The organism is Blautia sp. OM07-19 (assembly GCF_003481595.1).
In the GTDB taxonomy this organism is placed as follows: domain Bacteria; phylum Bacillota; class Clostridia; order Lachnospirales; family Lachnospiraceae; genus Blautia_A; species Blautia_A intestinihominis.
This window is the reverse complement of sequence record NZ_QULA01000017.1, coordinates 21,459-79,129: the sequence shown is the minus strand read 5'-3', so window position 1 is coordinate 79,129 and position 57,671 is coordinate 21,459. Positions and strand designations below refer to the sequence as shown.

General features: G+C 43.4%; 41 protein-coding genes (1 of these 41 only partly in view). 9 read left to right on the top strand and 32 right to left on the bottom strand.

The annotated features are described in order from the left end of the window. Positions 1-292, top strand: partial view of a transposase gene (locus DXC01_RS20315; protein WP_243111618.1) — the 3' portion only. 131 nt of this gene lie to the left of the window's left edge; 292 of the gene's 423 nt are visible here — the last part of the coding sequence; its start codon lies off the left edge, out of view; the stop codon is at positions 290-292. A 237-nt stretch (positions 293-529) separates the two neighbouring features. On the opposite strand, the gene DXC01_RS12325 is transcribed toward DXC01_RS20315, so the two are convergent. The 4 genes from DXC01_RS12325 to DXC01_RS12310 all read right to left on the bottom strand — a co-directional run bounded on the left by DXC01_RS12325 (position 530) and on the right by DXC01_RS12310 (position 5,762). Beyond that, entirely contained in the window at positions 530-1,234 is a 705-nt protein-coding gene (locus DXC01_RS12325) for a hypothetical protein (protein ID WP_118699017.1), read from the bottom strand. 137 nt (positions 1,235-1,371) lie between these two features. Continuing rightward, on the bottom strand, positions 1,372-3,885 hold the full coding sequence (locus tag DXC01_RS12320; RefSeq protein ID WP_118699016.1) for a glycoside hydrolase family 3 protein: 2,514 nt from the start codon (positions 3,883-3,885) through the stop codon (positions 1,372-1,374). 9 nt (positions 3,886-3,894) lie between these two features. Continuing rightward, the gene (locus DXC01_RS12315; protein WP_118699015.1) at positions 3,895-4,128 is read right to left on the bottom strand and encodes an HPr family phosphocarrier protein; all 234 of its coding nucleotides are present in this window, start codon (positions 4,126-4,128) and stop codon (positions 3,895-3,897) included. A 65-nt stretch (positions 4,129-4,193) separates the two neighbouring features. Further along, positions 4,194-5,762 carry an alpha-L-rhamnosidase-related protein gene (locus DXC01_RS12310; protein WP_118699014.1) on the bottom strand — a complete coding sequence of 523 codons (1,569 nt, stop codon included), beginning with the start codon at positions 5,760-5,762 and terminating at the stop codon, positions 4,194-4,196. Between the two features lie 145 nt (positions 5,763-5,907). Here DXC01_RS12310 and DXC01_RS12305 point away from each other — a divergent pair, with 145 nt between their 5' ends. Beyond that, a complete protein-coding gene (locus DXC01_RS12305) occupies positions 5,908-6,960 on the top strand; it encodes an AraC family transcriptional regulator (protein WP_118699013.1) in 1,053 nt (350 codons plus the stop codon). Positions 6,961-7,082: 122 nt separating this feature from the next. Beyond that, entirely contained in the window at positions 7,083-8,441 is a 1,359-nt protein-coding gene (locus DXC01_RS12300) for an MATE family efflux transporter (RefSeq protein WP_118699012.1), read from the top strand. A gap of 18 nt (positions 8,442-8,459) precedes the next feature. Here the strand turns inward: DXC01_RS12300 and DXC01_RS12295 are convergent, their stop codons facing one another. Continuing rightward, positions 8,460-10,262 (bottom strand): glycoside hydrolase family 2 protein, encoded by a 1,803-nt coding sequence (locus tag DXC01_RS12295; protein ID WP_022215718.1) that lies wholly within the window; start codon positions 10,260-10,262, stop codon positions 8,460-8,462. A gap of 324 nt (positions 10,263-10,586) precedes the next feature. Here DXC01_RS12295 and pckA point away from each other — a divergent pair, with 324 nt between their 5' ends. Both pckA and DXC01_RS12285 read left to right on the top strand, forming a co-directional pair. Next, on the top strand, positions 10,587-12,191 hold the full coding sequence (gene pckA / locus DXC01_RS12290) for a phosphoenolpyruvate carboxykinase (ATP) (RefSeq protein ID WP_118699011.1): 1,605 nt from the start codon (positions 10,587-10,589) through the stop codon (positions 12,189-12,191). A 126-nt stretch (positions 12,192-12,317) separates the two neighbouring features. After that, complete coding sequence (locus DXC01_RS12285) at positions 12,318-14,087, top strand: alpha-amylase family glycosyl hydrolase (RefSeq protein WP_118699010.1); 1,770 nt, start codon at positions 12,318-12,320, stop codon at positions 14,085-14,087. A gap of 125 nt (positions 14,088-14,212) precedes the next feature. Here the strand turns inward: DXC01_RS12285 and DXC01_RS12280 are convergent, their stop codons facing one another. The 3 genes from DXC01_RS12280 to DXC01_RS12270 all read right to left on the bottom strand — a co-directional run bounded on the left by DXC01_RS12280 (position 14,213) and on the right by DXC01_RS12270 (position 18,678). After that, complete coding sequence (locus DXC01_RS12280) at positions 14,213-15,697, bottom strand: AAA family ATPase (protein ID WP_022213676.1); 1,485 nt, start codon at positions 15,695-15,697, stop codon at positions 14,213-14,215. 40 nt (positions 15,698-15,737) lie between these two features. Then, positions 15,738-17,930 (bottom strand): DNA topoisomerase III, encoded by a 2,193-nt coding sequence (locus DXC01_RS12275; RefSeq protein WP_118699009.1) that lies wholly within the window; start codon positions 17,928-17,930, stop codon positions 15,738-15,740. An 82-nt stretch (positions 17,931-18,012) separates the two neighbouring features. After that, complete coding sequence (locus tag DXC01_RS12270; RefSeq protein ID WP_022213678.1) at positions 18,013-18,678, bottom strand: response regulator transcription factor; 666 nt, start codon at positions 18,676-18,678, stop codon at positions 18,013-18,015. A gap of 158 nt (positions 18,679-18,836) precedes the next feature. Between DXC01_RS12270 and DXC01_RS12265 the strand changes: the two genes are divergently transcribed. Further along, the gene (locus tag DXC01_RS12265) at positions 18,837-19,763 is read left to right on the top strand and encodes a diacylglycerol/lipid kinase family protein (protein ID WP_118699008.1); all 927 of its coding nucleotides are present in this window, start codon (positions 18,837-18,839) and stop codon (positions 19,761-19,763) included. 75 nt (positions 19,764-19,838) lie between these two features. On the opposite strand, the gene DXC01_RS12260 is transcribed toward DXC01_RS12265, so the two are convergent. Beyond that, on the bottom strand, positions 19,839-20,852 hold the full coding sequence (locus tag DXC01_RS12260; RefSeq protein WP_118251907.1) for a glycosyltransferase family 2 protein: 1,014 nt from the start codon (positions 20,850-20,852) through the stop codon (positions 19,839-19,841). Positions 20,853-20,875: 23 nt separating this feature from the next. Next, positions 20,876-21,922 (bottom strand): A/G-specific adenine glycosylase, encoded by a 1,047-nt coding sequence (mutY, locus tag DXC01_RS12255; protein WP_118699007.1) that lies wholly within the window; start codon positions 21,920-21,922, stop codon positions 20,876-20,878. A 180-nt stretch (positions 21,923-22,102) separates the two neighbouring features. On the opposite strand from mutY, the gene DXC01_RS12250 reads away from it, so the two are divergent. Beyond that, a complete protein-coding gene (locus DXC01_RS12250) occupies positions 22,103-22,723 on the top strand; it encodes an HAD family hydrolase (RefSeq protein WP_022213682.1) in 621 nt (206 codons plus the stop codon). Positions 22,724-22,793: 70 nt separating this feature from the next. Here DXC01_RS12250 and DXC01_RS12245 read toward each other — a convergent pair whose 3' ends face one another. The 9 genes from DXC01_RS12245 to gap all read right to left on the bottom strand — a co-directional run bounded on the left by DXC01_RS12245 (position 22,794) and on the right by gap (position 38,177). Further along, positions 22,794-23,090 carry a DUF3784 domain-containing protein gene (locus DXC01_RS12245; protein WP_022213683.1) on the bottom strand — a complete coding sequence of 99 codons (297 nt, stop codon included), beginning with the start codon at positions 23,088-23,090 and terminating at the stop codon, positions 22,794-22,796. 21 nt (positions 23,091-23,111) lie between these two features. Then, positions 23,112-24,965, bottom strand: coding sequence for a L,D-transpeptidase family protein (locus DXC01_RS12240; RefSeq protein WP_118699006.1), 1,854 nt, complete (start codon positions 24,963-24,965; stop codon positions 23,112-23,114). Between the two features lie 260 nt (positions 24,966-25,225). After that, complete coding sequence (locus DXC01_RS20660) at positions 25,226-30,412, bottom strand: Ig-like domain-containing protein (protein WP_243111617.1); 5,187 nt, start codon at positions 30,410-30,412, stop codon at positions 25,226-25,228. Between the two features lie 208 nt (positions 30,413-30,620). Beyond that, positions 30,621-32,162, bottom strand: coding sequence for a 2,3-bisphosphoglycerate-independent phosphoglycerate mutase (gene gpmI / locus DXC01_RS12230; RefSeq protein WP_118699005.1), 1,542 nt, complete (start codon positions 32,160-32,162; stop codon positions 30,621-30,623). Between the two features lie 84 nt (positions 32,163-32,246). Next, a complete protein-coding gene (locus tag DXC01_RS12225; RefSeq protein WP_118699004.1) occupies positions 32,247-33,395 on the bottom strand; it encodes a DUF2974 domain-containing protein in 1,149 nt (382 codons plus the stop codon). A 51-nt stretch (positions 33,396-33,446) separates the two neighbouring features. Beyond that, positions 33,447-34,742 (bottom strand): homoserine dehydrogenase, encoded by a 1,296-nt coding sequence (locus DXC01_RS12220; protein ID WP_022213725.1) that lies wholly within the window; start codon positions 34,740-34,742, stop codon positions 33,447-33,449. Between the two features lie 192 nt (positions 34,743-34,934). Continuing rightward, entirely contained in the window at positions 34,935-35,684 is a 750-nt protein-coding gene (tpiA, locus tag DXC01_RS12215) for a triose-phosphate isomerase (RefSeq protein WP_022213724.1), read from the bottom strand. 153 nt (positions 35,685-35,837) lie between these two features. Then, positions 35,838-37,034, bottom strand: coding sequence for a phosphoglycerate kinase (locus DXC01_RS12210; protein ID WP_118251912.1), 1,197 nt, complete (start codon positions 37,032-37,034; stop codon positions 35,838-35,840). Positions 37,035-37,157: 123 nt separating this feature from the next. Continuing rightward, the gene (gap, locus tag DXC01_RS12205) at positions 37,158-38,177 is read right to left on the bottom strand and encodes a type I glyceraldehyde-3-phosphate dehydrogenase (protein ID WP_015541145.1); all 1,020 of its coding nucleotides are present in this window, start codon (positions 38,175-38,177) and stop codon (positions 37,158-37,160) included. Positions 38,178-38,386: 209 nt separating this feature from the next. On the opposite strand from gap, the gene DXC01_RS12200 reads away from it, so the two are divergent. Both DXC01_RS12200 and DXC01_RS12195 read left to right on the top strand, forming a co-directional pair. Then, positions 38,387-39,205, top strand: a complete 819-nt coding sequence (locus DXC01_RS12200) for a histidinol-phosphatase HisJ family protein (RefSeq protein WP_173905207.1) — start codon at positions 38,387-38,389, stop codon at positions 39,203-39,205. A 55-nt stretch (positions 39,206-39,260) separates the two neighbouring features. Next, the gene (locus DXC01_RS12195) at positions 39,261-41,498 is read left to right on the top strand and encodes an alpha-amylase family glycosyl hydrolase (RefSeq protein WP_199705003.1); all 2,238 of its coding nucleotides are present in this window, start codon (positions 39,261-39,263) and stop codon (positions 41,496-41,498) included. A gap of 145 nt (positions 41,499-41,643) precedes the next feature. On the opposite strand, the gene DXC01_RS12190 is transcribed toward DXC01_RS12195, so the two are convergent. The 13 genes from DXC01_RS12190 to DXC01_RS12130 form a co-directional block, all read right to left on the bottom strand. Continuing rightward, on the bottom strand, positions 41,644-42,069 hold the full coding sequence (locus tag DXC01_RS12190; protein ID WP_118251913.1) for a DUF1810 domain-containing protein: 426 nt from the start codon (positions 42,067-42,069) through the stop codon (positions 41,644-41,646). Positions 42,070-42,126: 57 nt separating this feature from the next. Beyond that, entirely contained in the window at positions 42,127-42,882 is a 756-nt protein-coding gene (locus tag DXC01_RS12185; protein ID WP_147399634.1) for a hypothetical protein, read from the bottom strand. Beyond that, positions 42,875-43,654, bottom strand: coding sequence for a hypothetical protein (locus tag DXC01_RS12180; protein WP_118251915.1), 780 nt, complete (start codon positions 43,652-43,654; stop codon positions 42,875-42,877). The genes DXC01_RS12185 and DXC01_RS12180 overlap by 8 nt, the downstream gene beginning before the upstream one ends. A 28-nt stretch (positions 43,655-43,682) precedes the next feature. Further along, positions 43,683-44,669: a M15 family metallopeptidase gene (locus DXC01_RS12175; RefSeq protein ID WP_243002325.1), complete on the bottom strand. Its 987-nt coding sequence runs from the start codon at positions 44,667-44,669 to the stop codon at positions 43,683-43,685. A gap of 17 nt (positions 44,670-44,686) precedes the next feature. Next, a complete protein-coding gene (locus tag DXC01_RS12170) occupies positions 44,687-45,859 on the bottom strand; it encodes an NADase-type glycan-binding domain-containing protein (protein WP_118251916.1) in 1,173 nt (390 codons plus the stop codon). A gap of 36 nt (positions 45,860-45,895) precedes the next feature. After that, positions 45,896-47,347: a vWA domain-containing protein gene (locus DXC01_RS12165; RefSeq protein WP_118251917.1), complete on the bottom strand. Its 1,452-nt coding sequence runs from the start codon at positions 47,345-47,347 to the stop codon at positions 45,896-45,898. Between the two features lie 33 nt (positions 47,348-47,380). Next, positions 47,381-47,524 (bottom strand): hypothetical protein, encoded by a 144-nt coding sequence (locus DXC01_RS20135; RefSeq protein ID WP_158565275.1) that lies wholly within the window; start codon positions 47,522-47,524, stop codon positions 47,381-47,383. Between the two features lie 152 nt (positions 47,525-47,676). After that, on the bottom strand, positions 47,677-48,714 hold the full coding sequence (locus DXC01_RS12155; RefSeq protein ID WP_118251919.1) for a serine hydrolase: 1,038 nt from the start codon (positions 48,712-48,714) through the stop codon (positions 47,677-47,679). Between the two features lies 1 nt (position 48,715). After that, positions 48,716-49,972 (bottom strand): serine hydrolase, encoded by a 1,257-nt coding sequence (locus DXC01_RS12150; RefSeq protein ID WP_147399633.1) that lies wholly within the window; start codon positions 49,970-49,972, stop codon positions 48,716-48,718. A gap of 32 nt (positions 49,973-50,004) precedes the next feature. Further along, positions 50,005-53,409: a hypothetical protein gene (locus tag DXC01_RS12145; protein ID WP_118251921.1), complete on the bottom strand. Its 3,405-nt coding sequence runs from the start codon at positions 53,407-53,409 to the stop codon at positions 50,005-50,007. 15 nt (positions 53,410-53,424) lie between these two features. After that, entirely contained in the window at positions 53,425-54,852 is a 1,428-nt protein-coding gene (locus tag DXC01_RS12140) for a TRAFAC clade GTPase domain-containing protein (protein ID WP_118251922.1), read from the bottom strand. Between the two features lie 21 nt (positions 54,853-54,873). Further along, positions 54,874-55,515 (bottom strand): hypothetical protein, encoded by a 642-nt coding sequence (locus tag DXC01_RS12135; protein WP_118251923.1) that lies wholly within the window; start codon positions 55,513-55,515, stop codon positions 54,874-54,876. Continuing rightward, the gene (locus DXC01_RS12130) at positions 55,505-57,460 is read right to left on the bottom strand and encodes a hypothetical protein (RefSeq protein ID WP_118699001.1); all 1,956 of its coding nucleotides are present in this window, start codon (positions 57,458-57,460) and stop codon (positions 55,505-55,507) included. The genes DXC01_RS12135 and DXC01_RS12130 overlap by 11 nt, the downstream gene beginning before the upstream one ends. Positions 57,461-57,671 lie beyond the last annotated feature (211 nt).

Genomic DNA, 57,671 nt, shown 5'->3' with positions numbered 1-57,671 from the left:
GAGAAAACGGGATATCCAGAAACGCTGTGAGCATCAGGCACACAGAAACGGAATGAGAATATCAAGGATCTGCGCATGGAATACCAGCAGGCTTGCGTATGATGGAACAGGAACGGTTGCCCATGATTCAAGAAATCACAGCCTGTGTGTGTTTCAGACAGGAAAACGATATAATTGTGACTTGTCAGCATCGTACAATATTGGAGCAAGATATTTTATCAGAGAACTTTTACCCCCTTCCGGTAACGGAAAGGTCTTTGCTGGAGGCAAAAGTCCCTGCAGTAAAACGTAGAACCTCATGTGTTTATGCGGACCTGAGGAAACTCAGTTCAGAAATGAACTTAAGAGCCGCATAAATGCAGGCAGATATACAGCGGACTACCTGTCATGTGGGAACCTGCCGTATCCGGCATGCACCAGTTCTGTCTGCATTGCAATTTATATGCTCGTATAAAATAATTGTGCAATATAAAAGAGAGCTCAAAAGGCAGTTTCGCATGGCCGATTCTTCCTTTTCAGGTCTCTGTTTTTATTCTTTTTTCTGGTATTTTGTGCGGAGCAGCCATTTCTGGTCGATGACTTTGAGTTCTTCTCCAAACCGGATATGAAGGCTTACGGAACCTGTTCCCTGTTCGATTTCTTCAATGTATCCTTCTCCGAATTTCGGATGACAGATCACTTCTCCCACCTCATATTTCACGATACTTGCCTGACTGTTTTTGTGCTCCTGCTGCCTCCTATATGTGTCACGGATTGCCACAGTCTTGTCGTGGATCGGACTTTTGAGTTTCTTTTCGTAGTCATGTTTCATCAGGGCTTCCCCTGCCTTGTAGTAAGGTGTCGGCGCGGCCCCTACCAGAGAACAGCAGTATTTCCACGCGCTTCCGTGAAGTCCTGGCTGCCACTGATATTCACGTGGGATCGTGATATGATGTTCCATGTAGTGGGCATATTCGTGTCTGTAGAGATCCATCCGGTCTTCTTTTGTAAGAGGATTTTTTACCCCGTATCCTACGAAGAGAAGGGAAAAATGAAAGTGTTCTTTTTCATGATGCCCTGCTCTTGTATAGGAACCCAGAGTGTCTGTTTCAAATCCAAAAGTGATCGGGATCTGGGCTCCGCGAAGATGAAATTTCCGATCCAGTTCCCGGTAGAGGGCACGGATCTGCGCCGTCAGTATTGTCGTTTCTTTCTGTAGTGTTGCATACAGATCTGTATAATTTCTGTCGTCCATGATTTCTCCATTTGTATTTCGTTCACTGATTCTCTATCATATACTGAACTTGCCATCTTGTAAACCAAAAATATGCACAAAAACAGGACAACATATAGCTTTCACTACTGCTGTCCCGTTTCTATCTCATTTATTTTTTACTGAAGATACTGGTTAGATTTCCAGATCACACTCACCAGTCGTGCGATACACGCTTTCAGGTCTTCGATCTTAAGAGTTCCCTCTGCCAGTTCTTTGTGCATATTATCGTGATCTCCGAAGCATCCCGGCATTACCAGGTCGTTTCCTGCTGTCATGCAGCCGGATGCTGTACAGTTATCTCCCTGTTCTGTAGTCGTCCAGTCTGTCATGATCGCACCTTTGAATCCCCATTCATTTCTTGCGGACTCTGTGCAGAGATCATAGTTGTTTGCTGCATGAACACCATTGATCAGGTTGTAGCTGGTCATGATGGATATCGGCTGTGCCTGTCTGATCGCGATCTCGAATCCTTTCAGATAAACCTCGCGAAGTGCACGCTCAGATACAACGCTGTTTGATCCCATACGGTTGTCTTCCTGATTGTTGCATGCAAAATGTTTGATCGTTGTTCCACATCCATAATTGGACTGCACGCCCTCTGTCATAGCTGCTGCGATCGTTCCGGATACATATGGGTCCTCTGAGTAGTACTCGAAGTTTCTTCCACAGAGCGGATTTCTGTGGATGTTCATTCCCGGTGCCAGCCAGAGTGTCACGCCGAAGTGCTCCATCTCGGTTCCGATCATTGCTCCGACTTCGCGGATCAGCTCCTGGTTCCAGGTCTGTGCAAGCAGAGTTCCTACCGGAATCGCTGTACAGTACTGATAATATCTTTCTCCCGGAAGTTCTCTGGAATCATCATAGAATAATCCACCTTCCAGACTGAATTCGAACGGCATGCTGACAATGCTGCCTTCATTGACATGATAATATTTCATCAGTCGAAGTCCTGCCGGTCCGTCTGCAAAGACGATGCTTGCAAGTCCTTTATCTACAGCACAGCGGTGTGTCTCTCCTGCAGAACCCGGAACAGAAATGCCTGCTGCCCCAAGGTTTCCCCCCTGTGCTTTGCCCGGGTCTCCGGCTGCCAGATCGATCAATTCTTCTTCTGTCAGGGTATTTACAAAATCCATCGCCTCTCTCTCATAGAGGTCGGCATTTTTCTTATATTCTACAGTCTCTGTCGTAATGTCTGCCGCATGAAGTTCCAGAACGGTCATCGCCTGCTCTCCGGCAAGTTTCTCTGCTGTTTCTGTGCGTTTTGCTGTTCTGGATGGTTCCTGTACGATTTCTTCCAGATCCTGTTTCAATGGGAAGAGGTTTTTGACCTGACGTTTCGTCACTGTGGCATCCAGTTTCATGCCTCCACAGAGTTTCGCACTGGCAAGGCTGTTTCCGATCCAGATGCCGTAGAAGCCTTTTTCCAGGATCCATGCTGCGCTCTCTTCATCGTAGGAAGTCAGTGCATCTACTGTCACTTCCATGGTGACTTCTTCTGTTTCGCCAGGTTTCAGTTCGGCAGTCTTGGCGTAAGCTGCCAGACGGTGTGCTTCTTTTTCCAGAGTGCCTCCCGGCAGGGATGCATAGACCTGTACGACTTCTTTGCCGGACACTTTGCCTGTGTTCTTTACAGATGCTAAAATGCTGATTTTTTCAGCGGATATTTTTACCAGACGGTAGTTGCTTATCTCAAAGTCTGTATAGGAAAGTCCATATCCGAAGCCATAGCGGACCGGAACTTCAAAGGTATCGAAATAACGGTATCCTACATAAATTCCCTCTTCGTAAAGCTCGGTCTGCACATTTCCGTTATTATGTGAAAACTTCTCAGAATTCGGATAATCCTCATATTCATATGCCCAGGTATCTGCAAGTTTGCCGGATGGATTTACCTTGCCGGAAAGGATGTCGGCAACTGCATTTCCGCCTTCCATGCCAGGCTGTACGATCACCAGAAGTGCTTTGATGTTCTCGAATTCATCCATGAAGGAAAGATCCACCTGTGCGCCTGCATTGATCAGAACAATGACATTTTTGTAATATGCACAGATGTCTGCAAGTATCTGATATTCGTCGTCGTTCAGATAATAATCGCCCTTGTCAGCAGTACGGTCGGAACCTTCTCCTGCGATCCGGCTCAGAACATAGATTGCTGTTTCCGTATCTGCGTCCTCAGCTGGTTTCTGTACCTGATCTCCGGCTGGCATTTTGAATGGAGTGGTGCTGTATACCGAAAAGAAATCCATGGTGTCCGCGCCTTCACCCGTTTTTGAAAGGATACTTCTCTTCCATTCCTGGCGTGCATTCTCGTAGATCTTGTCGTAACTTGCGATCCAGTCTTCTGTTGTCACCTGAAATCCGGCGTTTTTGATTCCCTGGAAAACGGAAACATTTTCACGTTCATTGACATCTCCGGAACCTGTTCCTCCTTTGATGGTCCTTCCTGCGCCTGCGCCATAAAGTGCAACGTTGCTTCCGGCTTTCAGGGGAAGAAGATTGTCTTCGTTCTTAAGAAGAACGATTCCTTCTGCTGCTGCACGGCATGCAACCTTGCGGTGTTCTGTCTCCCATGGCTGAACTTTCGGATCTGTGGTGCCGGAAAATGCTCTCTCTTTCAAAATTCGTGTCATGATTATTCCTTATTCCTCTCCGATAAAATCTGCAAATGTTTCTTTTATTTTCTGCTCATCCTCCGTACCTGCATTCAGGATCAGCGGCTTGCTTAAGTCCAGGCCGAAAATTCCCATGATGGATTTTGCATCTACATAATATTTACCGCTCTGCAGATCCATATCACAGTCAAATTTACTGCAAAGTTTGTTAAATTTATCTGCGTCCTGCATAGATACGATCTTTACTGTTAATTTTACCATAATCTGACTCCCTTTTCACGCTTTTATTCAGGCGGATCTTCCGACCCGCCCTGCTTATTGTTTATTTAGTTAAAGTACTTTCTGAGAAGATAAGTCGGTGTGCAGCTCCATGCGTGGCAGTAGCTGTTTACAATGCTGCTTCCATATGGAGATTCTGCCGGGTTTTCCGGATTGTAGAGTTCCCAGAAGGTATCTGCACCGTGGCTGATCATGCCGCCCCAGTAATATTTCATGTATTCCATTGCCTGGTCTTTTTTGCCGCACATCAGAAGTGCTTCCACATAATGATGGTTCATGTACGGAGAGACCATTCCTTTTTCCGGTTTCAGCTCATCCAGCTTATCGAGCATTGCACTGCCTTCTTCGATGCTGACTGCACCTGCAAGGATTAGCCATACCTGGCTTGCGTAGTTGATCTGTTTTTCCTCGCCACTTACGAACAGGCCTGTTTTCTCATCCAGAAGATATTTTCTGACTGCTGCAGTCTTTTCTTCTGCTTCTTTTGCAAGTTCTTCTGCTTTTGCTGTATCTCCAAGGATCTCTGCGATCTTCTGTACTTTTTTTGCACAGTAGATGTAAACGCCCTGCATTGCAGTCTGTTTGTTCAGTCCTTCCGTCCAGTCGATGAAGCCCCAGAATCCTTCGCCGTTTTTCATCAGATGTCTCGCATCAAACTGCTCTCCGGCGATCTCCATCTGGCGGTATGCACATTCGCTTAAATCTTCCAGCGTTTCTCTGTCGCCGGATGCCTCATAGTAGTCCAGAAGCGTTGCGCCGAAAAACATGGAATAGTCCAGAAGGAAAGTATCATCTACGATAAATTTTGGCTCTGTGAACAGGCAGGCACTTACCTGACCGTTGTCTTTTGTCTGTCCTGCGAACAGGTACAGGCATCTTTTTACCAGATCCATGTTGTGGAATGTTTCGTAGTTTGCAAGTGCCTGAAGTCTCAGGTCTCCGAGCCACAGACGGCGGTCTCTCTTCGGTCCGTCCTCAAAAACGGACTGCATACAGTTGTGCAGGGTACGAAGGCTGACTTTGTCCAATTTACGGATCATTTCGTCATCACTCTCTACCGGTTTCACATCTTCCATGCGGACAGAAGAAACACTGGTGCAGTATACATCTTCCACTACCATCTGCCATTTCAGTGAGGTATCGATTGCCTCGATCTCCATATAACGGAATGCGTATCTTCTTGGAAGTTTCAGTTCTGCCGGAAGGACATCGATATGGATGAATTCTTCCTGGATCCAGCCACGGCTGATCCATCCATCATAATCTGCGGAATCCTCAGTCATCTCTTTTGCGATCTCACCAAATTTCAGTCTGAAAAATGCCGGTGCATCCTGCGGGCTTCCCACAGAATTCAGTTTCAGAGTGACATATCCTACCTGATGATCACCGAAATCCAGGCAGATCCTGTCGCCTTTTGCCATATGATAGGTGGAAAGATTTTCGATGTCATCTTTTTTCGAAACTTGCAGAAAAACCTCCTCTGTCTTTACGATATCTACGATAGAAACCGGACGGACTACTGTCTTGATAAGTTCCGGTGCACACGCTTCTGCTTTTTTTACAAAATCATCATTGGTTACTCGAACCATATTTAAATCAATACTTACTGCTGGCATTCTGCTTTTTCCTCCAATTTTTTCTATATATCACTTTACCTTTTTCTGCTGTATTTTCCAATTGTCTTTTTTTCTGTAAAACAGTGATGTTTTTTTCGATAAATATGCGCTATACTTTTATTACATAATAAGGGAGAGGTTCTATATGAAACTTACCAGAGAAGAATTTCGGAAATACATCTTTTCTTACACTGAAGATGAAGCCTTTTATAAAAAACTTTATTTACAAAAAAAGAAGGATCCTGAGACATTTCAGGACTACTGCCTCAATCTGGATCGAAACTTTATTTTGGAACATCACCTGTATGTTCCTGAACTTCTGAGCGGATCCTGGTCTCCTTATATGGAAGAAAAAGATTTCTTTCAGGATACGGTCGAGAATATCATGCTTTACAAGCACTACCGCTACACGCCTGTTTTTTCTCATGAGCATGAATTTTTTGAGATCCTCTGTGTGTATGACGGCACTGCTGATACTACGATCCAGGGGATACGGCACACGCTGCATACGGGTGATATCTGCATCATCCCGCCGAATACTACACATAGTGTCGGAATCTTTGATGACAGCACGGCTTTTAATATCCTGGTGCGCGGTACAACATTTCAGTCTACTTTCTTCCAGTCACTGACGGCTGACAGTTCCCTGGCACAGTTTTTTGCACATGTGCTGTACCGCAAGACGGAGGGAAATTATCTGATCTTCCATAGTGGAGATGATGTACGGATCCGCGATATGCTGGAAAATCTCTATATTGAGTATCTCGGCCACGAGAAATACAGCTATACCTTTCTCAACTCCATGCTGGTCATGTTCTGGGCGATGCTGCTTCGTTATCACGAGAACGATATCGAATCCATACTTACAAAGGATACTGCCGGAAATTCTGTCACAGAGATTCTGAACTATCTGAACCAGCATTACCAGACAGTTACGTTGAGCGAGACAGCCAGTCATTTTGGTTACAGTATTTCCCATTTCAGTACCCTGATCAAAGAAAGTACCGGAAAAACTTTTCTTCAGATCATCCGGGATATCAAGCTGAATCAGGCGTGCCGTGCACTGCGGGAAACTTCCCTGAGCAACCCTGCGATCTGTGAACTTGTCGGATATGAAAGCCCGGAACATTTCATGCGTACTTTCAAGAAAACTTACGGGATGACTCCCGGTGAATATCGCAGGAAAAATAAGGAATAAATTTTCACAAAAATAAATTTTTTTATCTTCCTGACTTTTTTTGTATATTCTCTTTACAATCCTCGAATCCTGTCGTATCTTAAAGACAGGTGAGAAAATCAATCAATATCGAGGTTTATGTTATGTGTGAAAATTCAAAGAAAGAGGCCCGTTCGATCACGATGACGACGGGCTCTTTGTGGAGAAATATTTTTCTGTTCAGTATTCCGCTGATGTGCTCTCAGCTTCTGGAAGTTATCTTTAACTTAAGCGACGTTGCTGTTGTTGGCCAGTTCGCAGATTATAAGGCACTTGGAGCGGTCGGTTCTACGACGCTGCTGGTAACATTGTTTGTGGGATTTCTGATCGGTATGGGCAGCGGTGTTAATGTCCGGGTCGCCCACGCACTTGGCTCCGGGGACCGACAGGTCACTGAGAACACCATTCATTCAGCTCTGCTCCTCTGTGCACTGATGGGACTGCTGGTCGGTGCTGTGTGCTTCTTCTTTTCCGGCGGGATGCTTAAACTTTTGAACACCAAGGATGATCTGATCGGGCAGGCTTCCCTTTACCTGAAGATTTACGCGGTCGGTCTTCCTGCGATGGGTGTTTACAACTTTGGTAATGGAGTGTTAAGTGCCCGCGGAGATACGAAACGCCCGCTTTATTATCTGGCTGCAGCCGGTGTTCTGAATGTTATTTTGAACCTGTTTTTTGTCATCGTATTACATATGGCAGCCGCGGGTGTTGCCACAGCTACTGCGATCGCACAGTATGCTTCTGCCGCTCTGATCATGACGCATCTGCTTCGCCGCAGGGATGAATGCCATGTTTCACTGAAAAAAGTCAGACTGCACAAGGACACCAGCATTGCCATCCTGATGATCGGGGTCCCGGCAGGTATCCAGAATGCGATCTTTGCGATCGCAAACCTGTTCGTACAGAGCGGTGTCAATTCCTTTGATACCTATATGGTCTCCGGAAATGCGGCGGCTACCAATGCGGACACGATCATTTATAATGTCATGTATGCTTTTTATATCGCATGTTCCAGTTTTATGAGCCAGAACTACGGTGCAGGAAACAAAAAAAGAGTTCTGAAGAGCTACTTTATCAGCCTGTTTTATTCCTTCAGTATAGGACTGATCCTTGGACTGCTCCTCTTTCTCTTTGGTCATCAGTTCCTGTCACTGTTTGCCACGGATGCTGCCGTTATCGATGCCGGCATGCAGCGGATCAAGATCATGGCGTTTTCTTACTGTGTGTCCTCTTTTATGGACTGTACGATCGCCGCATCCCGTGGGATCGGAAAGACCATCATCCCGACGATCATTATCATCATGGGCTCCTGCGTCTTCCGTATCATATGGATCTACACGATCTTTGCCTGGGTCCACACCATCCCGGCACTGTTTCTTCTGTATCTGTTTTCATGGATCATCACATCGATCGCAGAGATCATCTACTTTACTGTCAGCTACCGGAAACTCAGCGTCCGGTAGCTGATTTTTTATTCTTTATTAAAAAGGCTCGATCTTCCGCACTTCACGATCATAAGTAAAAACACCGTTGACCTCTTCTTCCACATCTGTCCACTGTGTGTAGATACTGGCACTTAAGCCCTGTGGGATCAGATTTCGCACACCCTGCCATCTTTCGAGGAAACGCTTCTCGAGATCTTTTTTGTTTTTGCAGATTCCATAGCCGTATAGTTTTTCTTTTGCACAGTGACCTGGTTCCCGATAGCTGTAACCGCCAAATTCTGAAAGAACGGAAGCCCTCTCTCGTTCCGGGCGGATGAACAATTTAAAGAAATAATTATGCAGGCTGGAAAAATCTCCGCCTCCCTGGTCAAACCATCCACTTGCCTGATCGATCAGCCGGTTCGGATCAAGTCTGCGGACGATCCTGGTCATATCCTCTGTCTGAAACTGTCCCCAGCCTTCGTTGAAGATCACCCATGCCGCAATGCTGGGATGATTTCCAAGAAGCCGGATCGTCTCTTTCATTTCCCGGATAAATTCCAGGCGGCCGGCTTTTGCTTCTCTGGAAAGCAGTCTCGGATAAACGTCACGCATTGGGATCCGAAGCCAGGAAAGCAGAGTCGCACCGTAAGTTACAAACCAGTGTTTATAGTAACTTCCACCATTGACCATATCCTGCCAGACTACGATTCCAAGTCTGTCGCAGTGATAATACCATCGCTGCGGCTCGATCTTGAGATGCTTCCGCACCATGTTGAAGCCGGTCTTTTTCATTTCCTGGATGTCAAAGATCATCGCTGCATCAGATGGCGGCGTGTACAGACTCTCCGGCCAGTATCCCTGGTCGAGCACGCCATTCTGGAATTGTACTTCGCCGTTAAGACAGATCCGCAGGAATTCCTCATGAACTTTCGTTTCCAGAGAAAACTTCCGCATGGCGAAATAGCTGATGGCTCTGTCGTCTCCCAACTTTACTTCAAAATAATAAAGATACGGAGTTTCACAGTTCCACAGAGAAATGGACTCAATCGGGATCTCGATCCATTTGTCACTTACAGCCAGTACTGCTGTTTCCAGCATATCCTCTGTAGAAATCTGTGACGGTTTCACTACCGGATCTGGATAAAGTCCTGGTTTTCGTATTTTTATTTCTATCGGAAGATTTCTGGAAAGTTTATCCACATTCTTTTTATCTGTACTATAACTGGAACTTACTTTGATCCTGATGATCTTTTTCTCGATATCCGGAACTGTTTTTATTTCTTTTATGTAGGTTTCCGGCACTTTTTCCAGCCATACTGTCTGCCAGATGCCGCTCTGGGCGGTATAAAACATGCCGCCTGCATTAAGTTTCTGTTTTCCCTTCGAATGGTAGGAAGTATCACTCAAGTCTTTGACAGCTACTATAAGTTCATTTGCGCTTTCCTGCGCGTATCTGGAAATATCCACTTCAAACGGAAGATATCCTCCCGTATGACGTTTCACCTTATGTCCGTTAATCCGAACTTCACAGGACTGATCTACCGCACCGAAATGGAGCAGGATGCGGTTTTGCCCCTTTTCTCTGTCCCAGCCCGGAAGATCGAAATTTCTCCGGTACCACAGATATTCATCTGGTTTAAGCTGACGTCCGACTCCTGAAAGAGCTGTCTCAGGCGAAAACGGCACGAGGATCCTGCCCTCATACTGCTGTGGCTGTTTATAGTCTATAGTAAAAGCATAATCCCACCAGCCATTGAGGATCTGATAATCTTCTCTCATCAGAAGTGGTCTCGGATATTCCTCCAGCACATGATCCCTGTCGAGATTTTTTCCCCATCTTGTGTAAAGCTGCTTCATAAGATTCCCGTCCTTTCTGATGATATTTCTGCCTGGTGATGCCAGCAAATGCTTTCTATATTATATATAGAAGATTTTTTTTTATTCATTGTACATTTGGGGAATACTTATGTCAAGAAAGCAGGATAATGCTGAAATCACTGCCCAAACACGACATGCAGTGTTAAATTATTATCATTTTTTCAAAATTTAATGGTTTTTTTATTGCTTTTATTGATGAATTATGTATAATAATCTCTATGAGAAGTCGGAGTGTTCCACTTCTTAGAGGTTAAAGCAGCCAGCATATAGATGGCTCCAATAAAGAAGAGAGGTAAATGTAAGATGGCAAAAATCGATTTAACTAAGTATGGCATCACAGGTACAACAGAAGTTGTATACAATCCTTCTTATGAAGTATTATTCGAGGAAGAGACTAAAGCAGGTCTTGAAGGCTTCGAAGTAGGACAGGAAACAGAACTTGGCGCTGTTAACGTTATGACAGGTATCTATACAGGACGTTCTCCTAAAGATAAATTCATCGTTATGGATGAGAACTCCAAAGATACCGTTTGGTGGACTTCTGATGAATACAAGAATGACAACCATCCTGCAACACAGGAAGCTTGGGCAGCTTGTAAAGCACTTGCTCAGAAAGAACTTTCCAACAAGAAACTTTTCGTAGTTGACGCATTCTGCGGTGCTAACGCTGATACTCGTATGGCTATCCGTTTCATCGTTGAAGTTGCATGGCAGGCACACTTTGTTACAAACATGTTCATCCAGCCAACAGCTGAAGAACTTGAGACATTTGAGCCAGATTTCGTTGTATACAATGCTTCCAAAGCAAAAGTTGAAAACTACAAAGAACTTGGCCTCAACTCTGAAACAGCTGTAATGTTCAACATTACATCCAAAGAGCAGGTTATCATCAACACATGGTACGGCGGAGAAATGAAGAAAGGTATGTTCTCTATGATGAACTACTTCCTTCCACTGAAAGGCATCGCAGCTATGCACTGCTCTGCTAACACAGACATGAATGGCGAAAACACAGCTATCTTCTTCGGACTTTCCGGAACAGGTAAAACAACTCTTTCCACAGACCCGAAACGTCTCCTGATCGGTGATGACGAGCACGGCTGGGATGACAACGGTGTATTCAACTTTGAAGGCGGATGCTATGCTAAGGTTATCAACCTTGACAAAGACTCTGAGCCGGACATCTACAATGCAATCAAACGTAACGCTCTTCTTGAGAACGTAACAGTTGATGCAAACGGAAAGATTGACTTCAACGATAAGAGCGTAACAGAGAACACTCGTGTTTCCTATCCGATCGACCACATCGAAAAAATCGTTCGCCCGATCTCTTCTGCACCGGCAGCTAAGAACGTAATCTTCCTGTCCGCAGATGCATTCGGCGTACTTCCTCCAGTATCTATCCTGACAGAAGCTCAGACACAGTACTACTTCCTGTCCGGATTCACAGCAAAACTTGCTGGTACAGAGCGTGGAATCACAGAGCCTACACCTACATTCTCAGCTTGCTTTGGCCAGGCATTCCTGGAACTGCACCCAACAAAATATGCAGAAGAGCTTGTTAAGAAAATGGAACAGAGCGGAGCAAAAGCTTACCTCGTTAACACAGGATGGAATGGAACAGGCAAACGTATCTCCATTAAAGACACTCGTGGTATCATCGATGCTATCCTCAACGGAGATATCAACAACGCTCCTACCAAGACAATTCCATACTTCAACTTTGAAGTTCCTACAGAACTTACAGGCGTTGATACAGGAATCCTTGACCCACGTGACACATACGCAGATGCTGCTCAGTGGGAAGAAAAAGCAAAAGATCTTGCTGCAAGATTCATCAAGAACTTCGCTAAATATGAAGGAAATGAAGCTGGTAAAGCACTTGTTGCTGCTGGTCCTCAGTTATAATTTCATATTTGAACCAAAGAGGGGCTGCCGTACATACGGACAGCCCCATTATTTTTTACCGGGCATGTTCTGTTTCATGCAGCATTCCGGCGATAAAAAAATAACTACGAAACGAGATGATAACCTATGAGTTGGTACAATGAAGCAATTTTTTATCACATCTATCCACTTGGACTTTGCGGTGCACCGAAACAGAATGAGTACACCACTCCTGTCCACCGTCTGAACACTCTCCTCCCATGGATCAACCACATCAAAGAGATCGGATGCACCGCCCTGTACATCGGACCTCTCTTCGAAAGTGTCGGACATGGTTATGAAACCACCGATTATAAGAAGCTTGACTCCCGTCTTGGAACAAACGAAGACCTGACCGCTTTTGTCAAAGCATGTCACGAAAAAGGCATCAAAGTAATCTTCGACGGTGTATTCAACCACACAGGACGTGATTTCTTTGCATTCAAGGATATCCAGAAGAACCGCGAACATTCTCAGTACCTTAACTGGTACTGCAATGTCAATTTCTGGGGAAACAATGAATACAATGACGGATTTTCCTATGACAACTGGGGCGGATACAATCTGCTTGTCAAGCTGAACCAGCGAAATCCGGAAGTCCAGAATTATATCTGTGATGTGATTCGCTACTGGGTTTCTGAGTTTGATGTCGATGGAATCCGTCTGGATGCCGCTGATGTCCTGGATTTTGATTTCATGCGTGCACTCCGCCGTACTGCCGAGGAAGTCAAACCTGATTTCTGGCTGATGGGTGAAGTTATCCATGGCGATTACAGCCGCTGGGTAAATGGCGAGACACTGCACAGTGTCACAAACTATGCTCTGCACAAAGCTCTTTACAGTGGACACAATGACCATAACTATTTCGAGATCGCACATACAGTGAAATATCTCCAGAACATGGGAAATCTTGATCTGTACAACTTTGTTGACAATCACGATGTAGAACGAATCTACACCAAACTGTCCAATAAAGCGCATTTTAATCCGGTTCATGTACTTCTTTATACTCTTCCGGGAGTTCCAAGTATCTATTATGGTTCTGAGTTTGGAATTGAAGGACGCAAGGAACGTTCCTCTGATGACAGCCTGAGACCTGCCCTGGTTCTTGCAGACTACGCAGATGCGAAAGAAACAAATCCATGTACAGCTCTGGTTGCCGCTCTTGGAAAGATCAGACAGAATACCCCGGCTCTGAGCTACGGAAGTTATGCAGAACTGCAGCTTACTAACCGCCAGTTTGCTTTTGCCCGTGATCTGGACGGTGTGCGCGTGGTCGTAACTGTCAACAATGATGACAACGATGCTTGGATGAACCTCCCTGCCGGAAATGCATCTGAATATGTCGGCACTCTGACCGGTCAGAAAGTTTCTGTCGAGGGCGAACGCATCAATGTATGTGTTCATGCAAACAGCGGTGAGATCTGGGTACCTGCCGGTGATATGCCGGAGTACACGCCTGTCAAGGTAGAGGTGAAGGAAAAAGCTGTTAAAGAATCTGTCAAAGAAGAGACTCCTGCTGCCGAAGAGACTGCTGTTGCTGAAGAGACTACAGTTGCTGAAAAAACATCTGCCACAAAGACAGAGGAAAAAGAAACTGCTTCCGAAAGTACAGATGTAAATACTATCAGCACTGCCACAAAGGAAACTGCCGCTACAGAAGAAAAAGTTACCGAGGCATCAGAAAAATCCACAGCAAAAGAACCTGTCAAGGTTGACCCGAACAAGGCTCCGGAAGGCATGACCGTCGAAGAACTCCAGGCTGCCATCCTTGCACAGATGGCTAACAACGGACCTGTCACCGATCAGATGAAAAAGACTGTCGATGACAACATCTGGCATGATTCTCTTGTAAACTGGCTCAAGAGTTTCCGATAAAATCAAAGAAACATATCTGCAATATCAATTTACGCAGATAATATACAGACAGGGAGCATTTCCACTATGGATCTGCTCCCTGTCTGTATTCTATACTATTTTGTTTATATACTGATCTTTGCGCCTTACTCAAATAATTTCTTCACCATCTCTGCATCAAATGTTACAGAGGATACCTTATTTACCTCGATCTGATACAGCGCATTTGCTGCGATATGCTCTGCCGCCTGCTCCAAATCACGGATTCCTGTAGTATCCGCAAACTGCTCGATCACTGCATCCAGTCCATCCGGTGCGATCACGCACTCTTCTTCTCTTAAGTTCATTCTCTTGAGAACTTTTGGAAGGGCAAATTTGGAGAAGATGACTTTCTTCTCTTCTGCTGTATAATCCGGAAGTTCAATGACCGCAAAACGGGACATTAACGGTGCACTGATCTGTGCTTTGTCATTTGCTGTTGCGATCGGATATACACCGACGGTCGGAACCATACATTCCATGTAGTTGTCTGTGAATCCCAGGTTATCGAGAAGTGTCAGAAGCACGTCTGCCGGATTTCCGTTTCCTTTACCGTTGGTTGCTTTATCCAGCTCATTGATGATAAATACAAGATTGGATTCTCCTGCCATGGAAAATGCCTCCATGATGATTCCCGGTTTGGCATTGGCATAAACACGGGAACTTCCTGTAAGCTGCTCAGGATCGTTGATGGAACTCATATCAAGAGTTGTCCACGGAAGTTTCAGGATACGTGCTACGGCATATGCGATCTGGGATTTACCTGTTCCTGCCGGTCCTACAAGCAGAAGTCCATACGCCGGAAGTGTATGGGTACGGTTAATCTGAATGATCGTCTCGATGATTCTCTGTTTTACTTTCTCCATTCCGTAAAGTTCTTCGTCAAGAATACGGCGTGCCTCTACCGGGTCGATGGATTCAAAGTAATTATTCTTCCACTGGATGTTCATCATAATGGACAGTGCTCTCTGTGCATGTCTTCTTTCTTCCTGAGAGACCTCATGGGAACGTGCTACGGCAAGGTTTCGTCTTGCCCAGAGGCGGATGTTATCCGGCATGGTCCTTCCCGCACAGGTCATAAAGTCTGTGATGCTCTGGATACTGGTGAGCTTCATGTTGTCGCCCTCTTCATTCTCGTCCTCGTTCTCTGGAAGTTCTGTCGGTGCATTGCTTGCGAGCAGACGCTCGATCATAAACTGAAGAAATCCATCCTCTGCAGAAAGCTTGGTGCCGCCTCCGAATGCGGTCTCTCGGATCTTGTAGACTGCATAGCCTTCTCCAGTATTCTGTCCTGATAATCGTACACTGATATGGTTTTCACCAAGCCATTTGACAAGGCTTACGAAACGTGCATCGATCTTGAGGATATCTGCCGGGAATACGCCATCCTCTTCTTTGAATTCAAAAGAAGATTTCTGGTTTGGATTAGAGAATACGCCACAGGAATGATGATTCCACTGGCGGCTTGTGTTGTCCAGGACCAGGATCGGTTTCTCCGGAGATGGTTTTGTTTCATTGGAGCGGAATGTGGTGTAGGTGCATTCCGGATCTTTCTTTTCGGTTGTTGCATTGCTGAAATCAAATACAGGCATAACGGCTTCTCCTTTATCTTAATTATTTTGTAGTTTTGTATCAGTCGAGTTTCAGTCCTGCCAGCGCCTGTGCAAAAGCGTTGTTTACCGGCTCGTTGGCTTCTTTCTGCTGCTGTTTCAGGTATCGCTGGACATCACGTTTCTTGACTCCTGCCCCTTCTTTCTCTCGTCTTGCCTGGAAAGAAGACAGTTTTTCTTTGTAACCGCAGGCACATACGAAGGTTTCTTCTTTGCCTTTGACCAGCATTTCCATACGCTTGTGGCATTTCGGACAGCGGGCATTTGTTGTTCGTGAGATCGTCTCACGGTAGCCGCACTCTCTGTCCTGGCAGACCAGCATCTTGCTGTTCTTTCCGTTGACTGCCAGAAGACGCTTGCCACAGGTCGGGCAGATCTTGTTCGTCAGGTTATCGTGCCGGAATGTTCCCTGTCCCGTTTTTATCTCACTGACGATCTCATTTGTATAGCCGCGGATATCACTCAGAAAGGTGTCCTGTCTAAGTTTTCCTTTCGCAATGTCAGAAAGTTTCTTTTCCCAGTCTGCTGTCAGTTCCGGTTTCTTTAAGTCCTCCGGAACCAGTTCCAGAAGCTGTTTTGCTTTGGAAGTCAGATAGATCTCGTTGCCTTTCTTTTCCATCATAAAGCTGTGGAAAAGTTTCTCTATAATGTCTGCCCTGGTTGCTACGGTTCCAAGTCCTCCCGTTTCTCCCAGAGTCTTTGCAGCCTGTTTGTCCTTCGTGGAAAGGTATTTGACTGGATTTTCCATCGCTGCAAGCAGTGTTGCCTCTGTGAAACGTGCCGGGGCTTTGGTCTTGCCGGAATTCAGGTGTACCTGTGTGATACGAAGTTTCTGTCCCTTTTCAAAGACAGGAAGTTTCTGGTCTTTGAGTTTTTCTTCTTCTGTGTCGTCCTCTTCCTGGAATCCACCCTCGTAGACTTCTTTCCAGCCGGCACTTAAGACTGTCTTTCCGTTGGCAGCAAAGGTATAACCGCCTGCTGTCCCCTCCATTGAAGTCTGCTCGTATTCAAATGGCGGATACAGAACACTTAAGAAGCGTTTTACCACCATATCATAGATCTTGCGCTCTTCGTTTGTCATATGGTCAAGCTGCACGAACTGCTCTGTCGGAATGATCGCATGGTGGTCACTGACCCGTTTATCGTCCACAAAACTTCCATTTGTGCGGATCGGTTTGTTCAGAAGTGCTCCTGCCAGTTTACGATACGGACCTGTACCGCAGGCCTTGAGTCTTTCTTTGAGTGTCGGGACTACATCCTTGCCGATATAACGTGAATCTGTTCTCGGATAGGTCAGGACTTTGTGATTTTCATAAAGGCGCTGCATAATATTCAGGGTTTCCTTGGCAGAAAATCCGTATTTCTGATTTGCCTCTCTCTGGAGAGTTGTCAGATCATAGAGCCCCGGTGCCATTGTCTTCTTTGGTTTCTTTGTGATAGCAGTGATCTCGATCTGTCCATTCTGGACGCTCTGTGTGATCTCCTCTGCACGTTCTTTCTGGAAAGTACGGAAGCTTCCGCTCTTTGGATCTTTCCAGGTCCACTGCACTTCTCCTGCCTGTAAAGATATTCCATAGTAATCCTTCGGTTTGAAGTTTCGTATTTCTTCTTCGCGCATTGCTATGATCGCAAGGGTAGGGGTCTGCACACGACCGCAGGAAAGCTGCGCATTGTATTTGCAGGTCAGGGCTCGTGTTCCGTTTATTCCTACCAGCCAGTCTGCCTCTGCTCTCGCCACAGCCGCTCTATACAGGTTATTGTACTCTCTTCCATCTTTAAGATTCTGGAATCCGTCTTTGATCGCTTTGTCTGTCACGGATGAGATCCATAATCGCCTGATTGGCTTATGGCATCCGGATTTGTCCAGGATCCATCTTGCTACGAGTTCGCCCTCTCTTCCGGCATCTGTGGCGATGATGATGTCTCCGATGTCCTTACGGAAAAGCTGCGTCTTGACCGCCTGATATTGTTTCGATGTCTGGCGGATCACGACCAGCTTCATCTTATCCGGCATCATAGGGAGCGTCTGCATATCCCATTTCATGTACTTCTTATCATATTCTTCAGGATCTGCCAGAGTTACCAGGTGTCCCAGTGCCCAGGTCACAGCATAGTCCTTTCCTTCCAGGACTCCGTTCCCTTTCTGATTACAATGGAAAACCCTTGCAATGTCTCTTGCCACGGAAGGCTTCTCCGCAATTACCAATGATTTCATTTATTCTAAATCCTCTCAGAAGTTTTCTCTGAAAATGAGTATATCATAGAATTGCATTTTGACCAACAAAAAAGGAAGATTTTCATCTTCCTATCTTGTAACCGACGCCCCGTACTGTTTCGATCAGATCTCCGGCACTGCCAAGTTTCTGCCGCAGCGTACGGATATGTACATCCACTGTTCTGCTTTCTCCATCAAATTCATAACCCCAGATCTGGTTCAGAAGCTGTGTTCTGGAAAGGACCATTCCGCTGTTCTTAAGCAGCAGGCACAGCATCTCATATTCCTTAAGTGTCAGGGTAACCGGCTCCTGGTCAACAGTCACTACATGGCGGACCGGGCATACATAAAGGTTCTCAAGCCGGTATTCTTCTGCGCCTTTGTCCTCTGCTCTTCGAAGTGCTGCCTTGATCCTGGAGATGAGTTCCATCATCCGGAACGGTTTCGGAATATAGTCATCTGCACCGCTGTCCAGTCCCATCACGACATCATATTCGCTTCCCTTTGCTGTCAGCATGATGATCGGAAGTTTCCTGGTGTCCGGTCTTGTCCTGAGTTTCTTAAGAATGGAGATTCCGTCCTCCTCCGGAAGCATCACATCCAGAAGGATCAAGGACGGAACCTGTTTCTCCAGTTCCTTCCAGAAAAGGGATGGGCGTTCGAATCCTTTTGCATCCAATCCCTGACTTTTTAGTGTATATACCACAAGCTCGCGGATACTTTCATCATCTTCTACCAAGTAGATCATTTATTTTTACCTCTCTCATTTTTCAATTTAAGCCAAGTATACGCACGCTTCGTAAAATCTTTAGTCTTTTGACTGTTAAATCTTTGTAAAGGCAAGTCCTGATTGTAAATTACAGAAAACAATGTTATCATAAAAAAAGAATCGTTTTGGAGGATATTATGTATTATTTTATCGTAAATCCTAATTCCCGCTCAGGGAAAGGTGCTCTTATATGGAAGGAACTTCGCAGGACTCTTCAACAGAAACATATTTCTTACAAGGCTGTCTTTACCGGATACCGCGGTCATGCGGTCAAACTGGCGGCTTCCGTCACAGCAAAAGCATCACCGGAACATCCTGTTTATCTGATCGCAGTCGGCGGTGACGGTACGATCCAGGAGGTTCTTTCCGGTGTTAAGGATCTGTCCTGTATTTATTTTGGTTATATCCCGACAGGATCCGGGAATGATTTCTGCCGCAGCATGCAGCTCCCACAGGACCCGCACGAGGCACTGGACTGCATCCTCAAAAGAAAACACATCGCATCCATGGATGTCCCGGTCATCTCCATCAAGGGACGCAAAAGTCATTTCGCGATCAGCTGCGGTATCGGGTTTGACGCTGCAGTATGCCACGAAGTAAGCGTCACCCCTATGAAAAAAATACTTAACCGTGTGGGCCTGGGGAAACTTGTTTATCTCTTTGTCGCGCTGAAACAGCTTCTGTTCCTGAAGCCTGTTCCTGTGACACTCCGGATGGATGAAGAACGTATCTACCCATTCCACAAGGTATATTTCGCGGCAGTGATGAACCAGAAATACGAGGGCGGCGGCTTCAAATTCTGCCCTGATGCCAGCCCTTCTGACGGATATCTTGATGTGATCGTTGTCGACGGACTGAGCAAGCTTAAGGTTCTCTTCTGTCTTCCGACTGCATTCTGGGGCAAGCATACACAGTTCACCGGAATCCATATCTTCCGCTGCAAAAAGGTCGAAGTATTCAGTACTGTCCCACTTGCGGTACATAAAGACGGAGAATCCGCCGGCATTCAGGAGACTTTTTCCGTTTCTATCGAGAAAGAACCGGTGAAGATCATTCTTCCGTAAACAGAAACTATTAAAGGCTTTCGACAGGAATTATCGTATCCCTGCTGAAAGCCTTTCGTTTCTTATATTATTTCTTTAGTTGAATCCATAGAATTTCTGGCATACTTTATAAGCTGCCACGAACATCTTTCTGCCGGCTCTGCCTGGAAGATTTGCTGCACGTCCGAGGACACTGTAGCGAAGTTTATGGTACAGCCAGCGGTCCAGCTCACGGATGTATTCCATGAGTTCTTTTTTCTTATCGAGTGCTTCCTGTGTGCCGGCGCGTACCAGCATGATGGAAGAAACTGTTGTGATGATATCCAGGTAACTGAGCATATATTTCTTCAGGTGCTTGTTACTGAACTGACATCTGTGGAAAGCATCTGCCATCAGTTTGTTGACTCTGATCTGCTGGTCGATCCTCTTGATCATAACCCTCTCATTTACAGACTGATCATCACGGCCAATGAAGTAACGATAAAAATTCACATCCAGATAATACATGTTCTGAACATATGGAAGCGGCTCAAATGCAAACAGGTTGTCTACATAAAACGTATGCTTCGGAAGCTCCAGACCACATTCGTGGAGCAGTTCAGTACGGTAGATCATGGAATGCATGAGGAGATATTTTCCCTTAGGCATACGCACCTTGTCCCACTCAAAGATTTCGTTTACCGGGAGACAGTGTCTGTACTGCATGACCTTTTTCCTTGCTACGCCCTGTTTCTCATATACAAAATTGCTGATCAGAAGATCAACAGTCTTTGGTCCGCGGATAAGTTCTTCCAGAGTCTTGAGGATCTGCTCATACGCTTCTGCATTTACCCAGTCGTCGCTGTCCACGACTTTAAAATAAAGTCCGCTTGCATTTCTGATTCCTGCGTTGACTGCTTCGCCGTGACCGCCGTTTTCCTGGTGGATTGCCTTGACGATCGTCGGATATTTCTTTGCATAAGCATCTGCAATCTCTGCTGTGCGGTCGGATGATCCGTCATTTACGACAAGGATCTCCACATCTTCGCCTCCTACAAGAAGGGAATCAATGCACTTCTCCATATATGCTTCTGAATTATAACATGGAATTGCAATACTTAAAATTTTCATCGGTATTATTCCTCCTGTGTGTGTTATTCCCTGATATATTTTGTGTACGCGCTGAATGCTGATGGGATCGCATATTGATCGTCGGACTGCCTTTTACCGACAAAAAGCAGATCATTCTGACGGATTTCTTCCAGTGAGGAAACACGAACCCTGTAGGCAGTCATCCTCCATTCAATATGTGAAAAAATATGCTTTGCTTCCGGAAGTGCTTCTATACGAAGCGGTTCCAGATCCATGGCTTTGACGCTCTCCAGTACTTCCTCTTCAGAGAGATGTCCCTTAAGATTCGGAAGCTCATATAATCCCGCAAGAAGTCCTCTCGATGGACGCCTGCGGATTGCTGTCTTTTCTCCATCCTGGATCACAAGAACGGTCCGATCTTCCAGCTTCCTGTCTTTCTTCTGTGCTTTGACGGGAAATCTGTCGATCGTTCCATGAGCTCTTGCCCCGCAGCAAAAAGCCACCGGACAGACATCGCATTTGGGTTCGCCATTTGGCACACAGACAACTGCGCCGAGTTCCATCAGTGCCTGATTGAAATCTCCGGGGCACTCCCCTGGCATGATCTCCTGAAGCTTATTTTCTATCCGTTTCTTTACAGACTGCTTCATGATATCACCATCATCCTCTATAATCCTGGTGATCACGCGAAGTACATTTCCATCTACTGCCGGAACCGGTATATCATAAGCGATCGATGCAATTGCTCCTGCTGTATAGCTTCCGATTCCCTTAAGGGAAAGAAGTTTCTCGTAAGATTCCGGAAGCACACCATCATATTCCTCCACAACCGTCTGTGCCGCAATCTGCATATTCCGGACGCGGTTGTAATACCCAAGTCCCTCCCACAGTTTGAGAAGCTTCTCCTCCGGGCACTCTGCAAGTGCCGCCGGATCCGGAAGTTCTTCTGTGAACCTGCGAAAATATGGCTTCACTGCCTCCACTCTCGTCTGCTGCAGCATGATCTCCGATACCCAGGTATAATAGGCATTGTGCCGGTCTCTCCATGGAAGGCTGCGCTTATTCTGCCTGTACCACTCTGTCAGTGGCTTTACAATGTCATTCAGCATTCTTCTAGTCCTGTCTTGTTTTTTTGTCTTATTATTATCAGTATCAGTAAACAGTACCCTCAGTATACCATAAATCCCGCTAAAAGACAGTTGATTTTTTTTATTTTACCATATAGAATATGAATTAAGGCAATTTTACCAGTATGATAAATCTCATTTTTTTCCTGAAAGGACTATATTATGGACAGTATTATTTTTGATGTAGATGGAACTTTGTGGAATTCCACCGGAATCGTGGCGAAAGCCTGGGAAAACTATCTCCGCAATGTTGAACAGATCGAACTTCCTCTGACGGCTGAGATCATTGCTTCTATGTTCGGACAGCCGCTTCCGGATATTGCAAAGCAGATTTTTCCAGATGCCTCCAGAGAAGAACAGCTCCGTCTGATCGACCGATGCTGTAACGCAGAGCATGAAGCACTTCTTAAGGAATGCGCCCCTCTGTACGAAGATCTGGAGAAAGCCCTCCAGCTTTTAGCTGAGAAATACCCGCTGTATATCGTGAGCAACTGTGAGGCCGGCTATATTGAAGTATTTCTTGAAGCCACCGGCTTCGGCAAATATTTCAAAGGTCATCTATGCAATGGTGATAACAATCTCGATAAGGGTTCCAACATCTCCCTCATCGCCAGAACTTATGATATGAAATCCCCGGTTTATGTCGGTGACACCATGGGAGATTTCCTTTCCTGCCGCAAGGCTGGCGTTCCGTTTGTCTTTGCTTCCTATGGATTCGGAGATGTACCGGAACCGGATGAGATCATCCGTAAGCCAATGGATCTCGTCGATCTTTTTTGTTAAAAACTATCCTGAAAAGTAACAGGAGCGTGGAAACTTCGAAATCGTTTCCACGCTCCTGTTTTGATTATTTTTATTTCTTTTTGCATTTGTATTTGAGGTAAAGTCCAAGTCCTACCATAACGAGCAGTAACAGAATCACATAAATGATTTCTGATGCTATTCCCTCTGTATAGGAGTCAATTCCTGTCAGAATACCGATCAAAATCAGTGCCACGCCGGAACCCTTGGTCATCTTGGCTTCATCGTATTTCGCTTTGCGGAGTTCTGCATTTCCTCCTTTGAGTAAAAAATCTCCGTGTCCTGTCAGAAGCAGGATTCCTGCGATCAGTGCTGCTGCCGTAAGCAAAAAATCAAATGATTTTCCCATTATTTTCTCTCCTGTAATTCTTTAGTAAAAGCATACGATCGGAACGTCATACTGAATCAGATCATACAGTACCTCTGCATTTTCCGGTGGAAGATTTATGCATCCATGAGATCCACTTGTCAGATAAATGTCACCGCCAAATTCGTCTCTCCAGTCTGCATCATGGAAACCAATACCTCCGTCAAACGGCATCCAGTATTGTACCGGCTGTTCATAATAATTTGCAGTTCCCTTCTGTCCGCCTCTCAGTACATCCGGACTCTTCTTATAATATAAGGTGAAGATACCGGCATGTGTCTGACGGTCAGCATAACTCATGTTACCGGACACAAAATCTGATTCAAAAATATTCACACCGTCCTGATAATAGTACATATGCTGTTCACTGAGATCCACTTCAATATAAGTATTACCCAGGTCATTCACACCATAAGCATTCGCTGTCTGAGAATAAACAGGTTCCCGCGTTGTCTGTGTTCCTGACTGAATCTCCTGACTCAGCTGAGCAGTTTCTGCCGCCTGATCGATCTTCCATCCATAGACGGAACTGGATACATACACTGTTCTTCCGCTTGTTGCCTGAAACTCTCTCTCTGTACCAACAGTATCATAAGTTGCTGCAAGCTGTGCAACATAATCTGCCACGTGCTGCTGGAAAGAATTGTCATCCCATACCAGCTGACCTTTCTCATCAAACTGCAGCCAGTCCTTAATCGTATTACCATCCAGTGTCGTACTCTGGTCACCAAATGTATAAGTAATGCTTGCCTTCGTATAGTTGTTGCATGCTTCCAGTGCTGACTGAAGTGCCGGATCATCCTGGGTCACTTCTGCGGATACGTAAGCATCCTGGTTATCACTGAAATCTATACTTGCTTCATTAGCTTCCACTGCCGCATCAAGAAGTTTGTATGCTTCTTTGATGTTCAGTTTGCTTCCCTCTGTTTCCGGTACGATCACAAACTGATTATCCTGAAATGCCACATAGGCATTCTCCGGTTCTACCTGATTCTCGGCCTGTGCACAATTCAGAGATTTGAGCTGTTCCTGAAGAAGTGTCTTATTATAGCCGACATTCTCGGATACGGTGTAGCTTTTCTGTTCGTAGAGACCCCTGATCCATTCATATGGTTTCTGTTTCTTAAGAAGCTGAAGGATTTCGCCAGTAGACATATACTGGTAATCAATGTCCTCGCCTCTGATCGTCTGCGCAGCTATATTTCTGGAAGAAACTTCAATGGAGTATTCACTGAGTTTTTCTGCCATAAGCTGCTCTACTTCATATGCTGTCTTCTGCGAACAGTCAATTCCATTGATCCAGGTTCCCTCAAAGAAACGATCTGTAAAATAATAACTGATTCCGCCGTAGGCACATCCACCCAGAACTATTATCATCAGCATCACCAGACCAAAGATTTTCAGGCCTTTGTGAGTTTTCTTCTTGGCTCTGGTTCCTGGTGGAACATCTAAATTCTGATCCAGCTCATCCATTGGAACATAAATTACCGGACCGGGACGTGCTGACTTGTGTCTGCTTCGAACTGCCGGAACTTCTTCCTCTTGTTCCGGTTCTTCTTCCATCACTTCTTCTGATTCCTCTTCATCTGCTTCTTCCGAAGAATCAGTCCATACTTTTGTCTTCTCGTAGTCGTCCTCAGTTTCCCTTATCTCACGATTTTCCTCGTCCGGAGCTTCATTATCTGGTTCTTCATCTTCCGGATCCTCGTAATCAACCTGTATATCGTCAAACTCATTCTCGTCATCATCCAGAATTTTATCCAATGTCGCATTGATTCTGTCTTCGATATCTGTAGTCTCCTCTGGTCTGCCTACATCATCCTCCGGCAAAGTTCCCTTATTTTCTTCGTTGTTCATTCTATACTCCCCTGCAATCAGCAAAATGGATGAATTCCTCATTGCTGCCATTTTTCTGTAACGCTTCTATTATAACATACTTCTGCCTTTTTGCACCTTAAATTGCATCTTTTTTTATGAAATGTCAAATTTCTGCACAGGTGTTATATTATGTCATTTCTCAGTATAACAAAAAATCTTTTATTTAGTGTATCCTTGCTTATACTTTCTATTCCCGCAAAAACGCGGGATACATTTCTACATCCCGCGCTTTGGTTAAATTACTTTGTAACTTTTACCGTAGTTTTGTATACTGCTTTTCCGGATTTTACCGTGATCACGGCACTTCCTGTTTTTATTCCTTTTACTCTCCCATTTGCATCTACTGTCGCGATTTTCTTATTGGAACTTGTATAGGTTATTTTTTCCTGGCTGGTAAACGGATAACGAGCAGGTTTTAACGTAATGGTTTTTCCCCGTTTTACGCTAAGACTTCTGGCAATGCCGGTAATCTTCTTTGTTGTTACCTGGTTGCTCTGGACGGTAACTGTTATAGTTCTGCTTGCACCGCCGGCGGTTTTGACCAGTACTTTTACAGCTACTGCCTTTTTGCTTGTGCTTCTCTGAGCTGTCAGCCGGATATTACCGTTTTTGAGTTTTACAGCTTTTAAAACAGAACTTTTTGCTGAACTTACCAGTTTCACGTAATCTCCGTTTTTGAGACCGGATGATTTTATGGTTACTGTTTTTCCTCTCTGAAGCGGGAATGCATATGCTGAAAGATTCAATGCAGCTTTTAATTTCGCTGTTTTTCTGGTTTCTTTCTTTTTGCAGACACTGCAGGTTCTCGTTTCCTGTCCCTGTGCAAATACGGTTGCTTTCTTGGTTACAGTGTATTTGCCCCATTTATGCTTGCCTGTCGCCGGAATATCTGAAAGAGTTTTCTTTGTCTGGCATGCGGTACATTCCTGATGGCGTTTTCCTGCTTTGCCGCAGGTTGCATTGCTGTCTGTCACAGTTTCCCAGATATGACTGCATTCTGCATCTTTGTCATATACTGTAGGGAAATAGCAGTTTTCTTCGGCAATTTTTTCCCACACTTCATTTCCATATCTGTCAATGTGCCGTTCTTCGGCAATCAGGTGGAGATCACTCTGTCCCTGAGCTATACGACGCAGTGTCGGAATTGCTTCTTCATTCACTGCCTCCCATACTGTTTCGTCATATTCCAGACGAATTCTGACATTCTCGTCATCCTGTATTTCTTCCCATTCCTGCGTTTCATCGTTGTACTTGAAAATACCCAGATGATGTTCATTTAAATCAATTGTTTCTCCAACGTTTGGATTCGTATCAATGATCTCTTTCAGTCGGATCTGTGCTGAATACTCCTTCACTGCCTGAGCATAAATCTGTGTTTCTGCACTCCACAGCGGATTATCTTCCTCATCTCTTTCTTTTGAAACTACTCTTAATCCAACAAAGATCTCCTGATCCTGAACATCTTTGGCTTTGATCGTCAGTGTATTGCCTTCGATATTTACATATTCAACAGCATTTTCGTCATAGGAATCCTCTATTAATTCAAATTCATACTCTGAACTGTCAACTTTTTCGCCATCCAAATGTTTCGCATCTCTGCGATATACGGAAAGGTCATACCGTTTTTCCTCATTTGCAAGAATAGAATCACTGTTGTTTTCCGGTATACAGTTGCACCAGTAAAAGACATCTGTTACAGAAATATTGAAAAATCCTTTTTGCTGGTTTCCATGGATATCTGTATAGGTAACTTCGATTTTTGTCTCTCCCGGTTTTTCTGCTTTCATGCGCCATCCGTTTTTGAGGTAGGCAATGCTATAAATTTGTTTATTTAAGGTTTTGACTTTTGTTATCTTTGCCTGAAGCAGTTCTCCATATGGATGCTCCGGATTTTCGACGTAGCAGTTCAGGTTCTGATTCAGCCATACGTTTTCGCCAGGAACAGTTTCCAGTGTTGCTCCAAAATTAATATAATATTCTTCAACATTTTCTTTGCCGTAAAGACCAGACTGGCATGTAAATACTTCTGTTCCGTTTATTTTTATGTGCGCCCGTACTTCAAACCAGTATTCGCTTCTGTCATTCTCCTCCAGCCATTTATCAGCTTTGCAGAGTTTTGTGCCATTAATTACAAGTACGCTGTCGTCACCTTTTTTCTCGGACCAGAACTTCTGACTGGTCGGTACCAGAGTGAACTGGTCGTTTTCATTTTCATCCGCGTCTGTCCGGTATCCAACTTCCCATTCGACGGAGACATTCTTTTTGTCTTTGAGGCTTTCTGTATTTAACTGAAGTTCACCGGTTTCGCCATCAAAGAAATATGTAGAATCCTCACCCTGTCTCATATTCTCAAACCAAACAGAATAGTCCAGTCCGTCAAACCAGTATTCACGGCGGCCGATTTCATTTCCATCTCCGTCTCTGGCAATTACATTTACCCGTGTACCATCTGTTGTATTTCTTCTCAGAATCGGGAACTGATCTTCGGAAGCTTCGTTTGTCCACTGGTTTGTGTCATATTCGAAATCAAAAGTCACATCGTCTCTGACATAAGGTTCTTCATTTTCTTTGATGTGTTCTACTTTGATTCCACACTGAGTCAGATCCAGCGTTTCATTTACATTAATATTCTCTATACTTTCAGGATAAAGTACATCATACTCTTCGCAGACTTCGATATGCGGGTTATTGTATGCTACATCTTCCCAGGTTTCATTTTCTGAAGGAATCATCGCTTTTAGGAGAATATCGGTTCCCCATGTTTCTTCTCCTGATTTAATCGTAAGTTCATGTCCGTTGATCTCCACGCTTTTCAGCAGGTTTGTCTCATACGCATATCCGTTCTCGTCTGGTGCAAATTCCAGTTTCCAGTCCTTAACTTCCTCTGAACCCTGGTCTTCGTCACTGTGTCTCCAGTCATGCGTCAGAACAAAGGAAAGTTTCATCTCGCTGTTTTTCAGCATGCAGCTGCCATCTGTCGGCCACTGTGGTTCCAGAATAAATCTGTCACTGTTCACATAAAGTTTAAAACTATGCTGCTGTTCTTCACCGGAAAGATTATCATACGTGAGTGTTACTACCGCTGTTCCGAATCTCTTTGCCTGAATGTTCCATCCGTTTTCATCCTGATACTCAACTTCGCAGACTGGTGTTTCATCCTCTTCGTCCTCAGCATTGGAAACAGTCACATCTGCTACAGCAAAACCGAAATTTCTTCCGTCAGGATTTTCCTGATTCTGTACCCATCCATCATAATTTCTGTTTATCCAGTAATCATCGTCCATCAGGATCACTTCATCTTCTGGCAGGTAATAATCCTCACGTGTCTCTCTCGGATTAATACCCGCCTGAGTCATATATACGTTTTCCTCTCCGACTTTTACAGATGCACGTACTTCAAACCAGAAATTATTTCCTACATTTTCATCAAGCCACCTGTTTGCATTCCAGAGTTTTTGTCCATTGATCTCAAGTATACTGTTATCTTCCGTTTCTGACCAGAAAATCATCTCTTCCGGTAATTCCATATCTGAGGTAAACTTATCGTCCCCGCCATCCTGGTCATCTGTTCTATAGCCTACTTCCCATGAAATGTAGGTGTCTCTGTCATTCAGGTTCTCCGTGTTTAATTTGAGTTCACCATTTTCATCGCTGAAGAAATAGGTGGAATAGTCCCCATCTCTCAGATTTTCAAACCAGATCGAATAATCAAGATCATCAAACCAGTATTCGCGGCGGCCAATTTCATTGCCATCTCCATCTCTGGCAATCACATTTACCCAGGTACCATCTGCTGTTTTTCTTCTCAGAATCGGAAGCTGTCCGTCTGCCGCTTCATCTGTCCACTGATTTGTGTCGTATTCAAAATCATATGTTACATCGTCTCTGATATAAGACTCTTGATTTTCTTTGATGCGTTCTACTTTCAGATCACAGGTATTAAAATCCAGAACATCTCCTGCTTGAATATTCTCTATGCTTTCTGGATAGAGTACATCATACTCTTCGCAGACTTGAACAGGGATATTGACATAACTGTATGTCGGTTCTTCTGACTCATCCTCTGACGGATGCAGTGCTCTGAGGGCAATACCAGTTCCCCATGTATTGTCTTTTGATCTGATCGTAATCGTATGTTCTTCTCCATGAACCTCAACATCCAGAAGATTTGTGTCATATGCGTATCCACCCTCATCCGGATCAAGCTCCAGAGTCCATCCAGTCATATCTTCCGATCCCTGGTCTTCATCGCTGTTTTTCCAGTCGTGATGCAGGACAAACGAAATTGTCATCTCACTGTTTTTCAGCATATTATTGCCGGATGCCGGCCACTGTGGTTCCAGAGTAAATTTATGTCCGTCTACATAAATTCTGAAACTGTGCTGCTGTTCTTCGCCGGAAATATCCTTATAAGTAAGTGTTACTATTGCCGTTCCGAATCTCTTTGCCCGAATATTCCAGCCATCTTCATCCGCCAGCTCAATTTCGCAGACTGGTGTTTCATCCTCTTCTTCGGGTGCATTTACAACAGATACAGCTGTTAATTCCAGTGCAATATCACCGCCGTTCAGATACTCCTCATTTTCTACATAACAGCTGTAGTTGTATCGACCTACCCAGTAATTCCAGTCTGTCAGAAGCACCTCATCATCTGGAAGGTGATAATCTTCTACATGCTCTCTCGAATAAAGCCCTGCCTGTTCCTGATATACCGGTTCGTCATTACCTTCTGTATTCACATACGCACGTACTTCAAACCAGTACTCGTCTCCTTTGTTGTCGCTGAGCCATCTGATGGCTTCCTGTAATTTCGCTCCATCAATTTCAAGAACACTGTTGTTCTCCGCATTTTCTGACCAGAAAATCATCTCTTCTGGAAGACCTGTATCTGTGGTAAACTCATCATTTCCAAGTCCGCCCGGATCATTTGTTCTGCTTCCCACCTCCCATGAAATAGAGACATTTTTTCCATTCAGATTCTCTGTGTTTAATCGAATTTCCCCGTTTTCATTGTCAAAGAAATACGTAGAGTATTCGTCATCTCTGAGGTTCTCAAACCAGATTTTATATTCTTCCGGATCCTGATTATTTTCTTCTTCACCTGCGGAAAATAATGGTTCCTCCTGAATCTCTTCATCCACTTCTTCTGCCGTGATTTCTGATTCTTCTGTTTCCTCGATCTGTGGTTCTTCCGCTTCTTCCACTACAGGTTCTTCGATCTCCTCTGACTGAAAATCATCCTGAATCTGTATTTCGGCTGTTGCATTCTCATCCTGAGCAGCCTGTTCTTCCGTAGTTTCTTCCTCATGTACTTCCTGTACATCTGTAAAATCCAGTTCATCTGCCAGTACCGTAAATGAATTGCCACTAAGCGTCACCGTCGTCGCCAGCAACCATGCCAGCATTCGTTTTCCTTTAGGTCTCATTCGCCTTCCTCCCTTTTTTATGTCGGTATTTCGATATACCGCATTCTTTTTTACATATTTTTAGTATATAGAAAATATTCAGAAAAGGCAACGTTTTTCTTAAATACGTCCAAATTTTGTGAATTTTCTCTCTCCCCTTGTTTTTTGTGCAAAAAAATGCTCCTGCATACCATTTGATATGCGGGAGCGTTTTTAGAAAATTTATTATTTATTTCTCGATCAGAAGGCTTTCTCCTGTCATGTCTGCCGGCTGTTCCATTCCCATTAACTGGATCAGTGTAGGAATGATGTCTGCCAGGCATCCGTTCTCTCTCAGAGTGTATTTCGGATCTGCATTTACAAGGATGAACGGAACCGGATTGGTTGTATGTGCGGTCCATGGCTCGCCTGTCTCATAGTCGATGAGCTGCTCTGCATTTCCATGGTCTGCACAGATGAACATCTGTCCGTCTACTTCCTTGAGGGCTTCTACTGCTCTTCCAACGCATCCGTCAACAGTCTCGATTGCCTTAACTGCTGCTGCCTGAACACCGGTATGTCCTACCATGTCAGGGTTTGCGAAGTTGATGATGATCACATCGTATTTGTCAGATTTGATCGCATCTACCAGTTTGTCACAAACTTCCGGTGCGCTCATTTCCGGCTGGAGGTCATAAGTAGCAACTTTCGGGGATTTTACAAGGATTCTGTCCTCGCCTTTGTTCGGCTCCTCAACACCACCGTTGAAGAAGAAAGTAACGTGTGCGTATTTCTCTGTCTCAGCGATACGAACCTGTGTCATATCATGAGCTGCAAGATATTCGCCAAATGTATTCTTAAGCTGAACTTTGTGGAATGCAACCAGCTTGTTCTGGATCGTCTCATCATAATCTGTGAAACATACATAGGTAAGATCCAGTTTCTTAGCTCTCTCAAATCCCTTGAAGTCGTCATCGCAGAATGCTCTGGTGATCTCGCGTGCACGGTCAGGACGGAAGTTGAAGAATACTACGGAGTCTTTGTCCTGAATCTTGGCAACCGGCTGTCCGTCCTTCTCAATAACTGTCGGAAGTACGAATTCGTCTGTCTTGTCGTTGTCGTAAGAAGCCTGAACTGCTGCAGCTGCGTCTGTACCCTTGACACCCTCGCCCTCTGTCAGTGCTTTGTATGCAAGTTCTACACGATCCCAGCGGTTATCTCTGTCCATTGCGTAGTAACGTCCGGAAACAACACCGATCTGTCCAACACCGATTTCTTTCATCTTAGCTTCAAGCTGCTCGATGAATTCCTTACCGGATGCCGGCGGTGTGTCACGTCCGTCGAGGAAGCAGTGTACATAAACTTTGCTCAGTCCCTCTCTCTTGGCCATCTCAAGCAGTGCGTAGAGATGAGTATTGTGGCTGTGTACACCACCATCAGAAAGAAGTCCCATAAAATGTACAGCAGAATCGTTTTCCTTCGCGTTCTTCATTGCTGCGAGAAGTGCTTCGTTCTTGAAGAAGTCGCCGTCGTTGATTTCTTTGGTGATTCTGGTAAGTTCCTGATATACGATGCGGCCTGCACCCATATTCATATGACCTACCTCAGAATTACCCATCTGTCCATCCGGCAGACCTACTGCAAGTCCGCTGGCATTTCCCTTAACAAATGGATATTCTGCCATTAATTTATCCATAACAGGAGTTTTTGCTTCGTAGATCGCATTTCCCTCATGTTTGTCATTCAATCCATAACCATCCAGGATCATTAAAACGGTTGGTTTTTTGCTCATAATGTTCTCCTTTATTGTATATAGTTTCTCTGCATTTTGCAGAATGTGTGTAGGTGTTTCTTTCTATTATATAGTACCAAAAATTTAGAATTTTTCAAGGATTTTATCGGAAAAGCTCTGCGGTAAAAATGGAATTTTTTCCATGTCAGGAAGTTTCAGCTGCTCCAGCCATCCGCCGAACAATGCGAGAAAAAGTTCCTGCACCATTTCTCTTGATTCCGGGGCAAAACTTTCAATCCGTTTTAGCATGGCAGTGAAGCTCTTGAGACCACCTGCCTGGATCTCACTTAAATTCTCAGAGCCAGACGCTTCGATCGTGGAAAAAAGATCTTCGATCAGGACTTTTTTCTGTTCTACATCCATGCCGTCGATCCACTTGTGCAGAATACTGACAAAAGTTTCTGCCCTGCTGCTCAGCTGTTCTTTGCTGGCGAAATGATTTCCACTGACTTCCCAGGAAAAACCGTCGTGCTGCAGCAGCCCTTTGTTGGAACTTGCAACAAGAACCGGTTCTTTGGAATGCTCCAGAAGTGTTCCGATGATCGAATATTCTGGAATGATCCTGGTGACTTTTGGAAGAAGTGCTTCTGTTTCAGGAAGTTCCAGAAATTCCCTGGAAAATCCCGGTCCGTCATTTGAGTAAACCTGAAGGATCCACGGATGGATCTCTTTGCACATCACGGCACCGTAAACAGCAAGATTTCCACCTTTGGAGTGGCCGCCGACGCGGACCATTTCCTGTAAACTGCCGGCAATCCTTCTTAAATATTCCACTGCCCTCTCCTGCGCCGGAACAACGCCCGTACTCAGATTAAAATCTTCTTTCCAGCCGACGATCGTATCATCGGTCCCGCGGAAAGATATATAAGAAGTTCCATCACTCAGACAAATTTCCACCGCCGAAAACTGCTGCGCTTCCTCCGCCACGATCTCATTCACATAATTACGGATCACACACTGTCCGAAGCGTTCGGTCTTTGCCATTTCAAGCATCATAAACGGTGCAAAGCGGATAAAAGATTTGTCTTCTTTGAGTTCTTTCTCAGTATGAAGTCGAAGAAATTTCTCTGTGAGCGCTTTGAGTTCTATTCCATTCTGGCTGGCTGCTTCCGGGATCCCATCCAGATTGACATAGGAAAAACATGCCAGGATCAGATTGTCTACGTCATTAAATTCTGACTGTGTAAAGGGAAGATCGCCTCTCCACTCGATATAGTCCATGATATTTCCCATATGCCGCACTCTCCTTATATTTATTTCCAATCACATACGTTTATCTGAATCTTATTCCCCGTAAACGCGAAGCATGCTGCTGATCTTGCGCACGGAGCTTCTGCCGCTTAATTCTTCCATTGCTGTACGGAAATCTCCCTCACGAACCTGGGCAGTGATCACAACAACCTCTGCACTTTCCTCTGCACGGGCTGCCTTCTGGATGATCTGTGCAACACTGACTCCGTATTTTGCAAACACAGCGGTCATCTCAGCCAGCACACCGCAACGGTCCTCTACGATCAGCCGCATGAAATAACGATTGTGGGTGTCTGCCATTTTCTTTACCGGGATTTCCTTGTAGCAGGTACATCCGATACGTCCACAGCAGTCTGCTTTGATGTTTCTTGCAATCTCAAAAACATCTCCGACAACAGCACTTGCTGTCGGAAGTTCGCCGGCACCACGTCCGTAGAACATTGCATTCTCAACTGCATCTCCGTTTACAAAAACGGCATTATAAGAATCGTTGACTGTTGCAAGCGGATGATTGCTTGGGATCAGCATCGGGCAGACATATGCCTCAATCCCTTCTTCTGTATTCTTTGCTACTCCGAGGAGTTTTATGTCACAGCCCATTTCTTTGGCGTATTTGATGTCTTTGGCTGTGATCTTGGTGATTCCTTCGATGTATACGTCGTCAAAAACGACTCTGGAATTGAATGCTACGGAAGCAAGGATCGCCACTTTACGTCCTGCGTCGAGTCCCTCGATATCTGCGGTCGGATCTGCCTCTGCGTATCCAAGCTCTGTCGCAAGAGCCAGTGCATCCTTGAATTCCATTCCTTCCTGTGTCATTTTGGTCAGGATAAAGTTGGTTGTTCCGTTGACAATACCCATAACTTCTGCCATGTGATTGCCTGCCAGACATTCTTTGAGCGGACGGATGATCGGAATTCCACCTGCAACTGCTGCTTCAAAGAGGAAGTCCACATGATGTGCCTCTGCTGCATCAAGAAGCTCCTTACCGTGAACAGCAATCAGGTCTTTGTTCGCGGAAACTACGTGTTTTCCTGCATTCAGAGCTGATAAAATGTAAGTTTTTGCCGGCTCGATGCCGCCGATCAGCTCGATCACCACATCGATCTCCGGATCATTTACGATATCATCCCAATTGTTTGTCAGGATCTTCGGATCATCTACCTTGGCTGCTGCTTTCTCAAGATTGCGCACCAGGATCTTGCTGATCTCTATTTCGCTTCCAAGTTTCGGGATCATTTCTTCTTTCTGATTTTTTATTACTTTGTAAACACCTGTACCTACTGTACCAAGACCCAGAAGGGCTGCTCGAATCACTTTTTTCTCCATTGGAAAATGGCTCCTTTCTCCTCGTCCCTGTTTATTTTATTTCAGGGTGTATTCTACCACTCGGTTTTTATAGTATGGCATAAAATGGCTTTTGTCAAGCGCGGACATTTGTACGTGTATGAAAAATACAAAAAGCCAGATACTTTACACCTGACTGGTCCAAAGTATCTGGCTTTATTAATTATCGTTTTATTATTTGTAGCAAACGATCTTTCCGAAGTCTGGTTTGAGGGATGCTCCACCAACAAGACCTCCGTCGATGTCAGCCATAGCAAACAGTTCTGCTGCATTTCCTGCATTTACAGATCCGCCGTACTGGATACGGATAGCTTCTGCTGTATCTGTATCGTAGATCTCAGCTACGCACTCACGGATACCTTTGCAGATTTCCTGAGCCTGCTCGCTTGTAGCAGTTTTGCCTGTTCCGATAGCCCAGATTGGCTCGTAAGCGATAACCATAGTTTTAGCCTGCTCTGCTGTTACGTTCTGAAGACCAACTTTAACCTGCTGACGGATCCAGTCCATAGTGATTCCCTGCTCTCTCTGCTCAAGGGATTCTCCACAGCACATGATCGGTGTGATGCCGTGCTCAAATGCTTTGAGGACTTTCTTGTTAACGTCTTCGCTTGTTTCTCCGAAGTAGTCTCTTCTCTCGGAATGTCCAAGGATAACATATTTAACACCAGCGTCTACCAGCATAGCCGGAGCGATCTCGCCTGTGTATGCACCTTTTTCTTCGAAGTACATGTTCTCTGCTGCTACAGCAATGTTTGTTCCTTTGCAAGCTTCTACAACAGGAACGATGTCGATAGCCGGAACACCGAATACTACGTCAACTTCGTCGTTCTGTACGAGTGGTTTCAGGGTTTCTACTAATTTAACTGCTTCACTTGGAGTCATGTTCATTTTCCAGTTTCCAGCGATGATTTTCTTTCTTGCCATTTTTATTATCTCCCTTTATATTGTAATTTGACCAGCCATTGTTCGCCTGGCTCTAAATTCACACTGCGTCTGCGACTTGCGTTCATTAAGAGCGGCGAACCAAGTAAACGCTAAGTTCTGCCTGCGCCTACGGCTTGTCAATCACTAAGCTTTTTACTTGTCGTTTGCTGCTGCTACACCTGGCAGTTCCTTTCCTTCGAGGAATTCCAGGGATGCTCCACCACCTGTAGAGATGTGGGTCATCTTGTCGCCATAACCAAGGATGTTAACTGCTGCTGCAGAGTCTCCACCACCGATGATAGTTGTAGCTTCAGTGTCAGCAAGTGCTTTGGCAACTGCTTCTGTACCATGAGCAAAGTTCGGCATTTCGAAGCAGCCCATCGGTCCGTTCCAAACAACAGTCTTGGCATCCTTAACAGCGTCGCAGAAAAGCTGCTCTGTCTTCGGTCCGATGTCCATTCCTTCCCAGCCATCCGGGATGCATCCACGGTCTACAACCTGAATGTTGCAATCGTTGGAGAAATCATCTCCGATTCTGTTGTCAACTGGAAGAAGAAGTTTAACACCTTTTTCTTCTGCTTTCTTGAGCATGTCTAATGCATACTGAAGGTAATCATCCTCGCAAAGGGAATTACCAATGTGTCCGCCAAGTGCTTTGGAGAATGTGTAAGACATACCGCCACCGATGATCAGAGTATCAACTTTGTCAAGAAGGTTGTTGATAACAGAGATCTTGCTGGAAACTTTAGCTCCACCAAGGATAGCTACGAATGGTCTCTCCGGATTTTCAACAGCATTTCCGAGGAATGCAATTTCTTTCTCCATCAGATATCCAACTACTGCTGTATCCACATATTTGGTAACACCAACGTTGGAGCAGTGTGCTCTGTGGGCTGTACCAAATGCGTCGTTTACGAATACATCGCAAAGAGAAGCCAGATCTTTGCTGAACTCATCACCGTTTTTGGTTTCTTCTGCACGATAACGTGTGTTTTCAAGAAGGATAACTTCTCCGTCTTTCATTGCATCTACAGCTGCTCTGACAGTATCATCAACAACAACCGGGCTCGGAACGAATTTAACTTCCTGTCCGAGAAGCTCTGTAAGACGTTTTGCAACAGGTGCAAGAGATAATTCCGGTTTCGGCTCTCCCTTCGGTTTGCCAAGGTGTGAACAAAGAATGATCTTTCCGCCATCTGCGATCAGCTTCTTGATTGTAGGAAGAGCTGCTACAAGACGATTCTCATCTGTAATTTTGCCGTCCTGCAGAGGTACGTTAAAGTCACATCTTACCAGAACTTTCTGGCCTTTTACATTGATATCATCAACGGATTTCTTGTTTAATCCCATGCTAATATTCCTCCAAATTCATAAAAAATGGGTCCGGTCCAAATCAGACCGGACCCTGACTGAGTCTATTTGTGCTATTGCTCAATGCAATAACCTGCTCCACACTCTAACTTATGGACTTGATTAAGCGTTCAGAAGTTTGCCGAAGTGTTTGATTGTACGAACCATCTGGCTTGTGTAGGAGTTTTCGTTGTCATACCATGAAACAACCTGTACTTCTGTTGTGCCGTTCTCAAGTGGCAGAACCATTGTCTGAGTAGCATCGAACAGAGAACCAAATCTCATACCAACGATATCGCTGGATACGATCTCATCTTCGTTGTATCCGAAGGATTCATTAGAAGCTGCTTTCATAGCTGCGTTGATCTGCTCTTTTGTTACGTTTCCTTCAACTACTGCTGTAAGGATTGTTGTAGAACCTGTTGGGGTTGGTACACGCTGAGCGGATCCGATCAGTTTGCCGTTCAGTTCTGGGATAACCAGACCGATTGCTTTAGCAGCACCTGTGCTGTTCGGAACGATGTTAACTGCAGCTGCACGGGATCTTCTCAGATCGCCTTTTCTCTGCGGTCCATCAAGTGTCATCTGATCGCCTGTGTAAGCGTGGATTGTGCACATGATACCAGATTTGATCGGTGCAAGATCGTTAAGAGCCTTAGCCATTGGTGCAAGGCAGTTTGTTGTACAGGATGCTGCGGAGATGATCTTATCTTCGTTTGTAAGACCTTCGTGGTTTACATTGTAAACGATTGTCTTAAGGTCGTTTCCAGCCGGAGCGGAAATAACAACGTGTTTAGCACCTGCATCGATATGAGCCTGAGCTTTGTCTTTGGAGGTATAGAAACCTGTGCACTCGAGAACTACGTCTACACCGATTTCTCCCCACGGAAGTTCTGCAGCGTTAGCTTTTGCATAGATTTTGATTTCTTTTCCGTCAACTGTGATGGAATCTTCTCCTGCTTCTACTTTGTCAGCCAGAGCGTATCTTCCCTGTGTTGAGTCATATTTTAATAAGTGAGCCAGCATTTTCGGGGATGTAAGGTCGTTGATAGCAACGATTTCAAATCCTTCTGCTCCAAACATCTGACGGAAAGCCAGACGACCGATACGGCCAAATCCATTAATTGCAACTTTTACTGCCATGATAAATTCCTCCTATGAATTAAATGGTTGATTATGGCGTTTGTTAAAGAAACGTCAACCTATTGCATATTGTATCGAATCTCGTACAAAAATTCAAGTGCATTTTAAAAAAAACATGATAAAAAATGTGTAAAATAGAAATGAAAGCGTAGCACGAAGCATTTTCTCATGCTATAATAGGTGCAGTTCATGTAAAGGAGGACAGAAAAATGTCAAATCAAATCTTATGGGACTGTCATATGCACTCTTCTTTTTCTGCAGATTCTGACACTCCTATGGAAGATATGATCCAGGACGCGATCCGACGGGGACTTCATGGTGTATGCTTTACCGAGCATCTTGACCCGGATTACCCGCCGACTCCGGATAATGAAACTTTTGAACTGGATCTGTCTGCCTATCAGGAAAACCTTTTCATGCTTCGGGACAAGTATCAGTCGAAACTGGATGTCCGTTTCGGGATCGAGCTTGGGCTTCAGCCGCATCTGGAACATTCTTTTAAGGAACTTCTGGAATCGGTTCCTTTTGATTTCGTGATCGGCTCTTCTCATGTCGTCCATGGTCAGGATCCTTATTACAGGGAATTCTTCAAGGGGCGTAAGGAATCGGAATGTTATATGGAATATTTTGAGTCCATTCTTGAGAATCTGGCTGTATTTTCGGAAATGGATGTTTACGGGCATATCGACTATGTGGTACGATATGGTCCCAACCAGAACCGCGAATACTCTTACGGACGCTATCAGGACATTCTTGATGAGATCCTGCGGACGATCATTTCCAAGGGCTGCGGAATCGAGCTGAACACCGGAGGGTTCCATTACGGGCTTGGCGAGCCGAACCCCTGCCGTGCAGTCATCCGACGCTACCGACAGCTTGGTGGGGAGATCATCACGATCGGTGCCGATGCACATGGTCCGGACAAGATCGCCTATGCATTTGATAAAGCGGCAGATATTCTTGCCGACTGCGGTTTTACATATTATACTGTCTTTAAAGACCGTAAGCCGGAATTTATAAAACTGTGATTTTATGATTCGGGCTTTATAATATAAGAAAAAACAAACAGGGAGGAAATAAATCATGGCAAAAAAACGCCTTCAGAAAAAACGTGAAGCAACCAAGACTGCTGCTTCCAAAAGTACAGCACCTGTGAAAGAAGCTGTAAAAGTAGAGGCTGAAACGGCGAAAGTGGAAACTAAGAAAGTGGAGCCGGTTAAGGTCGAAACCAAAAAGGTTGAGGCCGTCAAAGTCGAAACTACCAAGACTGAGCCGGTTAAGGTCGAAACCAAGAAAGTTGAACCAGTCAAAGTTGAGACCACCAAGACAGAACCTGTGAAAGTGGAAACTGCCAAAACAGAATCCGTCAAAATTGAGTCCCACAAAGAGGACACTGCTAAAGTAGAAACTTCCAAGACAGAAGCTCCTAAAGTTCCTGCCAAAGAAGCGGCTGCCAAGATTCCTGCAAGAGATGACGATGCGATCTACTGCGAGCGTCTTTCCAGACATCTTGACGAGCTGAAATGGCTCTACTGTGAACTGTATCAGGACAATCCGTATGTTACCATGCATCTCAATGACCTGCTTACTGTACTCAAGAAATTTTATGATATGAGAAGCAATGACCTCAAAGAATCCGATATCCGCCGTGCAAAGGACCCGAAATGGTACAAGCGCAATGATCTTACCGGAATGATGATGTATGTCAATGCTTTTGCAGGTACGCTCTCCAATCTGGAAAAGAAGCTGGATTATGTACAGGAATGCAATGTAAATTATCTCCATCTTATGCCTCTTCTTGAGTCCCCTAAAGGACGCAGCGATGGCGGATATGCAGTTGCTGACTTCCGTAAGGTACAGGAAGAGCTCGGAAACATGGATGATTTTGCACATCTGACTTCCGAATGCCACAAACGTGGAATCAGTGTCTGCCTGGACTTTGTTATGAACCACACTTCTGAGGATCATGAATGGGCAAAACGTGCACGCGCCGGTGAAAGAGAATATCAGGACCGCTACTTCTTCTTTGACAGCTATGATATTCCGTCTCTGTACGAGCAGACCTGCCCACAGGTATTCCCGACTACTGCACCTGGAAACTTCACATGGCTGGATGATATCCATAAACATGTCATGACTACATTCTACCCTTATCAGTGGGATCTGAATTATCGCAATCCGATCGTTCTCAATGAAATGATCTTTAACATGCTGTATCTTGCAAACCAGGGTGTGGACATTGTTCGTCTCGATGCCGTACCGTATATCTGGAAACAGCTTGGAACCAACTGCCGTAACCTGCCGCAGGTACACACTATCGTTCGTATGATGCGTATGATCTGCGAAATTGTCTGCCCGGGTGTCCTTCTTCTCGGAGAAGTCGTTATGGCTCCTGAAAAGGTTGTTCCATATTTCGGAACTGTAGATAAACCGGAATGCCATCTTCTCTACAACGTAACAACCATGGCGAGCACCTGGCACACCGTTGCAACCAGAGATGTCTCCCTGCTGCGCCGTCAGCTTGATATTGTTGCCGGACTTCCGAGAGATTACGTATTCCAGAATTATCTCCGCTGCCATGATGATATCGGCTGGGGTCTGGATTATGACTACCTTGAGAACTTCGGAATCCAGGAAGTTCCTCATAAGAAATATCTGAACGATTTCCTTACAGGAAAATATCCGGATTCTTTCGCAAGAGGCGAGCTGTACAATGACGACCCGCGTCTTGGTGATGCAAGACTCTGCGGTACTACTGCTTCTCTCTGCGGTATTGAACGTTTCGGATTTGAAGGAAATGAAGAAGGTGTTGACCGTGCGATCCGTTATGACATCACACTGCATGCATTCATGCTTTCACAGTCCGGTATTCCGGTCATCTACAGTGGTGATGAAATTGCACAGCTCAACGATTACTCCTACAAGGATGATCCGGACAAAGCCGCCGATTCCCGTTACCTCCACAGAGGAAACTTCCGATGGGATCTCGCCGAGAACCGTAATCGTCCGGAAACTGTTCAGGGCAAACTCTTCCCTGTTCTCGATAAACTGGAACACCTTCGTATGGAGCACAGCGTATTCAACAGCGATGTACCGTTCCGCACGATCGATACCTGGGATGATGCGATCCTTGCTATTGTCCGCGAAAATGATGAAGAGAAGTTCATCGGTATCTATAACTTCAGTGAATTTGACAAGGTTGCATGGATCAACGAAGACGACGGTATGTACACTGACCTGATCTCCGGTCGCGAACTCGAAGCCAAAGGAGTGCAGATTCCTGCATTCGGATGCTTCTGGCTGTGCAGACGGAAGAAATAGACTTTTTCTGTAAAATAAAAATCAGCCCTGTGAATCATGAAAATTTTGATTCATGGGGCTGGTTTTTATTCCTGTATTTTCTATAGAGAATAAATCCATTTCGTAAGCGCTTACTCCATTTCAGTTCATCCACTGCATTTTCGTATTACCCATTTTCTTTCGAAAGCATTTTTAATGTCCGCCCATCTTTATGTCCATTATAAAATTTTTCCAGTACTTTCTCAAAAACAGCATTTTCCGGGTCTGCACAGGCAAATAAGGTCATGGAAGATTTCAGTTTCATGTCATCCGGTCTTCCCATGATCTGAGTTGCATTGTCATTGTCCAGATTTAATAATGCTTCTGAAATTTTCTGTAAATGCTTTCCCAGATATGGATCCTGCAAAAATGCCTTTGCCTCATCCAAGTCCACTATGCCATAAAAATCTGAAGTATAGCTTCGTCCCAAACCTTTCAACTGCGGAAAAATATACCATATCCAATGACTTTCTTTCCTGCCGTTCTGGATTTCTCTGAGAGCCTGTGCATAATCCCGCTGCTGTGCCTCCGTAAATCTTTTTAAATTATTCATACTACTTCCTGCTCCTTTCCTCAAACCTCTGGCATAGGTTGCTATCTTTTGTCACAATCACAAGCTTACTATTGATTCTCTGATCAGTTTCATTCCTACATCAAAGATAATTAACCAGATAATCAATCCAAGTACAGAACCACCAATCATCCCTGGCATTCCCTTTAAAATGCCAATATACAAAGCCAGACTCATAGCATTGATTCCATAAGATTTTATCATACCGCCCACAAGCATTCCTGTCAGTCTCCACAAAAATGCTTTTAACATAGATACGCCAGATTTTATCAATGGAATAAGCGATACCGCAAACACCCCCACTACTGAAGCAACCGCAACGATTACAGAACTGATGTTGCCCAGATTATTTTTAACGTATTCTATAATCATCGTTGTAAGATACGCTGCCAACAACGCCAGTATCGGGGCTGAAATCACATTAACAGCCAGTTCTTTCATTTTGTAGACTGCGCCTTCCATGTATTCTTCCCGTTCTTTATAATTACTCGGTACTTTAAGAAAAAGACCTGTCAGGGCAGTTCCGGCGAACGGCTGAAGAAATGCCATAATCGCCAGTTTCAATATATCTTCCAATATTGTTACATTTGAAAATACCGGAATATTATTCTGATACTTCAATATTTTACATACTATATCTGTAATCTGCTTCGCAAATGGCAATGTTCCCATAAGACCGCCAAATGCTGTATAAAACTCTTCATCCGACATCATTTTTCTAAAAGAGGATGCCAATAATACTATGACAATAACTGCAACAATTTTACTGATTCCTTTGTTAATAATTTTAGACACGTAAATCCAAGAACCTTTCTATTATAGTTTTTACACTTTCGTCATCTGCTCCGTATTTTGAGATCATTTTTCTTTTTAAAGCTTCTCCCTCCTGTTTATACATCCTCCGTGCGTCTGTCGTTCTTGCTTCACAGAAATCCCAGTAAATTTTTTCAGCTGTATCCTTATATTCCCAATACTCATCGGATCCATTGATCAACCCATATCTTTTCTCTTCATTCACTGAATTTGAATAGTCAGAAGTACGTCTTACCTCTCTCCGGTTTACCTTTGGCTTTTTTTCGTAGTCGTCGTTATAATCATCCTCATAATCGTCTTCGTAATCATTTCCATATGAAGGAGACGACCAGTCTGAATTATACTTCTGTTTTGTTTTTTGAGTCTGCCGCTGGTATGTGGTAGTTTTCCTTGTTCCTCTTGTTTTCTGATCTGGAACTATAGCTCGATAAACAAGATATAGTGTCCCAACAGTAACCAATACCTCCATTATCGGCCAGGCCACTATAGAAATATCTCCTATACCAAATTTATAAACCCGGATTCCAAGCATCACTACTGTGCTTATCACACTTATTATAACTGGATGTGTCTTTTTTACAGCCAAAAAGACACATATAATCCAGAATATAAAACACAAAAATCCATTTACTTCTGCACCGCCTTCTGCCCTCGACACTGCCATAAATGATGCGATCATTGAAATCCATATAATACAGAAAAACATAATAAATCCATTTTTAATTTTATTAAATGCATATTTTAACTTTTCCACACCTTTTCACTCCTAACTGTCACCATTATCAGTATAACGGCTTTTCAAAATGCTGAAAATCTTTTATTCCGTTACTCCAGTCACCACCCCAGGAAAATCCGAGGTTTGTAAATATCTGGTAACAGATATCCTCATGTGTTATTACATGATCCAGCCCACTTGTTCTGTCCAGATATTGCTGTGCATTCTCATGATAACAGCTTCCATTTCCATTTCCATCATATGTCACATACGGATTCTGCTGCGAGTTGATATCAATCGCACAGCCATACGCATGATTTGAAAGTTTACTGCTTCCCGTTGCGGTTCTGTAACAAAACGCGGATGTATTATTCACTTCAATGGATGCATTGTCACTGGTGACGCCATCTCCTGTCCAATAATTGTCAATAAGATACATACTCTGGATTTCATAATGTTCTTCATATAATGATTTGAATGCACTGAGAAAATCTTCGGCAAGCTGTGCGTTGACAATCACTTCTCCTACCTGCACATTTCCATCAAAATTATAATGCAGAACTTTCAAGTATCTGAGATCTGCCAATCCTATATCGTTATTTTCTCTGTATGATTTTCCGATAATTCTGTTATAGACTGCATCTCCCTCTACAATTTCATATGCCTGAAAATAACTGTCCAGGTTTGACCAGCTTATCTTGGAAACATCTACAATGCTTCCCACTTCCAGATCTGTAATTCCACTTTGTCCACTCTGTGTGATCTGTCCGTCAACTGATTCATTTTGTTCCTGATCCTCTACTGTGGTCTTTTCTATACTTTCTCTGTTTTTATCTTCTTCCTGTTTCTTCTCGAATTCTGTGATTCTTTTCTCCAGATTATTATTGGCTTTATTCACTTCTTCGATCTGTGCTGCAATTGTCTCTATCTGCTGCTGTATGATTTCCAGAGAATTTTGGCTTTTCTGATATTCTCTTACTACCACAGTACTCATTACCGCCAGAGCAACAATGCAGATTCCCCACATAAAAATTTCCAGAATCTTTTTTTTCATTTTCACGCGCCTCCCTCTTATATTCCAAAAGCCCTGACATCTGTAATCGGAGTATCGTCCCAACTAGTTCCTGCATGAACCCCCTCGATCGTCAGGCTCAGATATTCTGTCTCATATGGGTAACTCAGTTCCACCCAAAATTCCTGATATTTATCTGGAAAATTAATTTCTGTACTGAAATCTTCCATTTGAATTCTAAGACAAGATGGTCTGTTATTTCCATAAAAATACCTGTCTGTTTTCCAGTTTCCCAGACGGAACATCAAATATTTAACCTTACAGCTTTCAGAAAAGTATCCTACAATAGATTCTCCGATTCCAGATCCTACCACACCTTCCTGCCAACTCGTCTGTATATCATCATCAAATGCATAAATCGGATCATTACTTACTTTCTCCTGTTGAATTACAGACGATGCAAGTGCAGAATTAAAAAATTTCTCATTAAATCCTTCCAGATTCACTTCACTGGCGTCTATAAGCCTGGCTGTTATTTCAGGCATCGGAGTTGGTGTAGCTGTTGGTTCAGGTGTCGGAGTTAGCGTATCCGTTGGTTCAGGTGTTGGAGTAACTACTTCTTCTTTTTCTGGCGGCATAGTTACTTCTGTGTTTGCATTATTATCTTCCTGAACTTTTTCACCGCTTTCTTCCTTCTCTGTATTTGAGACAAGTGCCTTTGCCTGCTGTTTTTCAGTCTTGTTCCCCCCATTTAATGCTATTAGGACAGAGCATACCACTACCGCCACTCCTACACATATTGCGGCAGGAACAAAAATACTGTTTCTTTTTGCCGGTTCAGCAGATTCGTCATCATGTTTACTGTTATTAAACTTTTTGTCTGCATTCCCTGACTCATGTATGTTTACCTTTTTGTAAGGATCCTCATATGTCTGCCAGTTGTTATAAGAAGGCCAGGAAAACGAAGAATCTTCTTCCTCCTGAGGAATATCTGCCGATTGCTCTTCTGCACTATCTTGTTCCTGCGGATTTTCTTCAGTATTCTCTTTTATATTTTCTTCATTTGAATTCACACTGTCATCATTATAAAATCCATCCTGATTATACGGATCTGTTTCCGGAAATTCCGGCCAGACTGCATCTGTATTTTCTTCTTTGAGTTTGTTCCCGCATTGAGGACAATATGCAAATTTATCATTTACCTCGCAGCCACATATACTGCACTTTTTCATTTGAAACTCCTCTGCTGACTATATTTATTTCGCGACTTAGAAATGCCTTATACCGATATCACCAAGTCCGCCCTGACTCATGGTCATTACAGTTTTCTCAATTGTCGTTATCATCAGTCCAAACAGTACTGACATCAAGAGACGGGCAAAAAATTCACTTAGAATCAGATTTAGACCAATTTCCATAACCAGGGCTCCTGCCACAATTCCGATCATTGAGGAAATGCAGATCATTTTTACATTGGTTGTATCATCTGTAGCTGCAAGTTTAATTCCCAGAAATCCTGCACCCAGAATAATCAGAAATATAATTCTCATAAGTGCATACAGCCAGTTATGATCCGTCCTTGCCCTTGATGACAGAAGATTTCTGCTACTGTCAGTCACCCGCACTGCAGATGCCATTGCTTTCTCCAGTTCATCTACATTATCTGTTGTTACACTGATTCCACCAGTTTTTCCGGAAATATTATTCAGTAACTTTTCATCTACATATCCCAGACCTACCGTACTGATACTAATTTTTTTCTTATTGAATTTCTTCAACGTTTTATTTAATTCAAAATTTAAAAAGCTGGTATCTGTAGCATATCCGTCCGTGAGAAGGATTACCTGGCATCCCTCATCATATGGCAGAGTTCCAGATTCCATATCTTCCATAATTTTGCTCAAAACACCTACGATCGGAGTTCCTCCTGAAGGTGACGTTGCAAAATCATCTATTCCATTGGAAATCGGATTCAGTTCACGTATACATTGAATCACATCTCCAAATGAATACACTGCAAACTGCGCATTGTCTTCACGATTAGCCAGAAGCTTCTTAATTGCCGCCACTCTTTCCTGATTTGGGTCATTATCCTGCATAGACCCAGAATTATCAATCGCAAAAATATATTTATCTGTCTGAACCATTGTAGAACCAAAGTTCAATTCATAAATAAATTCAAAAAAAATCCCCAATACCAGAAGCATAAGAATGCAGATCCCTGAAACCAGAATTTTCTTTGAGGTGATATCCAAACCAATCACTCTGGATACAATAAAAAATGCAGATGACAAAATCAGTCCGAACACAGCAAAGTAAACTCCCATAAAAAACACAGAGTTCACATCTGTAATAAGTGTTCTGTAAATAACCTCTCCCAGAAGAAAAAAAATCACTGATGCTATGATAGAAACAATCAAAAAGCTTTTTGAAAAATGCGTTTCTGTTTTTTGCTGGAGCGACGGCCTTCCACCAGTCATATTATAATTAACCGTACCAAATCCATCATTCCCGCCAAAACTTCCAGTTCCGCCAAATGGTGAACCACCAAAGTTATCCGCCCCGTTTCCATAATTATTCCCAAATGGATTTCCATTTGTATTTCCATAATCATTTCCAAAATTTCCCCAGTTCGCATTCTCTGGCTGATTCTGGAAGGAAGAAGCTGTTCCAAATCCGTTTTGTGTATCTGCCTTTTTGTTTTTTTCTAAAAGTGCCATAATATCCCCTCGTTTTGCCGTCCGTTATTCTTTCTATTCTGGTTTTACCTGTTTTTCTAAGTCCTCAACTTCTGCTTTCAAATTGTTGCATCTCTCCTCTGCAGCAGTCAGTTCTGGATTATTTTCAATGCTGTCTGATACTTGCTGCAGATCATTATTTACTTTTTTGTCTGCCACGGCCAGACCTGCTGTACCAACCAGGAGCAGAACACAAAGAACCAGACCCAGGATAATTCTGATTCTGCTTTTTTTCTTTTTTGTCATAACAAAGTTACCTTTCCTTTTAACTTTCAGATGTCGTTCCCTTCAGCCACAGGCTATTTCCTGCCTTATTCATCTTCAGAATTTGTTTCGTCTGTGTCCTCAGGATCTGTCGTCTCCCCGGATCCATCTGTGTAAAAATAATTATAGATTTCTGAAGACAGACTCTGAATGACACCCGGCGCAGCTTCCTTATTTATACCCTGAGACATAATACATATAATATAGTGTGGTCCATTTTCATTGAATACAATTGCTACTTCATTCTCAACCCCGTCAAGATCTCCGGTCTTATTTGCAAATCCTCCTGCTTGTCCAAGTCCTTCACAGATTTTGCCTGATTTTTTCTGATTTCTGAGGTCTGCCATCATTTTGTCCGATATATTTTCAGACTCACTATTCCCTGCTTCTTCTTCGCATTTCTTGTAAACGCTTTCCAGAAACTTTCCACAGTCTGACACCGACGTGGTACTTCCATCTCCAAACTGATCCCCCAGTATAGTTTCTTCATAACCATTCTCTTTTATATATTGGTTTACATACTCTATACCACCAATCTGATTCAGTATCTGATTTGCGACTTCATTATCAGAGTTTCCAATCATTGTATGTATCGACTCCACAAATTTCTCATCTGCCTGAATAGTACCATTCTGAATCTGAGTGTAGGCGGCTCCCATAACATAAAGCTTCAAAAGCCCTGCCCCCTTCATCTGTGCATCGTTAAACTTCTCAGATTGTCCATTCTCCAGGTTCTCTACATAAACAGACCAGGTTCCTTGCTGTTCTTTTAATACTGGAGTTATTCTGTCCAGCAGTCCCGGCAATCCCTCCTGAGCTTTCTGCTGCTCTTCCTCAGCTGCTTTTTTCTGTTGTTCTTGTAATTTTGAATTTAACTTTTCTTTTTCCTTTTCCAGTCCAGCTATCTCCTTATTTTTATTTTCAATCTGCTTCTGAATTTCACTTTCTGAATCTTTTTTTGCCGTCAGATCCGTCGACTGTCTTACAAAAACCTGAAGCAGAATTCCGATTCCTGTAAATGCCAGAACCAGAAAAAATATCAGGAGAATTTTTCCTATGGGCTTTCCTTTTGTTTCCGTATTCACTTTACCTTTCCCCCTTTTTCAGATTTGCCAGCACGTAGGCTGCTTCATTTGTCACACATGGAGCTGATGTTTCCTGTTTTCCATCTATTGTCAGTACTGCCATAATGAACACTTCATCTCCATTTTCAACCAGACCGACTTCATTATATCTTGTCTGCGTAACACCATTCAGATTCAGCAGATTGCCTGCATTTGTACATGCCGGATACATTCCCTTGTTGGCAGTATCACTTGCTGATATTCTGAAGTACAGTCTTAAAAAGTTACTGTCAATTTCATCGAAATTATCCTGATAGATGGCATTCAGCATCATTGCAGCATCCCTTGCACTGATATAATTCTCCTGTGATGATGTACCATTCATAATTGCCCGCTGAAGATCTACACTGTCATATCCATATTGATGACATATCGTATTAATCTGCTCACGGGTCAGATAATCCATCAGGGAATTCCAGGCATTATTATCACTGGATGTCAGGCCTACCACCAGCAGTTCTCTTATCGTCAGCATCTGTCCATTTTGCTGTGCTGTATATCCACCCCGTCCATTTTGAAACATATACGAAAATCTGATGAGCGTATCCATACTGTAGACCCCTCGGTCTATTCCCTCTGCAATCGTATACATAATTGGAATTCCAATCAATGCAGATGCCGGAAGCGGAGTATCTGCCTCTCCAATCGCATAATTGGTATAATTGGTAAGATCCATCACATAGACACCATATCTTGCTCCACTTGCATCCATCAGGCTGGTCATATAATTTCGATCCAGCCATGTACCTTCTTTCATCTGTGCTTCCTGCTCTTCATCCGTAACTGCTGAATGCCAGTCCGGTGCAGGCGTTGCGGTTGGTTCCGGCGTCGCTGTCGGCTCTGGCGTCGCTGTTGGTTCCGGTGTCGCTGTTGGTTCTGACGCTGCAGTCTGACTCGGTGCCCTGGCCTGTTTTACTGTATTTGCTGTTTTGCCGGTCTGTAACCTTTGGTTTAATAATTCGCTCCCGTTTCCACTGATAAACAGATATCCGCCAACGCCCAGCATAATACCAAGTACTATGCCAAGTATCCATCCGCTTTTTCTGTTTTTTTCCGGTTTTTGTTTTTCAGCAGGCTGCTTCGTCTTTTTTTTCTTAGAACCGTCCGCCAGATTTTTGTAGGGATCTTTTTCATAGATTTTGTCCAGTCCCACATAAGGGTTTACATAATCTATATCTTTTGGAAATTCTTTCTTTTCTGTGTTGTTTTCTTCCTTCACAGCAGTTTTTCCTCCCTGCTTCATCCGTCTTTCTATCGATTAAGTGAAATCAGCATACAGATAAGAACTACAATTGCTCCTACTATACCTGCTGCACTCAACAGGATGCCTGTCAGAACCGCAATGTTTATGTTTATATGATTATAAAAAATAAAAAACAGAACCTCTGCTGCAATTCCAGCCAAAACAAAAACACCGCTCAAAATTCCTGTAAGAAGCCATCCTGATTTATTTCTTTCGCTTCGGACAGCATAGTCCTGCTGCCACTCTTTTGGCAGTTCCTGCAGACACTGCATGATTCCGGACTGTTCCATAAGAATTTTGTTTGTACGATTCAGTTTTCGATATTCATTTACCAGCTGTTTATCCTCAAATACCTCGATTTTGTTCTGAGCTATCGCAAACAATTCCCGTAAAATACTTTCTTTTACATATTCACCATCGTATACACCATAGTCTTTCTGATTTCCATAACACAGAATAATTTCCAGTAACTGAAATGCAGTAAGTATCTTTTCTTTCTCTATTCTGGTTCTCCAGACAGCCATTGTCACACTTTCAAGAACCGACCTCTCTGTGCCTTTCAGATCCTGACGAATCTGCTCCTCCAGAAGAGCAACATTATATGTAATTTCTTTTTTTATGTTATCTCTCAGGAGCATCTCACGCTTTTCTGTCAAAGCCGACAGATATATTTTTTTTATTATATCATTATGTTCAAGAACAATTTTATTTCGAATCTGCAGGAATTCTTCTGACTGATAATTCGGATCAGCATCATATAAAGTGCCAACCACATCCAGAAATCCCCAGTTTGCTCCCAGAGGCAGAATTTTTTTCTCTTTCAGGAACAAAATATCACCTATACTCAGAGCCTCTGCTGACTCCTGTGATGTCGCTGCCATTCTCTGACGGAACAGCTTGATAACATACGCATTAAAACTTATATTCTTTGAAATAGTTTCTATTTCATGAATTTCATTTCTGCAAACCCAGCACCACGCATCCAGTGCATCTGCATTTTTGTTATTTTCTCTGATATACTTCTCACATAATTCAAAATAAATGTCTGCTGTTTTCTTTAACTGTTCTTTGTCAATCAGTTCCAGTTTTTTCGCAACACTGAAGAATTCTTTTCGCATACCTGCAAATTCTTCTTTTACTTTACTCAACAGTTCATCTTTATTATCGGAAAATTCATTGCTAAAGAGCAGCATCCACTGTTCTTCCCTGTTCAATTCATTGATAAAGAAAGACTTTTTCTGTTCCATTTCTTCCAGAACACTATAACGTCTGTAAAGCAGATTTGTTGCTGACTGATATCTTCCATTATTTTCCAGGAACTTCATTATCGAACGCAGTTTCTGCATAGTTGGACAATATTCCGGATATCCATAAAGCAGATTATTGGCTTCCGTTACCGCAACCGCACTGCATATCAGCGGAAGTTTCTTCTCATCACTGTTAGATATCCATCCTCTAAAATCTTTATAGATTTCCTCAAAAATTTCTCTTTTATATATGTTTCTGTATTTAACAACAAGATCTTTGTGAAGTGGTCTCCAGTGTTCATGTAAATAAACCTCATCTCCGGACACAGCAAGATAAGTCAACTGCCAGATTATTCCGTCGCCTATACTGATTCCGTTTTCACGGACTTTCTTTTCAAAGCACTCACGGAACAGTTTCAGATTTCGCGGATATACAGTAAATTTCCGTTCTTCCTGTTTCAGAATATCCGAAATCTGTTTTTCAATTTCTTTCTCTCCGGAAAGCAGTACATCCAGAAGATTTTCATATATTTCTTTTCTGTTTTCTTCTCTCAGTTCCGGATTTTCCAGCTGTGCCGCAAGAATGCTCATAATTGTGGCACAGTTCTGCCAGTCTCCTTTAATAAATAACTGTATATGCCAGTCTGTCAGAATTGACAAAATCTCACTTTTTACACCTTCATCTGCCCCAAGTTCTGAATTTTTGCAGATTTCCATATACAGCTTCAGGAGTGATTTTTTTTCGTACCATATAATACTGTCTTCATTCTGCAGCACATACTGGTTTGCTTCTCTGAGTTTGCTCACAACCATATCGTTCTGTATTTCCCGGCAGATCCACTGAATGCTTTCTTCCCTGCCATTACCATTCAGAATATTCTGCAGAAGAACGGTTACAATAAACGGTTTTAACTCTGACGGACACGTTTCCTGCTCTGCCAGTTCCAGAAGAGCATTCTCCAGTCTAGTATCATACTGTGGCTCCCGAATTTCCAGTTTCAATATTTCAGCTGCAACATATGTACTTCTCTCCGTCCAGCCTTCTTCGTTATAATCTAACAGATCAAATAACAGGCGGTGTCTCTTGTGGATATCAGCAAATCCATCCGTTTCCTGGCAGTGCAGATCCAGAAGAAAACTGAATTTCTCCGGTGCCTGATCCTGTTCCTCACTTTTCCCTTCATTGAACAGACTTTCATATTCTTTCTCAAACTTCTCTCTGACTTCCGGAGCATTCAGATAATTCCAGAGAAATTCTCCATACGATGTATCCAGATCTTTAGAAATCCAGCTTTCCTGCTGATCCAGATCAATAACAGAATATTCACTCAGTTTCCAGCTCTTTGTATTACATGGCTCCATAAATACAAGCTGATATCCATCCAGTACAGGAGCCGTTGGATCTTCTCTTCCACCGGTTGTTGCATTCAGCTGTTCTTCCACACATGTCGGGAGAAGTTTCATTGTTGCCACCAGTATTTCTTCTGCATAGGCATTTCCACCGCTTCTTTCCCATCCCTGGTTGTATGCCCGCGGCAGAATTATAAGTACCTTATCATTCTCATGTCCTGAATAATGTGAAAGAGAAACCCTCTGAATAATACTGGAAATATATTCTACAAAAAGCTCTTTTGTAAAACCTGCTTTCTGAAAAATATCTGTTGAAATTTCCAAAGCATTGCTTCGAAACAGAGAATATTCTTCGTTTGCCTCAATTTTTCCTCCGTTTCCCTGCATTCTGGATTCCTGAATTCGCTGCATAACTGAAGGATATGCCTCAAAATCCTGAATATTCAGTACATATTCCGGTGATTCCAGGAAATGTTCCTTATCATCTCCTGCAAGGATATAACTGCTTCCATATGTAAAATCTCTGCTTTCACCGCTTCCTGTGGAATGAAGGCGATAAGAACGGCACACCACTGTAATCTGCTGATTTAATCTTCGGATTTTGAGTACTCCCCGATATGCTCCCTGTATTTCCTGTGGAACAGGACGGATATCTTCCAGCGTACTTATTTTTTCGCATTCTTTTGCAACCAGCTTTGCCTGTTCCATTCTCGCAAACATATTCATGCTGATCGTCACAGTTGTACTGTCGGCATTCAGACCAGATTTTGAGAAATATCCTTCCAGGCATCTGGAATATATATGCTGACCTATCATGGCAAGTCCCTCCTATTATTTACCTTTGTTCCAAAAATGTTTTTTTGGCTGATCCATTGCTTCTTTTTCTACCCAGTTTTCTGCAAAATCCTTTCCCCACTCATTCATGACTCCCTGTTGATCTGCATAATATTCATCACTGCAGAACTTTGGAAGGAAATTAAAATCCATCAGTAATTTAAGAATCGGTTCTTCTACACGAACTGGTCGTATCTTTGCAACATTATCCAATTTATTTCCACTTATATTTACAAAGCTTCCCAATGCAGAAAGTGATACAAAATACGGTTCCTTAAAAGTAGTTTCCAGAAATGATGTAAAACTTCCCGAAAGATATGAAATACAGGATCGGGTTGATTTGCTCATCGGCTCATAGTAAGATGCCTTAAGATTTGTACCTTTGACTGGTCTGAAATTTGGTGCAATTACCGGCTGGTTAAGTGGGATTCCAAGCTGCTGGTAATTTCTGCAAAGAATATCCTGCTTTGCAAGTGCCACTACACTTGGTTTTTCAATACATCCCATCTCTGCTGTGATACAGTTTATGATCGTCTGTCTCATTGACCCAAGAGTCTCATCCAGCTGTTCAATGCTTCTTCCTCCAAAATACTGTTCCGGAAGATGGTTATAGACGCCCTCCAGAGTCTCCGGATCAACCATCATGATAAATCCATTCGCTTCTTTAAACTGTGGAAGGTTAAAATCCATCAGATCATCATCATGATCCCCATGAAGCATCTCACCTCGCATATCTATCAGCCCGATAAGACACTGTTTATTCACTTCCTGAGAATTATCATCTGCAATATAATTCACACGCAGAAGATATGGATCTTTACGGTTTTCTGTTGTTGTACTTGGCAGAGTTCCTGTTCTGTTAAGATCAAGAGCAAATTTACGGAACTCATTACTCATCTCTCCAAAATTATCGAATGACAAATGTCCCTGCGGCAGCGGATAATTTTTTCCACCCAGAAGCTTATGAAGTACTGTAAGATATACCGTTTTTCCGGCAGAACTCGGTCCCATAATGCTGATCAGATACATTGGCAGCTTGCCTGCCATTGAAATAATCTCATTATGACAGTATGGACAGTAAAATTTGCGAATCGTACCGCTCATCTTTGTTCCATTAATTTCCAGATCCTTCACATCAATCGACTGAACAAAATCTTTTCTACATTCTTCAATGTTCTGATACTCCCCGGAAATCTTAATTGGATGAATTTCCTCATGTTCGATAACATGACTTTTTCGAAGTTCTCTCAGACTTTTGTACTCAATCTGCTTGTTTTTCTTACTATTATTTAAGACTACTATCGGCTGTGATCCGTCGAGTCTTGAATTGAACGTTTTAACTTCTTCCGGTACCATTTTTACGCATCTTTCATCCATTGCTACAGAACGCATACAATGGACACACTTAATCGGATAATATCCCATCGCTTTCTCTCCTTGTTCCTCTTATTTTCTGAACATATCTGCAAATTTTCTAAAAAATCCCCCGCCTCTGGGTTCTTCTTTCCCAACCGAGAGCATAATATTCGGTTCTCTGGACTTTAATACCGGTGGTTCCTGTAAAGCCGGAAAATAAATACCTTTATAACTGTTTTCACCGTAATTTATTTCTCCCGGTATTTCAAATTGAAATATTTTATTTCCATATCTATATTCATAATACAGAATATTTTCCGGTATTTTTTTGTTGCTGTTCATAAGAAGGGTCATTCCTGTAGGTTCCTGTGACCATCTCCATTTTACCTCCCCGGTCCCGCAGCATACTTCGCAGATATATTCCGAATCCTGATACAGGCTGGCAAGATCTTCTCTTGAAGGAGCTCTCTGATCTTCCGACAGAAAAACCAGAAAACGGATTTTTCGTATCTCCTGCATAGGAATATTATTGTATTGAAATGCCACCTGTATATGATTATCTATACACTGTGCATACGAAAACATCCTTGGATTGTTTAGCTCATCTTCTTTGTATATCCAGATGAAATGAACTCTGGAATCATTTCCGGCAGAATCCCAGGAAAATTGAAATCTTGTAAAATCCGCCTGCATCTGTATTCCTCTTAATCCTTTCAGCGGTTTATAATTCAACTTTCTCACTCTCCTGTTCTTTTGTTATAATCTGTCCTTCTGTCATTCTGTCAGAAACCCTTACAATTTCCAGACGATCATCCAGTGGGCACTCTTTAAATGCGATCTGATAGTGCCCCTCCTGCTCCCGTATTCTTCTGCACAGGTAATTGTCCCTGTTTCCCATAACATACAGTTTCTGTTCTTTGTTCTGATCTACGCTTCCGATCATACGGAGAGGATACCGCCAACTCTGCTCCAGCTTTGTGAGCAGCTGTTCCATATCAGATGCTGCCAGATTCGTCAGATTCTTTTTCATGTAAGCTTCCCGGCTTTCAATACTTCCGGAAACAATCTTGCTGTAATTTTCCAGAAGATTTCCGCTCATAGTTCCGGTATGATTCTCGTTTGACTGGAACATCCTGCACAAGATTGTCTGATAATCTTTGTAAACTTCTTTTACTTTCGTCGGTACAGTGTTCTTATAGTCCTGAAACCAGTGTTCTGCCTCATCCTGTGCATTTGAAATATGACCACCACCGGTATTCAGCAATAATTCTGTCTGTTGCAGACGTTTTATCTCTCGCTGCATCGCATCTTCCATCTTTTGAAAAATATCCTGCAGAAATTCTTTATTCTGACGAAATGCTCTTACATAAATACCTTCTGGTTTCATTGCCTCCTCAACCATCTTTTGTGGAAAGACTCTGAGTTCATTGATCAGCCAGGCCTCACAGCTCTTTCTCATGTCATTTATAAACTTGTTCTGTGGACTATTTATATTCAGCTTCGGTACTTTATCTATAATTTTTTCCCGGTTCTCTTCAATTTTGTCCAGACTCTCCATAGATCCTGCCAAATGCAAAAAAAATTCTTCCAGAAATGATTTCCACCATTTCTTTAATAATTGCTCTCTCTCCTCCGAAAGAGGTTCAAAATAATATTTCTGGCAGAATTTTCTTAACATCTGCTCATACATTCTGTTATCTGCAAGCGGTATATTGCTGTAAATAGACTCTGTCAGAACTGTATAATTCTGATCATGAGCGACTTTATCCAGTTGTTCCTTCCATTCTTTCCCTTCAAAAAAAGAATGTTCCAGATTGTCGAACAGTTTCTGCTGCGGAAACAGACCATTCTGGAAGCATCTGTGGACTGCCAGCAGACGGTTCAGCATCAATGATTTCACTGGTTCGCAGATGGAAACTGCTCTCGCAGAAAAGAAATATTCCTTTTCATATTCCTGAACCGGCATCATAATTGATGCCAGAGTATCTTCATTTTCACAGCTTGTATTTCTGAATACGGTAAGCATCACTATAATTTTGGCTGCCTGCTCTATGGAAATTGCCTGCCCTATTTCATTCACATCAGAAATTACACATGCCGGACAACAGCAGTCCAGAAAAGCCTTTCTGCCTTCTTTCATGATTCTTTCCATAAACTGAACAGAAAACTGAATCTGATTTCTTGTCATATCAATGTCTTCATCGCTTGTCAGAACAAAAGGACTCCATTCAATGTAACGATGTCTCTTTTTCATTTCTTCCTGCACATAAACAGCTGCCTGTGTAAAATGCTCTGCATTTTCTTTCTGTTCAAAACAGCCTTTAAGAAGGATCGGGCAGACCATCAGATGATCCATATCTACCCCAAGATAATTTGTTGATGCACATTCTATTCCTTCATAGATTTTGTGATAAATATCTTTATCTGTTATATCGGATGGATCACTGTGTATGATCCAGATGGAGCGTCTGTCTTCAACAATGCTCTGAATTTCTGATTTTAAATACTGCACTATCTGATTATCGTTGCCAACAATCCACAAAAAAACAAGTTTTCGCATAAAAACATAGTTTTTCTTACTGAATGGATGCTGTGCTTCTGCAGATTCAAGAATCAGATCTAATTTTTCTTTAACTTCTGTTCTGTTTCTTCCTGTCTGTGCATTGTTACTGCCCATGAAAGTTTCCTCCCAAATTGTTTCTGAAAACGAAGCATAACGCTGTGTTCTATGACAGCGTTATGCTTCACCGGTGTTACCTTCCGGTATTTAAAATATATTTTTTTTACTGCTGGTTATTCTCATCGCCGCCTGGCATTCCCGGATAACCTCCCTGCACTGGCTGCTGACTCGGCATTCCCGGATAGCCTCCCTGCACTGGCTGCTGACC

Excerpts from the sequence above, each read along its gene's own strand:
- DXC01_RS12325 (WP_118699017.1), bottom strand. The coding sequence starts at position 1,234 with ATGGACGACAGAAATTATACAGATCTGTATGCAACACTACAGAAAGAA.
- DXC01_RS12320 (WP_118699016.1), bottom strand. The coding sequence starts at position 3,885 with ATGACACGAATTTTGAAAGAGAGAGCATTTTCCGGCACCACAGATCCG.
- DXC01_RS12315 (WP_118699015.1), bottom strand. The coding sequence starts at position 4,128 with ATGGTAAAATTAACAGTAAAGATCGTATCTATGCAGGACGCAGATAAA.
- DXC01_RS12310 (WP_118699014.1), bottom strand. The coding sequence starts at position 5,762 with ATGCCAGCAGTAAGTATTGATTTAAATATGGTTCGAGTAACCAATGAT.
- DXC01_RS12305 (WP_118699013.1), top strand. The coding sequence starts at position 5,908 with ATGAAACTTACCAGAGAAGAATTTCGGAAATACATCTTTTCTTACACT.
- DXC01_RS12300 (WP_118699012.1), top strand. The coding sequence starts at position 7,083 with ATGTGTGAAAATTCAAAGAAAGAGGCCCGTTCGATCACGATGACGACG.
- DXC01_RS12295 (WP_022215718.1), bottom strand. The coding sequence starts at position 10,262 with ATGAAGCAGCTTTACACAAGATGGGGAAAAAATCTCGACAGGGATCAT.
- pckA (WP_118699011.1), top strand. The coding sequence starts at position 10,587 with ATGGCAAAAATCGATTTAACTAAGTATGGCATCACAGGTACAACAGAA.
- DXC01_RS12285 (WP_118699010.1), top strand. The coding sequence starts at position 12,318 with ATGAGTTGGTACAATGAAGCAATTTTTTATCACATCTATCCACTTGGA.
- DXC01_RS12280 (WP_022213676.1), bottom strand. The coding sequence starts at position 15,697 with ATGCCTGTATTTGATTTCAGCAATGCAACAACCGAAAAGAAAGATCCG.
- DXC01_RS12275 (WP_118699009.1), bottom strand. The coding sequence starts at position 17,930 with ATGAAATCATTGGTAATTGCGGAGAAGCCTTCCGTGGCAAGAGACATT.
- DXC01_RS12270 (WP_022213678.1), bottom strand. The coding sequence starts at position 18,678 with ATGATCTACTTGGTAGAAGATGATGAAAGTATCCGCGAGCTTGTGGTA.
- DXC01_RS12265 (WP_118699008.1), top strand. The coding sequence starts at position 18,837 with ATGTATTATTTTATCGTAAATCCTAATTCCCGCTCAGGGAAAGGTGCT.
- DXC01_RS12260 (WP_118251907.1), bottom strand. The coding sequence starts at position 20,852 with ATGAAAATTTTAAGTATTGCAATTCCATGTTATAATTCAGAAGCATAT.
- mutY (WP_118699007.1), bottom strand. The coding sequence starts at position 21,922 with ATGCTGAATGACATTGTAAAGCCACTGACAGAGTGGTACAGGCAGAAT.
- DXC01_RS12250 (WP_022213682.1), top strand. The coding sequence starts at position 22,103 with ATGGACAGTATTATTTTTGATGTAGATGGAACTTTGTGGAATTCCACC.
- DXC01_RS12245 (WP_022213683.1), bottom strand. The coding sequence starts at position 23,090 with ATGGGAAAATCATTTGATTTTTTGCTTACGGCAGCAGCACTGATCGCA.
- DXC01_RS12240 (WP_118699006.1), bottom strand. The coding sequence starts at position 24,965 with ATGAACAACGAAGAAAATAAGGGAACTTTGCCGGAGGATGATGTAGGC.
- DXC01_RS20660 (WP_243111617.1), bottom strand. The coding sequence starts at position 30,412 with ATGAGACCTAAAGGAAAACGAATGCTGGCATGGTTGCTGGCGACGACG.
- gpmI (WP_118699005.1), bottom strand. The coding sequence starts at position 32,162 with ATGAGCAAAAAACCAACCGTTTTAATGATCCTGGATGGTTATGGATTG.
- DXC01_RS12225 (WP_118699004.1), bottom strand. The coding sequence starts at position 33,395 with ATGGGAAATATCATGGACTATATCGAGTGGAGAGGCGATCTTCCCTTT.
- DXC01_RS12220 (WP_022213725.1), bottom strand. The coding sequence starts at position 34,742 with ATGGAGAAAAAAGTGATTCGAGCAGCCCTTCTGGGTCTTGGTACAGTA.
- tpiA (WP_022213724.1), bottom strand. The coding sequence starts at position 35,684 with ATGGCAAGAAAGAAAATCATCGCTGGAAACTGGAAAATGAACATGACT.
- DXC01_RS12210 (WP_118251912.1), bottom strand. The coding sequence starts at position 37,034 with ATGGGATTAAACAAGAAATCCGTTGATGATATCAATGTAAAAGGCCAG.
- gap (WP_015541145.1), bottom strand. The coding sequence starts at position 38,177 with ATGGCAGTAAAAGTTGCAATTAATGGATTTGGCCGTATCGGTCGTCTG.
- DXC01_RS12200 (WP_173905207.1), top strand. The coding sequence starts at position 38,387 with ATGTCAAATCAAATCTTATGGGACTGTCATATGCACTCTTCTTTTTCT.
- DXC01_RS12195 (WP_199705003.1), top strand. The coding sequence starts at position 39,261 with ATGGCAAAAAAACGCCTTCAGAAAAAACGTGAAGCAACCAAGACTGCT.
- DXC01_RS12190 (WP_118251913.1), bottom strand. The coding sequence starts at position 42,069 with ATGAATAATTTAAAAAGATTTACGGAGGCACAGCAGCGGGATTATGCA.
- DXC01_RS12175 (WP_243002325.1), bottom strand. The coding sequence starts at position 44,669 with ATGAAAAAAAAGATTCTGGAAATTTTTATGTGGGGAATCTGCATTGTT.
- DXC01_RS12170 (WP_118251916.1), bottom strand. The coding sequence starts at position 45,859 with ATGAAAAAGTGCAGTATATGTGGCTGCGAGGTAAATGATAAATTTGCA.
- DXC01_RS12165 (WP_118251917.1), bottom strand. The coding sequence starts at position 47,347 with ATGGCACTTTTAGAAAAAAACAAAAAGGCAGATACACAAAACGGATTT.
- DXC01_RS12145 (WP_118251921.1), bottom strand. The coding sequence starts at position 53,409 with ATGATAGGTCAGCATATATATTCCAGATGCCTGGAAGGATATTTCTCA.
- DXC01_RS12140 (WP_118251922.1), bottom strand. The coding sequence starts at position 54,852 with ATGGGATATTATCCGATTAAGTGTGTCCATTGTATGCGTTCTGTAGCA.
- DXC01_RS12130 (WP_118699001.1), bottom strand. The coding sequence starts at position 57,460 with ATGGGCAGTAACAATGCACAGACAGGAAGAAACAGAACAGAAGTTAAA.